The sequence below is a fragment of the Corallococcus sp. AB030 genome, assembly GCF_003668965.1.
In the GTDB taxonomy this organism is placed as follows: domain Bacteria; phylum Myxococcota; class Myxococcia; order Myxococcales; family Myxococcaceae; genus Corallococcus; species Corallococcus exiguus.
The window spans coordinates 1-52,936 of record NZ_RAWQ01000042.1 but is presented as its reverse complement, the minus strand read 5'-3'; the positions used below and the strand labels follow the sequence as shown (position 1 = coordinate 52,936).

The window sequence follows — 52,936 nt, the reverse complement described above, 5'->3', positions numbered from 1 at the left end:
CACGTCCACCACCGCCACCGGCGGGGCCTCCGGAGCCGGCTCCGGTGGCCCCGCCGGTGGCGGTGGTGGACGTGTGCGCCCCGAACCAGAGCCATTCGCTGGAGCAGTGCCCGGACCTGGATGACGACAACGACGGCGTGGCCAACGCCAAGGACCACTGCCCGGTGGACCCCGAGGACCGCGACGGCTTCCTCGACGATGATGGCTGCCCGGAGGCGGACAACGACGGCGACGCCGTGGCGGACGTGGTGGACAACTGCCCGATGGTGGCCGGTCCCGCGTCGAACCAGGGCTGCCCGGCGAAGCAGAAGCAGCTGGTGGTCATCACCCAGGACCGGCTGGAGATCCGCGAGAAGGTCTACTTCGCCTCTGGCGAGGCGCGCGTGATGCCGCGTTCGTTCAACCTGCTGGACCAGGTGGCGAAGGTGCTCATCAGCCACCCGGAGTTGAAACACATCCTGGTGGAGGGCCACACGGATTCGCGCGGCCGTCCGGAGACCAACCGGACGCTGTCCCAGCAACGCGCCTCCGCGGTCGTCCAGTGCCTGGCGATGCGCGGTGTCCCGGCGGACCGACTGATGGCCGCCGGCCGCGGCCCGGACGCTCCCGTCGCGTCCAATGACACCTCGTCCGGCCGTGAGCTCAATCGCCGCGTGGAGTTCCACATCGAGCCGGAGCCCACCTCCGGCAACGTCTCGCGAGACTGAGCCGCGGCCCAATCCCTCTCACAACCCCTTCACCGCATCCTTCTTTCAAGGAAATTCAATGACTCCCTCTTCCTGTCGCCTCCTCGTGGGGGCCCTGGCCGCGCTTTGCCTGAATACGCGTGCGACCGCCGAAGCGGCGCCGCTCACCACCGCCGTGTCTCCGGGCCAGCTGGCCGCGGCGCTTCCTGACGCGCCCCCCGCGGCGAGCGTGCCGTTCAGCATCCTGAACCTGGGGCCGGAGACGGTCATCTTCAGCGGCCCGGCGCTCTCCACCGTACAGACGACGGCGCGCTTCACGTTCGGCTCGTCGGCGCTGCTGGTGTCGTACCAGTGCGCGCTGGACAACGACAACTTCGTGGCGTGTGGCACGCCTCGCGACTTCACGAACCTGGCCGAGGGCCCGCACCAGTTCCTGGTGCGCTCCAAGGACCTGCTCGGGCTGCTGACGGACCCCACGCCGGCGACCTACTCGTGGACGATCGACCTCACGCCGCCGAAGACGACCTTCACGTCCACGCCGCCGGCCTTCACCAACGCCCTGATTTCGACGTTCGCCTTCAAGTCCTCGGAGCCGAACTCCACGTTCACCTGCGCGCTGGACAGCGGCCTGGCCCTGCCGTGCGCTTCGCCGTACCTGACGCTCCTGCTGGCGGACGGGCCGCACACGCTGGCGGTTCGCGCCCGGGACGCCGCAGGCAACCAGGAGACGGAGGCCACGACCTACTCGTGGACGGTGGACACGGTGGCGCCGGCGATTCCGCGGGTGACGTCGGTGACGCCGGGCGCGACGGTGGCCGTCTCGCCTTCGGAGGTGAGCGGCCGGGGTGAGCCCGGGTCGGTGGTGCGCCTGATGATCGACGGCGTCCTGGTGGGCACGGCGGAGGTGGATGTCGCGGGCCAGTGGACGGTCGCGGTGCCGGGCACGCTGGTGGACGGGGTGCACTTCCTGACGGCGTCGGCCACGGACGCGGCGGGCAACTCCAGCCTGCCCGTGACCGTCGCCTTCACGCTGGACAGCACGGGTGCGGACACGCGCATCGTGGCGGGCCCGCCGCTGTTCAGCCCGAGCAGCAGCGCCACCTTCGCCTTCACGTCGGAGCACGCGGGCGCCACCTTCCGGTGCAACCTGGACGCGCTGTTCGCGACGCCCTGCACCGACCCGGCGGCGTATCAGGGCCTGGCGGATGGCGTGCACGTGTTCAGCGTGTTCGCCGTCGCGCCCAACGGGGTGCCGGACCTGACGCCGGCCGTGCACACCTGGAGGGTGGACACGGTGGCGCCGGTGGCTTCAGTGGTGACGTCTCCGCCGCCGGTGCTGGCCGGAACCGTGGCCTCCTTCGGCTTCGAGGCGAATGAGGTGCTGGCCACGTTCCAGTGCAGCGTGGACGGGCTGGAGTTCCAGGACTGTCTGGCGAACATCACGCTGGAGAACCTGGCTCCCGGGACGCACACCCTCCAGGTCCGCGCGGTGGACGCAGCCGGCAACGTCGGCGCCGCGGCGACCTACACGTGGGAGATGACCCCGGCCGGCGGTGGCACTGACGGCGGCACCGGCGGCAACACCGATGGCGGCACCGGCAACGGCGGCAACACCGATGGCGGCACCGGCAACGGCGGCAACACCGATGGCGGCGGCACCACGGACCCGGGCCCGGGCACCGGCGGTGGTCAGAATCCGAACGACCTCGGAGTGATTGGCGGCACGCCCTACGACGAGATGCTCGGCGGCGGACTGGGATGCGGCGCCACGTCCCCTGCTCCGGCCATGTGGGTCGGCGCGCTGCTCGCGGGCCTGATGGCGCGCGCCCGCCGCCGCAAGTCCTGAGCTTGCTCCCTGGGAGGGAGCTTGCTCCCTGGGAGGACGTCTTCAAGCAGCTGCTCCGGGGGCTCCAGCCGCGGACGTTCGAGCACCGGCCCAATTGGCTCCGGAAGGACTGACGGCATTCCCTCCCGCGCGCCTTCGCGGTGACACAAAACGGGGCGCGCGGTGTTCCCCTCCCATCGCAGCAACCGGGAGGGGAACACATGGCAGGTCATCGATTCATCGCGAGCACCCTGGGCGCCTTCGCGCTCGCCGGACTCGCGGGCTGCACCGACACCGCGGCCAACGTGGAAGCCACCGCCGGGCCCGTGACGTCCCAGGCGGAGTTGGCGTCCGTGGCCCAGGCGGCCGCCGGCAGGAAGCACTTCCAGGAGGCCCTGCCCGGCACCAACGGGCGCTCCTGCGCGACGTGCCACGTGTTCGCGGACGACACCGCGCTCAAGCCCGCGCACGTAGAGGCGCTCTGGGCCCGGAGCCCCGCGGATCCGCTGTTCAATCGCATCGACGCGGATGACCCGGCCGCCCCCGTGCCCACCTACGAGCACCTGAAGAAGGGCCTGGTGCGCGTGGTGCTTCCCCTCCCCGCGAACATGGACGTCATCGACGTTCAGGGGAACGTCATCACCGCCCCGGACCGCAAGGTGTCCGTCTGGCGCGCCGTGCCGAGCATCGCCGACACCGGCTTCTCCGGCCCCTTCCAGTTCGACGGCCGCGAAACCGACCTGGTCACCCAGGCCCAGAGCGCCGTCACCAGCCACAGCCAGGGCGGCACGGTGGCGCCGGCCGTGCTCCAGCGAATCGCCGCGTTCGAGCGCAGCGTGTTCAGCTCCCCTCGCGCCCGCTTCGTGTCGGAGTTACTGGAGCGGGGCTGGCCGCTGAGCGCCATCCCGGATCCGGACGCCCTGCTCCTGCTCGACGCATCCGAGCGGCGCGGACGCGACGTCTACGCCCTGGCCTGCGAGGCCTGCCACGGCGACCGCACGCGCAACCGCGTCGTGAACCGCGCCACGCACGACGCGCTCTTCTACGCGCTCAAGCCCGACGGCAACATCCAGTACACCGTCACGCCCGGAGGCACGGCCGAACCCGTGCGCGTACCCCGCCCGCACAGCGAGTTCCTCAACGCCGGCTACGCATACATGACCTACCTGGGTCAGCGCGGCGTCGTGCCCCTCTACAACACGTCCGTCGAATTCCCCCAGTACCGCTTCCGCTTCTACACGGACGGCACGCGCCAGCACGCCGTCACGGACCTGCCGCCCATCCCCGTCACCGCGAGCGGCGACCCGGATGACATCAACCCCGCGCTGGATGAGAACGGCGCGCCCATCGTGGGCCCCGCGCTCGCGGCCCAGTGGTACTCCACCGACCCCGGGCGCGCGTTGATCAGCGGAGACCCCGCGGAGTTCGAGTCCTTCGACGTGCCGTCCCTGCGCGGCATCGCCCGCACCGCGCCGTACTTCCACGACAACAGCCACGCCACGCTCGCGGAGACGGTGGACACCTACAGCCGCTTCATCCTCCCGGGCATCCCTTCCGTGGGCGCGCTGCCGGTGCACCCGCCCGAGTTCCCGGGCGGGCCGCCGGAGTCCCTCAGCCCCGCTCAGAAGAAGGATCTGCTGCGCTTCCTCCAGCGGCTGTGAACGCCGCCGCTCAGCGCCGCCACTCCAGCTCCGGCGCCGACACCCGGGGCGGAGGCGGCAGGAAGGTGTGCGCCAGTCCCCGCAGGCCCCGTGCGAAGAACTCCTCGCGGATCCACTGGCTCAGCGCCGCCGCCTCGCCCTCGTGACCCGGCGCCAGCCTGAAGGTCGCGTGCCACTCCACGAAGGTCTGCCCGGTCGCCGTCACCGGCGTCACCCGCAGCTTCGCCACGAAGTCGCGCACGGGCAGCGCGCCCTCCACCATCTCGTACGCGTAGCTGCGCGCATGCGCGTCGTAGGCCAACCGCGCCTCCAGGTACACCTCGCCGTCGCGCGTGGTGAGCCGGCGCAAGGGGCCGGCGGAGTCGGGACGCGTCACCCGCTCGCTGGTGACGACGCCCGGGTGCCAGCGGGGAAGGCTGTCAAAGCCTCCCACGCGGTCCCAGACCACGTCCGCGGGTGCCTGGATGAGTTGACTCGCATAGGCCTCGGCCATCAGTGCCTCAGGTCGTTCGTGCATGGACATGCTCAAGAAGGGGCTCCGCCCCCAGGGCGGCCATGCGACTGGAGGGCGCCCCACCGTCCACGGGCGGGCCTCCAGGCGTAGGGCGTGCCCCTCGGGGAGAGCGCGCTCCCCTCAGGCCGTACGGCCCTGGAAGCCCTCGTAAAGCCATACAGTCAACGGACCCGATCCCCCACCGCGTCGCATCGCATTCATGCCGCCCCCCATGTCAGGCATTGAGGCGCGTGATGTGGAGCAACGGCAGCGGAGTCGGAATCGTCCGAAAGGGCTGTTGTAAGCGCTCCGCATCCCGGGTCAGTCTGCGTGTGGCCCCGCGATCACCGGCCCACCTGGGGGGACTCGCCCCGCGGGGCAGGGTCTGGCGGGATGTGAAGCATTGCCCGGGCATGGCTGTTGAAGGCGCATGGTGCATGCCCCCCCTTCGCCGAGGAGATGCCCGATGACCTCCGCTTCCATCACCGAGTACGAAACGCGCCTCTATTGGCAGGGGGACCGGGGCGCGGTGCTGACGAGCGACCATGCGCCCCCCGTTCCGATTGGCCGTCCGCTGTGCGGCCAGCAAGACGGGCCCGTGGACGGGCGGTGGGACCCGGAGGCACTGCTGGTGGGCGCGGTGGAGGGGCGCACGCTGCACGCGTTCCTGGACGGAGCCCGGGAGGCGGGCGTGGGCGTGCTCTTCTACCAGAGCTCCGCCACGGCCCGGCTGGTGAGCGGGAGTCCTGACGAGGCCGCCCACTTCACCGACCTCATCGTCCGGCCGCACGTCGCCGTGGGCAGTCCACGGGAGGCGGAGGACGCGCGCCAGCTCTTCGCCCGGCTGCCGGCGCGATGCTTCCCCAGCTCCATGCTCCAGCTCACCCCGCGCATCGAGCCGGTGGTGGAGGTGTGGGCCCACGCCCGTCGCGAGGACGCCACCGCACCTGTCGAAAACCAGGCACCCGCTCCGGGAGAGGCGGACGCGGCGGTTCCCTGGGGGAGCGGCATGCGCAGTGTGGAAGCACATGCCGACGAATCCACAGACGAATCCGCCCACGAAGCCGGTGAAGGAGCCGGAACCGAAGCCCACGCCTGAAATTGATCCGCCCCGGCCGCCCGTGCCGGAGAAGGATCCACCTCCGGGCGAGCCCAAACGCCGGGAACCCCCTCCGCCCCTACAGGACCCGGAGGTGGAGCCGGGCATCCAGGACCCACCGGCGCATGACCCCAACCATCCGGGGCCGCCGACCATCATCGCGTGACCGCCAGCCCGTGCTGACCCGTACGGCGCGGCGGGAGAGCGCCCGCCCGCCTCGTGGCTCTCCACAACATTGACATACCGGCAGTCCATTCTTGTTCACTTGAAGAGAATGGCTTGCACCCCGTCCTGGACCTTCGTCCAACGTCTGCGTTGGACGGTTCCAGGAAGCAACGCAAACAATGCATTCAGGATGCAGGAAACCATAGACTGATGCGCGTTCGCCGCGCGCCATGTCCACGCTCCCTTCGACGTCCACACCGCTCCGGATCGCCGCCATCGCCACCGCCTGTGCGGTGCTCATGGGCCTGGTCGCGGCCTGGAGCGAAAGCCAGTCAGCGGGTGTCCGCATCGCCCTGCTGGTGGCGAGCGCCTTCGGACTGGCGGTGGCGGGCGCGGTGGCCGCTCTTCGCGCGGTGGCCCGGAGTGAGCGTGACTGCGCCCGGCTGCTCGACAAGGCGGATGATGCGCGGGCGCTGCGCGACGCGGTGATGGACATCACACCGGTGGGCTTCGCGTTCTACGACCGCGACCTGCGCTACGTGCACGTCAATGCCGCGCTCGCCGCGATGAACGGCCTGCCGGTGGAGGCGCACCTGGGCCGCCATGTCTCGGAGGTGCTGCCGGAGCTGGGCACGATGCTCGCGCCCCGGCTCGCCCTGGCGCTGGAATCCGACGCGCCCGTGCAGGACCTCGGCCTCCAGGTGGAGACGCCCGCCGCGCCCGGCGAGGCGCGCTTCTGGTTCGGGAGCTACTCGCGCGTGCGCGGCTCCGGCGGCGCGGTGCTGGGCGTCATCGCGTCCCTGACGGAGGTCACCGAGCGGGTGCGCGCGGAGGCATCCCTCCAGGAGCACGAGGGGCGCCTGGACGTGCTCACCCGATCGCTGCCGGACTACCTGTGGGGTGGGAAGCTGCGGGACGGCGTGTTGCGGGACTTCTACTGCACACCTGTCGTGGAGCGCACCACCGGCTATCCGGCCAGCGCCTTCACCGGCGGCGGCCCCGAAGGCACGCCCTCGCCGCTGTGGGCGGAGATGATCCACCCGGAGGACCGGACGCGCTACCGCGAGTGCATCGAGTCGCTGGCCCTGGCCCCGAGCACGGAGGTGGAGATCGAGCACCGCATCATCTGCGCGGACGGGCGCGTGCGCTGGGTGCGCAGCCGCGCCGCGGCCTCCGGTCTGGATGCCCGGGGTGGCGTGCACCTGGGCTGCGTCGTCACGGACGTCACCGACCGGCGGCTCGCGGATGAACTGCGCCAGCGGTTGAACGACAGCTTCCGCCGCTCCGCGACGGAGTGGCGCCGCACCTTCGACGCGGTGTCCTCGCCGCTGCTGGTGCTGAGCGCGGACGGCATCATCCACCGGCTCAATGAGGCGGCCCGCGTGCTCTTCCAGGAGGCGGACCCCTCCGGCCAGCCGCTCTGCGCGACCGCCAAGGCGCCGCCCTGGTCCAGCGCGGGTCCGCTGGTGGAGGAGCTGCGCGCGACGCACGGCAGGACCCGCCGCGAGGTGCACGACGCGGAGTCCAACCGCACCTGGGAGCTGTCAGCCGCCTGGGTGGACGAGAAGATCAGCGAGGCCCCCCGCATCATCCTGGTGGCCAGCGAAGTCACCCGGCTGCTGGAGCTTCAGGCCCACGTGCGCCGCAGTGAAACGATGGCCGCCATGGGCGCCATCGTCGCGGGCGTGGCCCACGAGGTGCGCAACCCCCTCTTCTCCATCTCCGCCGTCGTGGACGCGGTGGAGGCCACCTACGGCGCCCAGCCGGAGTTGAAGCCCTACCTGGAAGTGCTGCGCGGCGAGGTGCGCCGCCTCACGCACCTCACCCAGGAGCTGTTCGAGTACGGCCGCCCCACGCGAGGCGAGTGGACGGACGGCGCCGTGGGCTCGGTGGTCTTCGAAGCCCTGTCCGCCTGCACGCTCACGAGCGACAAGGCGGCCGTGACGCTCGAGCGCGAGGTGTCCGACGCGCTGCCCCCGGTGCGCATGGACGCGCGCCGCCTGTTCCATGTCTTCCGCAACGTGGTGGAGAATGCCGTGCAGCACTCCCCCCAGGGCACTACCGTTCACGTGACGGCGGAAGCCGTGGAGGAAGCGGGGCGCCCCTGGGTGCGCTGCACAGTCCACGACGGAGGGCCCGGTTTCAAGAGCGAGGACCTGCCCCACGTCTTCGAGCCCTTCTTCAGCAAGCGTCGAGGAGGGACCGGGTTGGGTCTGTCCATCGTCCAGCGCATCCTGGAGGAGCACCAGGGGCGCATTCGCCTGTCCAATCACCCCCAGGGAGGCGCGGAGGTGACCATCCTACTGCCCGCCCTTTTCCCCGCCGTTCACACCGGCCCAACTCCGCAGTCACAGGTGTCATGACCCGCACCCGCATCCTGCTCGTGGACGACGAGCCCGGCGTCCGTCTGGGTATGAAGGGATACCTCACCCAGCATGGCTTCGACGTGGATGAAGCCACCAGCGTCGCCGAGGCCCAGGAGGGCTTCCGCTCACACCGGCCCGACGTGGCCGTCATCGATTACCGCCTGCCGGACGGCACGGCGCTGGAGTTGTTGCCCCGGCTCAAGGAGATGGACGCGGCGGTGCCCCTGGTGGTGCTGACCGGGCACGGCTCCATCGAATTGGCGGTGCAGGCCGTGAAGGAAGGCGCCGAACAATTCCTCACCAAGCCGCTGGAGCTGGCGGTGCTCAAGGTGGTGCTGGAGCGGCTCGTGGCCCAGCGCCGCGAGCGGCAGCGGCTCCTGGCGGACCGCTCGCGCGCGGTGCGCACGCAGGTGGACCCCTTCCTGGGCAACAGCCTCGCCATCCGCGCGCTGCGCGACCAGGCGGAGCGCGTGCGCGAGAGCGACAGCCCGGTGCTCGTCACGGGCGAGACGGGCAGCGGCAAGAGCGTGCTCGCGCGCTGGCTGCATGAAGGCGGGCCGCGCAAGGAGTCCCCCTTCGTGGACCTGAACTGCGCGGCGCTGTCCAAGGACCTGCTGGACTCGGAGTTGTTCGGCCACGAAAAGGGCGCCTTCACCAGCGCGGTGGCCGCGAAGCCGGGCCTGCTGGAGGTGGCGGACCGGGGCACGCTGTTCCTGGATGAAGTGGGCGACATGGACGTGGCCGTCCAGCCCAAGCTGCTCAAGGTGCTGGAGGAGAAGCGCTTCCGGCGCCTGGGCGACGTGAAGGACCGGCGCGTGGACGTGAGGCTCGTGGCCGCCACGCACCAGGACCTGCAGCTGGCCGCGCGAGAGAAGCGCTTCCGAAGCGACCTGTACTTCCGCATCAGCACGCTCATCCTCCACGTGCCGCCACTGCGTGAGCGCGCGGAGGACGTGCCGGTGCTCGCGAGCCACTTCCTGGCGGAGATGGGCGCGCACCGCGGCAGCGGCCAGGTGGAGCTGGAGCCCGACGCGGAGCGAGCCCTCATGGCCTACAGCTGGCCGGGCAACATCCGCGAGCTGCGCAACGTGCTGGAGCGCGCGGTGCTCCTGTCCGGCACGTCGCGACTGTCGCGCAGCGCCCTGCGCTTCGAGTCCCTGCTCCCTACGGAGGAGCCGCTGGGTGAGGACCTCACGCTGGAGGAGCTGGAGCACCGCCACATCGAGCGCGTGCTGGCGCGCGAGGGCGGCCACGTGGAGCGCGCGGCGACGAAGCTGGGCATCTCCCGCAGCTCGCTCTACGCGAAGCTCAAGGGCTGGCAGCACAAGGGAGGCTGACGGTCACGAAAGAGGGTACGGGTTCAAGTTCCGTACTCCTCGCCACTAAAGGCCCGGCACATTCAACCGGTGAGTGTAAAACCCTGAGTTCGTCCCGGTTGAGAGGTTGTCAGCATGAAAGTAGCAAAGAGGAGGGGGCTCACGCTGAGTGAGCGTGCGGAACCGTGGAGATGGTGGAGGGAGAGACTCCACGAAACCGGGGCAACTTCAAATGCGCGCTGATGCCCTCTTGCTGGCCCTGGTGCTGATGGCCTCGGGATGCGCCTCTATGCCACAAGCGTATGAGCGCCGCCGAAGCTTGAGCCATGCGCCGAGAGAGGACTCCTCGCCCGCGTGGGTGGAGGCTCCGAACGATGACCTCCCGCGCGCCTGGAACGCTCTCCCCAGCGTCCTCTCCGGGCCCGAGCAACGGCTCCTGCGCCGCCAGCAGCCGCGTGACGACGTGACCACCGTGGGAGACAGCGCTGTCAGGGGCGGGAGCCGGAGCAATGCATTGACGCGGCAGGCAGTCCTCGACGCGACGAAAGACGTGAAGGGCTCCTTGCGCAGCGTCGAGGCCGCGTTCACCAGGCTGGCGGCCCGCCCTCCGGACCTCTGGGGCTTCAGCCTCACTGGCGTCTTCACGCGCTACCTCGACCAGGGATCCAAGCAGGTGACGTGGCTTCATGGCGCGCTTGGGAGCGCCACCACGTTGACGGAAGCGGCCTCGGAAGTTGGCGACACGGACATGGAGCTGGGCCTGCTTCGCATGACGGGATCAAAACTCCAGGCGGCTCAGTTCGGGACGCTCCTGCTGGCCACCTGGGTGGACTTCCTCCACCTCGCGGACGCCATTCTCAGAAACTGCCCCATGTGCAGCGCCGAGAAGCTCTTCGTGGACCTTCATCGCGTGCAGGGGTTGATGGAGCCCACGCTGACGGACCTCGCCTCACTGGACCCGGAGCGGGTGGAGGCAGCGACCACCGCGATGCCGGAACTGATGGGGAAGCTGACGCGTGAATTCGACACGTTCCAACGGGAGACCCGCGAGACCATGAAGTTGGGCGGGCGGGTCATCGCGGCCATGCAGGCGGTGGAGATGGTCACGATGATCTCCACGATGAAGATGGCCATGCCACGCGTGCCGCCCTCGGCCCCTGTGACGCTGGGCGTGGGCCTCGTAATGAGCTCGGGAGGCGTCATGGTGGGCTCGCGGCTGGTGGTCTCCGCCGAGTGGGTGGAGATGATGCGAAGGCTCGTGCAGGCGGGCGTCATCTCCGTGCCTGCCGCCGGCGCGGCCGTCCTCATCCAGGGCGGACAGGTCACGATGGCCCAGGCGCACCAGGACTTGCCCAAGGGCGTGCGCGATGCGCTGGGGGACAGCCCGGAGGTTCGCGGCATGCAGGTGACGGGCAGGACGGGAGCGGGCATGTCGGATGCGCCCAAGCACCATGTGCTGCCGCAAGAGCACCGCGGATGGTTCGAGCAGCGCGGCTTCAAGGGCGACATGGACATCGACCAATTTTGCGTCCGGATGGAGCAGGCCCACCACGAAGCCATTCACGGTGGGGGGAACTGGAAGCTGGGACGCACATGGCCCGGCGAGTGGAATCGGCTGATCATGGAGGCTCTGCACGAAGCTGAGATCACGGCGGGCCGGAGGTTGACGCGGAATCAGGTCCTGGACATCGTCGTCGAGCGTATGAAGGTCTACAGAGTCCCAATCACGTTCACGAAAGGGAGGAGCCGATGACCGACGGACGTTCATGGCGGGAGAACTGGAAGGCCCGCTTGTATGAGCGCGTCCGCGAGCGGGGCTACGACTCAGTCACGGCTTTTGCCGAGGCCCGGCCCACCGCATCGTTGGTGGCGCTGGCCGAGGAGCTGGGTCCGGACGACGTTGCCGGAATTCAGGTGTACGATGGATTGGTGGCTGAAGCGGTGCGAAGTAAGCAAGTGACCCGCTTGGTGCGGGGACAACTTGTGCGCGAGCTGTGGGGGAGCATCCCTGATGGTTGGCCGGCCGTGTTGGATGACGACAACCGATTCAAGGTTGCCAAGGCGGTTGGCCCCTGGATTGCCTATACCCCAGACACGCATAAGGAGCGCGCACGCCAATGCAGGACGTCGCTCCTCGCCAATCCGCCCCCTGCTGGCTGGCGTCCACTCGGCCCCGACGACGAGCTTCTCCGGACGCTCCTCCCCGACGAGGAAGCCTGACCGGAAGCAGCGGCCCTTCGAGTCACAGTGAAGGAGCCGCCGTTGGCCAACGGGTTCAGGTCCCGTCCTCATCAATGTGTCTGGCTTGGAGCGGACTTCGCCACTGAGAGACCCTGGCGGCGGATCAACTCGTCCAACTCGAAGCGCGTCACGGATCACCTGCTCAGCGATGCTCGGCATACGCAATGTGCTCCTTGACCGGACTCGAACCATGTCTTGAACGGCCCTGAGGATAAACCCTCGACGGCACCGCGGTCCCGCCCCATCGCCTTGCGGCACAATGCCGTCCAGAGGCATGAGGAAGAGGCCGCCCGGCGTCCGCGCTTCCGTTTTCGAGACGCTTTTCATCTCAACTTGAGACAGCCGAGACACGCTCGCGCCCCGGCTTCGTGCTCGTGGCGGCGGCGCGGTTCGTGCTCTTGCCTCCGGTGAAATCCAGCCCGGGGCGCACCGAATGAATCACTTCCAGGACGGCACGAAGGACCCGGCGAAGGTGCGGGTCCTCTTCGTTGCCTGGTTTCTCCGCGAGGACCGGCGGTGGCTGGGCGCGTTCCTCCCGCCAGAGCGCTTCGAGTGCTCCTACGTGGGCCTGGAGGAGGCTGTCGACTCGACCCGGAAGCGCACGCCCTGGAAGAAGTGGTGGCAGTTCTTCCGCCTGGCGCTGAAGGCCCGGCGGGAGCTGGCCCGGCATCCCCAGGATCTCATCGTCACGGCCTTCCCACAGGTGGGTTTCACCGTGGGGCTGGTGAACCTGCTGACCTTCGTGCGCACCCCGCACGTCATCTGGTACTTCAACTGCGGCCATGAGTACCGGGGGCTCCGCAAGTGGCTGTCGCGGCTCGCGTACCGGGGCGTGGACCGGTGCCTCGTCTACACGCGGCACGAGCGCTCGGTCTATGCGCGCGTCTTCGCCCTGCCGAAGTCCCGCTTCCAGTTCACGCACCTGACCGGCGCGGAGCTGAAGGCGGAGGACTTCCGCGGAGCGCGTGAGGACTTCGGGCTGGCACCGCGCTACATCGCCGCGCTGGGCTCGTCGGGCCGCGACTACGGCACCCTCCTGCGGGCCGTCGAAGGCCTGTCCATGCAGCTCGTCATCGTCGCGCACCCGCATGCGCTCCCACCCGGGCCCGTGCCTCCGAACGTCAAGGTCCTCACCAGCATCCCCCAGCAGGACTACCTGCGGATCATCGCGGAGGCGGAGCTGGTGGCCATCCCCGTCAACAACCGAGAGACGGCGAGCGGACAGATGACCTTGATCCAGGCCATGGCGCTGGGCGTTCCCGTGGTGGCCACGCGGTGCATCGGGACCGAGGACTACATCCGCCACGGAGCGAATGGCTGGTTCGTCGAGATGGGGGACGTGGAGGAGTGGCGACGCACCCTGCGCTCCATCCTGGACGACCCCGAGGAGCGACAACGGCTGGCCACCGAGGCCCTGCGCTTTGCCCGGGAGCGCTTCACGGACCGGACCGGCGCCCGCGTGCTGGCGGCGCTCGCCGAGGAACTGTCCACGCCCCCTGCAATTCATTACAACCAGGCACGCTCCTCGACAGCGACACCAGAATCAGACGCCGAGCATTCCAACGACAGACGCATCTGAGTATGATTGCGCGGCAACCTTCACGGAGGACGCATGCGCACGTTCCTGATTGGCGGTCTGCTGGCGATGGCTGTGGGCTGTGGCGGTCCCATGGAGCAGGAGGAGGAGCCGAACCTGACCTCGCAGGAGGCGCCGCTCCCGGACTGCGCCACCAGCCCGACCAACGTCAGGACCTACTACGACGCCAACAACTGGGTCATTGGCGAGCGCGGGTGCGACTGCGGGGACTGGATCCACTGGGGGCAGATTTCGAGCATCTACGACATCCGCACCTCCTGTTAGGCCCTCCGCGGAGCCGCTGCGGATGTGGACGACGAGCGTGCCGCAACCGCCAACCCCGCAACGCCCGTTGTTGCCTGTCAGGCAACTGTGGCCTCCCAGGCAACGACAGACGTCAATCCATGCCCTGAAGAAACTTCGCCTGGGGTCATGGCGATAAAGACTTGTTGTAGTCCGCACTCCGCGGCTCGACACTTCGAGGCCTGGAAATGCCTGTGTTTCATGGAGCCCGTCGGCTCGCGTTGTGCCTGCTCACGTTCGTCCTCGCCTGCGGTTCCACCGAACCCGATCCGAAGCCTGGGGAGGACGACGACAGCGACAAGGTCGCGGCGCTCACCCTCTCGCCGAACGGGGCGACGCTCCTGGTGGGCGAATCGCTGACCCTGGCCGCCCAGGCGCTCGACGACAGCGGCCACGCGCTCCAGAACTTCCAGGTGACCTGGTCCTCCCAGCTGCCCGCGTACGCCACGGTGGCCGGCGGCCGGGTGACAGGCGTGGCGCCGGGCGGCTCGGTCATCACGGCCAAGGTGGGGTCGGTGAGCACGACCCTGACGGTGATCGTGATGCCGGACGACGCGTCCCGTCCGTCCAGCGACGAGGTCCTGGCGTCCGCGCATGAGGCAGGCCTCATCAACGACGAAGAGCTGCTGGCCTACCGGGTGTACGCCGCGTTCAGCGATCCCCGGCTGCCCCTCCAGTACAAGGCCCGCGTCGAGCCGGCCTTCGACGTCACCCCGCTCGAGGAGCTTCACGCGCGCTTCGATGACCTCTCCGCGCCGATGCAGGACGCGCTCGGGATGTACATGCTGCGCCCGGATGACCCGGGGAGCTGGCTCAACACGCCCCTGCCCGACGCCCGGCTGAGCAGCATGAAGCGGCCCTCCTGCAAGCCCAGCTCCGACGGGTGGTACTCCATTTCGCCGTCCTACGCGAAGGTGAAGGTCTGGTTCGAGTTCGCCATCGCGGGTCAGCGCGAGCAGGCCGCCCTGCTCGATAACGCGATCGAGAATGAGATCTGGCCGAAGCTGATGGCGCTGGGCCTCAAGGAGCCCCTCACCGACGGGGCCTACAGCTGCAACGGAGGAAGCGCCCAGCTCGATCTTTACCTGTCCCGCAACATGAACGGCCGGGGATTGACCCTCCCGGAAGGCTTGGACAACACGCAGGCCGCCACCTACATCCTGCTGTGGGATGGGCTTGGCGATGACGAGCTCAAGGGTGCGGCGGCACACGAGCTGATGCACGCCATCCAATGGTCCTACAAGACGAAGGGCCCGCAGAACAGCTACGGATGGATCCGCGACGCGACCGCGAACTGGGCCATCGACCAGGTGTATGGACAAGCGCCGCAGCTCGAGCACGACTACGCCGATTGCTTCATGAGCAGCCCTGACCTGTCCCTGGAGGACCGCTCCCCGGGCCACTGCAAGTCGCCGGCGGCGGGCCCGCTGGCGGCACGCGACTACGGCGCCTACCTGTTCTTCCAATTCCTGGCGAAGAAGCACGGCCCGAACGTCGTGGTGGCGGCGCTGGAGAAGCTGACCACGGAGACCTCCAGCCTCACCGCGGTGGACTCCTCCGTCCCCGGCAAGCTGGAGAAGACCTGGCCGGATTTCGCGAAGGTGCTCTGGAACCAGGCGCCCATCGACGCCAAGGCGGAGTCCTTCGCGAAGTGGGACCAGCTCACGGAGAAGGTGAAGTTCCACGCGATCAAGGGCGACCTGGCCGGCGCGCCCGAGCACAAGGAAGAGCTCCACGACGAGCTGAAGAACCTGTCCAACCACTACGAGCACTTCACGTTCAGCGACCCGAACACGCGCTCCCTGCTCTTCCACAACGGGTGGTTCAAGAACATCACCGAGTCGAAGGATCCGGTGAAGGTGCTCGCGCTCTGGAACGACGCGAGCGGGACGTGGCACGAGGAGGACTGGAGCGATTACGAGTACGTGGGCCTCTGCCGTGACATGAAGTCGCAGCGGGCACAGGACCTGATCATCATCACCAGCAACGCGAAGTTCGAGCCCGGAGGCGGCGGGAGCCTGAAGGCGGCGAAGACGCCCTACCTCAAGCGCAGCAACGTGGGCTGCTGGAAGTACAAGGGCACCACGAAGGCGGTCCTGCAGGGAGCAGGCTGGTCGGGCCGGGGACATATCCTGGACGCGAACGTGGAGTTCCAGGTGCTGGGAGCCTTCGCGACCTCGGACTACGACCATCCGAACCTTCCGCACACGAAGCGGCTGGGGGCCTTCATGATCATGCCGGTCAGCGGCGACTTCACGCTCGACGTCGACTACAACTCCGGAGGCTGCCGGTACACGCACGGGCCCACGAAGTACGCGATGGTCGCGAATGGAGGGGTGATGTTGATGAACCCCTTCAACGAGTTGAAGTCGCCGGATCCCGACACCCAGGACTGGCTGTCGCACGCCTCGCGCTCGTACACGTCAGCGATTGGTGATGGACGCATCGTGGATCTCGCCGTCAGCGGTGGCCCGGACTGCCGGGGTCCGGAGAAGGATGCCCCCGGGAACATCCTCTTGACGGACACGGGTTCACCGCAGCTCGCGAAGCCCAATGGCGAGCTGTCCGGGACGTTCCCCTACGCGGACTCCACCTTCACCTGGACGCTGCAACCGCAGCTCGAACCCTGAGGCTTGGGGGCTCCCGCGGGAGCCCCCTCTCGAACGCGGCATCCCTGCTCAAGGGTCGTACAAATAGGCCCAGTTCAGCTGCGCTCCGGAGCCGATAATGGTGTTCAGCGGCTGATAAGCATTGAAGTTCTCGTGAGGGTTGCCGTAGCAGAGGTTGGCGGTGCAATACAGCAGACTGCCCGGGTGGCTGCCCGAATAGAGGCTGCGGACAGCCCCCGCCCACGTCAGTATGCGGGTGCCGTCAAAGCGCCGGATGATCGTTCCCAGGTTCAGCCAGCCTTGATAGGCCCCCACCTGCTTGTAAAGACAGAGCTGATTGCCCTGACGCGACGTCTGGTCGAAGAGCCAGAGGCTGGAGCCAGCACACCCACCATCCACGACCAGATCATCCAGGTCCTGCTGGGTGACGCCATCGCCACGGCGCTGGAAAAGCGCCTCGCGGGCCGCGACCTGGGCCCGCTGCTCCTCCCGGGTGATGAACTTCGTCTCCTGGGACAGCGTCCCATCCGGGAGCTGCCGGAGGATGGTCTGCGAAACGAGCCCGTCCTCCTGCCCCTCGGGAGCCTGCGTCAGCGCGTCTTCGGGCTCTCCTCCACATCCCATCAACAGACCGACTGCACAGACGACCGTCCACGGGTTCAAGCGCTGCATCATCGCCTCCTGGGTCCGGGTTGCGCGGATACTGCTTAAGCCAGTCTAGCATGTCTTTGAGAGAATGGATTCACGGCGTTCCGGATGACTGCGAAGGTGGCCTCGGGGCTCACTTCCTCTCCGATCTCCAGACACTGAGCCGCTACCACCTGCTCCACCTTCGGGTTTACGCGTCTCGAGCGCGCGTGAGACAAGGCCCCATGCCTGATTGGAAGCGGCTGCAGCAGCTCAACGATGGGGAGCCCATCTGGTACTCGGATCCCCAGCTCGACACGAAGGACGAGGTCTGGCTCTACAACAAGGGCGGCGCCCTGCGCGTCTGGAGCGAGCGTACGCTCGACAAGGGGGACCCGAACGTCTTCAAGGGGCTCGCGCCCGTCGAGCGACGGCACACCCTGTACCGGCTCAGCACCCTGCTTCACGTCGATGTCGAGGTGCGTGGCGCGCAGTCGCTCGTCTGCCGCGGGACGCTGAACGGCGCGCACCTCGTCTCCCGCATCGAGACCTTCCGCGTCGAAGCCCTGCTGGCGCGCTACCGCAAGCTGGGCTTCAAGGACGGCGCGCCGTGGAACGCGACGAAGAAGTTCGTGACGCGCCGCCAGTATCACCGGGCTCCGGACAAGTACTGGGAGGTCTGCGTGGACGGCGAGCATGTCTTCGAGGACTCCTCGGAGCAGACGACCCTCGCGAGCCGTGAAGCCGCCCTTGCCCGGGCCGAGCAGCGCGTTCGTGCCAAGGAGAAGGCGGGCTTCGTGCTCCACAACATCGAGCTCACCGAAGCCAGGTTCTCCAATCAGGAGCCCAAGCCCGCCCCCGGCGCGCCCAAGCGTGCGCCCCTGCCCAAGGGGCCCTCCTTCCCGAAGCCCCAGGACGCCTTCGAGGCTGTCGACGTGGCCATCGCGCTGCTGAAGGACCTGCACGAGCGTTTTCCCACGGGTCACTTCGTCGCGGAGCAACTCGACGCGGAGAAGGAGAAGAAGCGCATCGCCACGGCCGAGGAGCATGTGTCCTTCTTCAAGCGCATGCACAAGGCGCGCATCGGTCGTTGGAGGACGGCGAAGCCAGGCAAGCCGAAGAAGCGTGAGTCCAGTTGGGATTACTTCCTGCGCGTGTATGGCTCCATCACCTGGATTGTCGGCAGCAGCGCCGACCAGGATCTGCCCCTGTTCCTATGCGGCAATGTCACCGGCGGTGGCTGGAGCTGCCTGGAGGTGGCGGAGGACCTCTACGCGATGGATGACCTCGTCGAAGCCACTGGCAACACGGACCTGGAGGACCTCGTTGTGTTCCACGGCGGGTGGCACACCTCCAGGTCCTTCGCGTTCGACCCCCGCGTGGGGTCCGCCACGGGCGAGCTGGCCATCATCCCGTTCGACGAAGGCATGGAGAAGCTGCCCAGGCCCATGAAGCGCGAGCGCGTGCAGCCCTTCGGCCTGTGGCTCCACAAGCGCGTCACCCAGCTCGTTCGCATCGCGGAGCGGAACCTGCACGAGGCCTAGAACGCGACCTGGAACCGGGACATCACGACGTTCTCGGCTTCCCTGTCACCTTCCAGCGCCCCGCCCACGTAGGTCGTGTGGTGGTAGTTCAACGCGAAGCTCACTCGCCGGTTGAAGGCGAAGCGGGTGGCGACGCCGAAGCCCCGGGCCTGGCTCACGGAGCGGGTGGGGTCCGCGAAGATGGGGAACGCGTCGTCGTCCATGTCCAGGCCCTGATAGCGCACGGAGATCTCCAGCGCGCCGCCCTTGCCTGTCTTGGGGTTGAAGGGCTGGTGGGGCTTGGGGCCCGTGAACGACGCGTCCCCGCCCAGCACATACGACGCATACGCCTGCCACGCGTGGTGGCGCAGGCGCGCGCGCTGGTCACCGACGCTCACCTCTTGTGACGACAGGACGTACTCCGCCAGGAGCCCCACCGGGCCCCAGTAGAAGTAGCCCTGGGGCGACAGACGCACGTGCTCTCCGTCCGCGACGACGGTCGGTCCAGTGGTTCCGTTGTTCAGGAAGCTGAAGATGATCTCCTGGCCGGTGCTGCGCTGCGGCACCAGGACGGTCGTGGAGGTGTTGGTGGAGGGCGTGCCGAACTGGAGGCCCCGGGAGACGGCGACGCCCAGGCCCAGGCCCTGGAGCGCGGAGTCCGTATCGCCCTTGAAGGGCTGGGCGAAGACGCGGGCCACCAGGTCGAAGCTGTCGTCGGTGTTGACGTCGATGCTGGCACCGTCGGGATCGCCGTTGACCACCGCGAACGCATACGAGAGGCGCCCTCCTGCGATGTCGCCGTATAGTTGCAGGCCAGCGTCGCGGATGGGGACCAGGTCGAAGGTGAGCGAGCGTTCGATGAAGGGGACGTCCGTGTTGGCCTGGAGCAACTCCAGCCCGAAGGGCGTCTTGAAGCGGCCGGCGCGCAGGCGCAGCCACTCGACGGGGCGCAGGTCGATATACGCGTCCTGGATGAGCGGCTGATTGACGCCGAAGTCCGGCATGAGCCGGAAGTCCACGAAGCCGAACAGCGTCCCGTCCAGGAAGGGGCGCAGGCGCCGGATGAGGAACGTGTTGTTGGCGCTCCGGTCCGAGTCCGCCACATAGAAGCGGCCGTCCCCCTGGAGCTGTCCGCGGATCTTCAGCACGAAGGCCTTGTCGGCGGTGGAGAAGATGTAGCCCTCCTCGGAGAGCTGGACGCTGGGGGGCTCCGGGGCCTTTTCGGGCTCGGTCGCCTGGGCGCGGGCCGGGGGCGCGGCGAGCAACAGCAACCCCAGGGTGGCGAGGTGGGCGGCGGAGAAGGCGGACACGCGGGACCTTTCAGGCGAGGGGCGCCAGGGACGGGAGGGGGCGCCGGGCACGCACCCTCCCCGCGTGAAAGTGATGCTGTCAAGCGGCCTTTTCGCCGCTGTTGAGCCAGGCCCGTGGACAGACCGTGCAGCGGTCAGCCCGCGCGGGCCCTGGAGCGTGAGGGCAGCTCGAGTTGGGCCTCCACGAGCCGCGAGTAGGCCCCGCCGCGCGCGAGCAACTCCGCGTGCGTGCCCTGCTCCACGATGCGGCCCTTCTCGATGACGAAGAGGATGTCCGCGCCGGCCACGGTGCTCAGCCGGTGGGCGATGGTGACGCGGGTGCATGAGAGGGATTGCAGCGCCTGCTGCACGCGCCGCTCGGTGACGGCGTCCAGCGCGCTCGTCGCCTCGTCCAGGAGCAGCACCGAGGGCCGACGCACCAGCGCGCGCGCCAGGGCCAGCCGCTGCCGCTGTCCGCCGGAAAAGCTGGACCCCTGATCTCCCAGGGGCGTGTCGTAGCCCAGCGGCAGCGCGAGGATGTCCTCGTGGATGCCCGCGCGCGTCGCCGCGTCCACCACGGCCGCCAGCGGGATGGACGGATCCGCGAAGGCGATGTTGCTGCGCACCGACGCGTTGAACAGCCGCGTGTCCTGCACCACGATGCCCAGTTGCTGGCGCACCGAGTCGCTCTCCAGCTCCGTCAGGTCCATCCCGTCGAAGAGCACCCGCCCCGCCTCCGGCCGGTACAAACCCAGGAGCACGCGCGCCAGCGTGGACTTGCCTCCGCCGGAGGGGCCGACAATGGCCGCCCATTGCCCCGGTGCAATCCTCAGCGACACGTCCTGCAGGGACGGTGACTCCAGCGTTCCGTAGCGGAAACGGACGCCCTCCACGGTGATGCCACCGGCCAGCTTCGGCGCGGGCCGCACCTTTCGTGCGTCCTGCTCCGGGGCCGTCTCCAGCAGGTCGTCGATGCGCTCCAGGTAGCCGCCAGCGAGCTGCACCTGCCCGCCCACCGCGACCAGGGAGGCCAGGGGGGCCAGCGCTCCCAGCGCCAGCGCCTGCGCCGTCAGCATCGCCCCCAGCGTCAGCTCGCCGCGCAGCACCTGCCACAGCCCCGTGCCCAACAACACCGACGGCGCGCCCACCTGGAGTCCCGCCGCCAGCGCTTCCACCACACCCTGGTAGTAGCGCTTGCGCGAGGAGGCATTGAGCTGCCGCGTGTAGAGCTCCTCCCAGTGCCCCACCGCCTGTCCCTGCGCGCCGGAGGATTTCAGGACCTCCAGACCGGACAGCATCTCCACCGTGAAGTCCTGGGACTTCGCCTGCGCGTGCATCTCGCTGGCCAGCAACTCCTCGCGCCGCCGCCGCGTCAAGAGCAGCACCAGCACCTGCGCCGCCGCCACGGCCCCCACCGCCAGGAGCAGCGGCCGGCTCAGGCCCGCCAGCATCCCCACCGAGGAGAGGATGAGCAGCCCGTCCAGCATCACCGCCAGCGTGGCCGCGCCCAACGCCTCGCGGATGATGGCCAGGCTGTTGATGCGCATCATCAGGTCGCCCGACGAGCGCTGCTGGAGGAAGGCATACGGCAGCGACAGCAGGTGCCGCACCAGCTGGCCCGCCATGCCCACGTCCAGCTCCACGCGCAGCCGCACCAGCAGGGCCGAGCGCAGCGACGTGGCCAGGACGTGGCACACCAGCACCAGCCCCACGCCCACCCCCAGCGCCGCCAACAGGCTCGTGTCCTGCCGTGGCACCACCCGATCCACCCCCATGCCCATGAAGAAGGGCAGCATCAGGGACAGCACCTGCAGCACCAGCGACACCGCGAAGATGCGCGTCCAGGTGCCTGCGTGCCCGCGCAGCAGGGCTGGCAGGCGGCGCAGCAGGGCCGGCCGCGTGTGGCCTCCCCGGAGCGCGGACGTGGGCTCGAACAGCAGGGCCACGCCGGTGAAGGCGTCGCGGAACTCGTCCCAGGACAGCCGCCGCCGTCCCAGGGCCGGATCCACCACGTCCACCCCACCCCGCCACAGCCCGTCGAAGACGACGTAGTGGTTGAACTCCCAGTGGAGGATGGAGCCGCGGTCCAGCACGGGAACCTCGTCCATGCCCAGGCTCACGCCCCGCGCATCAAGGCCGAAGCGCTTCGCTGCCTCCACCAGCGCCAGCGCGTGCGCGCCTCCGCGCCCCGCCCCCACCGCCTCGCGCACCTCCGCCGGCCGCGCCGGGGCGCCGTGGTACGCCAGCACCATGGCCAGGCACGTGGGGCCGCAGTCCGCCGCGGTGAACTGCTGGAGGAGCGGCACCCGGCGCCACCGCCGCTTCAGCTCACGCCACGTGCCCATGCCTCACCTCCGCCCGCCGCGAGCCTGCGCCCACAGCGCGGCCGCCAGCGACTCCGTGCCCACCTGCACTTCGACCGTGTTCGGGGTGCCCGGCACGTCGCCGCCCGCCGACGAAACGTCGTGCGCACGGACGAGCACGCCCGGCGCCAGCCTCCCGCTCAACGCCTCTGGCACTCGCGTCCCCGTATCCACCCACTCCACCTCGTAGTCGCGCATGCCTTGCGCCGTCCGTGCGCGCACTCGCAGCCCCGGACTCAGCGTGCCCTGGTGCTGTTCGGGCACGGTGAAGAACAGCCGCGTCCGCATGTCGCTCCCGGGCGATGGAGCAGTGGGCGAGCCCAGGGACAACACCTCCACCACCCCTGGGACGCTCACCACGCGGGCCACCGGCACGCGCGTCGCGAAGAGACCCAGGAGCGCGATCGCGACCTCCAACGGCAGCGGCAGCCAGCGCACCCAGCTCGGGTGCTCCAGCCGCACCGGCTCCGCGGCGGGCCCGCGCGCATGGCGCTCCAGGGCCTCGCGCCTGAAGGGCGTGTTCCCTTCCTCATCGGCCATGTCGCGACTCCAGCGGCGTGCGGAAGGACGCGAGCAGCATCCGGTCCCACGCCGGCTCCTCGTCGCTGATGGCCGCCAGCAGCGCGAGCGCGATGCCCACCGAGCCCGTCAGGAAGCTGGCGTTGTCCTCCACCCGGTCCGTGTAGATTTCGCGAGGGAACCACGCCGCGTAGCCACCGACGCCTTCGCCGGGCACGCGCCGCGCCACGAGCCGCGCGAAGCACTCGCGCGCTTCGCGGCCGAAGGCCTCCTCCCCCGTCAGCCGGTACATGCGGTGGAACAGGTGCGCCAGCCCCGCCTCGCCGTGGCACAGCCCGCCGTCCATCACCTCGCGCGTCTCCTCGGGCCGGCGCACCGCGCGCAGGCCCGTCTCCACCGCCACCCGCTCCCACTCCGCGTTGCCCACCGCGCGCGCGGCCATCAGCAGCGTCGCGGCCACACCCGGGTCCCCGTAGCACCACGCCCCTCGCGACACCTGGGAGCGCCGCACCTCGTTGTCCGCGTAGTAGGCGAAGGCGGACAGCGAACTCGCGGGCTGCCGCTGCGCGAGCAGCCACCGCACAGCCTCCTCCAGCGCGGGCCCCACCCGCGCCCGGTCGACGTCGTGCGCCCACGCGGCCGCCAGCAGGCCCACCACGCCCGGGTTGCCGTGGGCCACGCCCAGGTTGTAGCCGCCATCCTGCTGCTTCTTGCGGGTGGTCGTGGGGATGAGCTCCGGAGGGGTCCGCCACGCCCGTCCCTGCGGCCCCAACTCCGACACGGCCAGCAGGTGGTGGACGACGCGCTCCAGGCACCGGCGCGCCCGGGCCCCCGGAAGCCGCTCCAGCGCGAAGACGCCCAGCCCCACCAGCCCGGCGATGAGATCGTAGTGCTGCACCCAATGCTCGACGCCCAGGGCGTCCTCCAGCGCCGCTTCCACTTCCTCCAGCGGATCTTCCTCCGCGCCCAGCTGATCCGGCAGCAGGTGCGCGCCCAGGTGCTGCATCACCCACGACACCTGGACGAAGCCGCCGTGCAGCGCCGGACGCATCCACTGGCGCCCCACCTCCTCCAGCGCACCGTCCAGGAAGCGCGCCGCGTGCTCCGGGTCATCCCCTCCGGGCCACACGCGCGCCAGGTAGCCGTGCAGCAGCGCCTGACTCGACAAGCGCTCCGCGATGCGCATGCCCTTGTGAGTGAAGGGCTTGTGCAGCTCGGTGGTGATGGCACGCACCGTCTCCGCGGCCTGGTCCGCCAGAGTTCCGGTGAGCAGCGGCCGCCACCGGGGAGCCTCCTGATTGGGACGGATGGAATGGGCCATCATGGGCGTGGCTCCTGCGCGCGGGCGCGCGCGAGCTGGGATTGGTAGGTCCTGGCGAGGAAGTCGTAGAGCACCAGCTCCTGCGCGCGCGCCGCGGAGCGCAGCATCCGGTTGGCGTGCATGTGCAGGTGGATGCCGGCAACCGTGGGCAGGGACACGCCGAGCCGGCCCTCGCGCGAGGCCACCTCCAGGCGCCGCCGCACGGGGACAAGCCGCTCCGAGCGCTCGCGCAGCACGGCGAGCCCCTCACTGAGCAGCGGGCTTCTTTCCGCGTCCGGAGTCCAGGCCGCCTCCAATGCGGCGCGGGCCTGCCGGTAGCGGGCACCGAGCTGGTGCGTGAAGGCCGTGTCCATGCGGAACTCCCGCCCGAAGAAGTCGCGGGAACGCTCGGCCACCGTCAGCTTCGCGCGCGCATCCAGGCCCAGGTCCTCCAGCAGCAGATCCATGCCCCGCAGGGTGAGCTGCCACCGGGCCTCCGCGCCCGCGTCCCCATCCCACAGTGCCATCAGCTTCAGCACCGCCTCGCTGTCCGCGTGGAACAACTCCTCGGCCAGGGCCATGCCCTCCGGACCGCCGTAGCGCTCCAGCTCTCGCTCGTACGTGTCGAGTTGCACCTTCCACACCACACCGGCCCGCGCCAGCGGTGCCACCGCGGCGGAGAGCGCCGGCAGTGCGTCGCGATGAAGGCGGGCCGGATCCCCGTGCAGCCGCAGGCGCACGTGCCAGTCTGGATCCTCGAAGCGGATGAAGAACCAGCGGTCCACCACGCCCTCGTGGACGAGCTGCTCCACCAACGGCGTCACCGCGTCGCACAGCACGTCATCCGCGCCAGCGGTGCCCGCGTACAGCTTCGCGTAGAGCCACTCCGAGCCCGGCGCGAAGTGCCGGGGGACACCGGCGGATGGACCACTGCGCGGGGCAGGCACGGAAGCCGTGGGCTCCTGGCGCCGCACCATGGGGAGGAACAGCTCATGGACGAATCTCCCCTCCGGACCGTGAGTGCACAGCGAGTCCGGCCCGACGAGCTGCTCGCGCAGCACGGCGCGGGCGCTGTCCTTCACCAGCGACGCGAGCGTCTCCACGCACAGGACGTTGTCCAGGTCCAACGGCAGCACGTTGTCGCCATTCACCAAGGCCACGTGGCGCGGCAGGCCCAGCCGCTCGCGAAGCGCTTGCACGGCCCGGAAGCACTCCACGCCGCGCGCCGCGCCCAGCGGCTTCAGCACGTCCGGCCCCAGCCGCCACCTCGCCAGCGACAGCACCACCCGGCCGGACACCACCCGCGGCAGGAAGTCCAGGCCCTCCAGCACGCCCCAGTTCCACGACAGGCCCACCGCGCGCCCCTCATGCTGGAGCATGCCCAGGAAGCGGTAGACGCCCAGGCCTCGGGCGAAGTTGTGCGCGGTCGTGAGTCGCGGCAGCACCTCGCGGCCCAGCCGCTTCGAGCGCAACACCACGCGCCCATCCACCACCGACACCCGCAGGTCCTCCACCGGGAGCTGCTGCGCGTCGGGCGCGCCAGAGGCCCCCAGGAAGGGAATCTCGTGCCCGCGCAACTGGGGCCGCAGCAGCACGTTGCCAATGCGTCCCTCCGGCAGGTGCACCACCTCCGCGAAGACGGCGTCCGGGCGGAGCGCCTCCTCGGCTCGCAGGTGCCGCTCCACCGCGTCGCGCAGCGCCGGGTCCCCATGACAGAAGCGGCCCAGGGTGTTGGCGCCAGAGGGTCCTGCCGCGCCGCGCAGCACCAGCGAGAAGTCCCCGCTCGCGAAGGACTCGTCCGATGCGGCCAACACGCTGAAGCCCACGGAGATCGCGTCTGGCGGCGGCACGGGCTTCTCCGAGGACAGCGCTTTCAGGTCCTCTTCGCCCAGCGTCAGCACGCGGGCGCCCGGGCTGGCGGTCAGCCGACGCATCAGGTGCAGCTCGCGCGCACCAAACGTCCCTCCCGCATCCGTCGAGGAGGGGAAGGCCAGCCCGCGCAACAGCGGCGCCCCATCCGCGGCGGGAGCGTTGGACACCTGGAAGCCCACGCCAGACTCCTCGTCGAGCGCCTCCAGCAGCGGCACCTCGCGGCCCTCGTAGCGGCGCGTGAAGGCCTCGCAGAACGCGCTCAGCGGCGAGCGGCCCGCCTGGGGCCCCATGCGCCGGACGAGTTCCACCGCGCGCGTCACCTCCGCCAGCACCTCCGGTCCCAACGTGGCGCCGGGCGCCGGACGGTAGAGGTCCACCTGGAAGAGGCGCGGGAGCTCCACCTTCACGGGAAGCGCTTCGAGCCGAGTGGCGATGGAGAGGTAGGCCTCTTTCGACCGGCCGGGACCCTCCGCATCCAGTCTCGCCAGCTGATCTCCGACGTCCTCCAGACATGTGGCCGCCTCCAGCGCCACCTGCGCGGCCTCGCCGGGACCTGCCTCATGCGCCAGCGCGCGCAGCCGCGCCACCAGGTACGGGAGCGGCTCCGGCCCGGTGACGGGCACGGCCAGCTCCGGCACCAGCAGGTCGTTGTCCACGAGCGTGCGCACGTACCCGGCGGCCTCCTGTGCATCCACCTCCGCGTCCAGCGCGACCAACGTCCGCACCAACTGCTCCGGCCGGGCCCCTGCGCGCGCGTGCTCCAGCACCGCTTCCAGGTACGCATCCGGCCGCACCGAGGACAGGTGGTGCCGGCGCGCCGCGCCCACGTGCCGCGTCTCCACGTAGCGAAGCCGCCCGGCCGCGCGGTACAGGCTGCCATTGGGGCGGTAGCGGAGCACCTCGCGCAGGGCCGGGTGGCGCACCAGCGCCTCCACCAGTCGCGTGAGGTAGTCCATGTCCAGACGGGTGTCGCGCTGGCACTCGCGCACGTCCGCCACCGCCAGGTGCGTGCGCGCTCCCAGGTGCCCCACGGAGCACGACGCGAAGAGGCCGAAGGGTGTGCAGCGCCCCGCCATGCGCAGGAAGTAGCGCACCAGGGCCTGCTCCACCTTGAGGCCGTACTCGCTGTCCGGCGCCTGGAACCAGAGCGGCAGCTCCTCCTCCAGCGAAGGCGACGCGACGAAGAGGGCCTCACGCACCTCCGGCCGCTCCACGTACGCGCGCAGCCTCGTGCGCAACAGCGCGCGATCCGCGTCCAGCGCCTTCGCGAGCGATTCGGTGGCGTGCGGCGCGGTGAGCCGCGAGTTCCAGTGCTCCATTGCGTCGAAGGGCAGGAGCGGAGTGCGCAGGACGAAGAAGTCCGCCGGTTCCATCAGGAATTCGGCGGGAGGCGGGCGCTGCCCCTCGGGAGCGCGGCGGCGGAGCTGGGACATCGCGGCGGACCTCGGAACCAGGTGCGGGAAACGCCCCGGGCCGGCGAGCACCGGCCCGGGGCAATCGCTCACCATGGCTCGGAAGCGGACCTCACCTCCGAGCGCATGGCGCACGCATCAGAAACAGCAGCCGAAGAACTCACCCGTCTGGCAGAGCGCGTTCGTGTAGCAGACGGTGGCCTCGGTCGGATCCGTGCCAGTGCAGGCGACGACGGAGGTCGGGGCGCCACCGGCAACCTGCTTCATCTCGGTCTCGTTCAGCGCGCGCAGGGTGTCCTTCGACAGCGTCAGCTTCTTGGTGGGCTTCTTCATGATTCGTCTCTCGATGTAAGGCCGCACGGAATTGCGCGGTCGAAACGAATTACGAAGCCACCTGGAATTCCTGGTCGTTGCCCCAATCACTTATCAGCGTTCCGCGTCCTGCGGAGGCAGCCACGTGAGCACGTTGCGCGACCACAGATTGCGGAAGGTGGCGACAAGCTTTGCGCGCTCCGCGGGGTCCGTCATCTCGTTGGCGTCGGCAATCTCAGCAATGCTGGTGGTGCCATCCGCGAGCCCGAGCAGTTCCCGCTCCATGTCGCTGGCGCCGAGCCCGGGGGGCAGCAGGAAGCGGGTCGGATCCAGGCCGGTGGTGCGTTCCACGCTCTGCGCCGTGGGGCGCTCCAGGAGATGTGGGTGCACCCACGCGCGGCTCCAGGAGCCCACCGCCAGCGGGCGCAGCGATTCCACGCGCGCGGGCGGCACCTCCTCGCGCAGCACCTGGAGGAGGGCCTCCAGGTTGAGCAGAGCCCGCGCCAGCGGCGGCGCCATGCACGGGGGCACCCGCGCGCCCGCCATCGCGCGCACCGCGAACACGGCGGTGGCGATGGACACCATCACCCCCGCGTTGGAGGCCCCCACGTGCAGGGGCCCCCCGGCGAGCCGCACGCGGCGGCGACCCTCGAAGACGAGCGGCCACAGGTCCGGCCGGGACTCCACCGCCAGGCGCTCCTGCTCCGCCGCGGTCCAATCCGGGTGCGCCTGCTTCGCCTCCTCCAGGCTGACGGACTCCCTCAGCCCTCGCACTTCGTCCCCCGTCAGCACTCCCGCGCGCGTGAGCAGCTCCAGCACGTGCGGGGACAGGCGCGCGCCGCATGCGGCCACCAGCACGTCGCACGGCAGATGACGCGCCTCGCCGCCCTCGTGGTACGTGACGCCGTCGCGGGTGACGCGCACCGCGCTGGCGTTCGGCACCAGCCGCGAGCCCGTGGCCTCCACCAACCGCGCGAAGTGCGGCAACCGGTGCATGCCCCGTGGCGCGCCGCGCATCAGGAGCGTCACCGGCTGGCCCGCCATCATCAGCGCCCCGGCCTGCTCGAAGCCGGAGATGCCACCGCCCAGCACGGCCACGCGCCGGCCGGCCACCTCCGCCGCGGAGCGCAGCCCCTCCCGCACCACCACGCGGGAGCCGGGCTCCACTGAGTCTGGAGGCAGGGGTCGCCGCTCATACCAGGCGGTGACGAGCACCTCTTCGGCGCGCACCTCGATGCGGCCCTCTGGCGTCTCCACCTCCACGGCCACGCCGTCCGAATCAGGGCGCAGGCCCACGCAGCGGTGGCGGCAGCGGATGTCCAGGCGCCCCATCTGGATGACGCGCGCGTAGTAGTGCAGCACGTCCTCGCGCTCGCACTCCAGCGCGTCGCGGCAGTCCAGCGGCAGGCCGCCCACCTCCCAATGCGAGGCGGGCGACAGGTAGACGAGGCCCTCGATGTGGTCATGCAGCGATGCCAGCGGGGTGGCGCCGGACTCCAGGGCCAGGGCGGGGATGCCACGTGCCCGGGCCTCGAAGAGGGCAGCCACCGCGGTGGGGCCGCCGCCAATGACACACAGCTTCGTCGTGAGGATGGTCATGCGCGCGCCAGCCTATACACGGTTCGGATGCCCAAGCGCGATGAGGGCTTTTTTGAAAGGAATCGAGCCAGGATTTCCGCCTCATTTCGTATGGGATGCGGACACGCCGGTGAGCGGGGAAAGCGCATGCGCAGCTTCCAGGACATGGGGAGGCTCCTCCAGGAGCGGTGGCTGAAGGTCCAGCACAGCGAGGAGGCCTTTCCCGACATCGCGGCCGAGGTCCTGCGGGAGCTGGCCCCGCATCAGGCGTTCAAGACGCTGGAGCCCCTGGAGTGGCTCTACGGGACGCGTGACTTCCCAAAGCAGCTCACCACGCGTCCGGGCTTCGGCCAGCCCGCGCTGACGGTGTTCTCCGACGCCCGCCTGCTCATCGACCTGTACTACTGGGTGGACGGCACCACCGACATCCACCAGCACGGCTTCTGTGGCGCCTTCCAGGTGCTCCAGGGCAGCAGCATCCACGGGCACTACCATTCCCGCGGCCACGCGGAGGTGATGGACCGCCTGAAGGAGACCTTCGACGCCGAGGAGGTGGACGGCCAGTCGGACGACATCGCCGCGCTGGCCGCCTCCCTGCGCGAGTCCACGCTGTTCCGGCCCCTCTTCAGGGGCTGAATGGGCGCGGGCTCCCTTCTCATTCACTTCAAGGTCGCGCCGCTACGCTTCGGACTCCGGAGACGCCTGCGCGTCGGGTTGCTTGCTGGCGCGGACGACCGCGACCCACGCGAGCAGGACCAGCAGCAGTGCCGGAAACTCCACGATGAGCCGCGTCGCATCGGCGCTGCCACGCTCGGGGTGGGGGTCCAAGGAGAAGCTCAGCTGGCGCTTCCAGGGCAGCTGGTAGGTCCAGCTGGTGGAGTGGCGGCGACTGAGGAACTTCACCTCCCAATCCGAGGTCGGCCCGGGTTGCGTGGGGCCGATCCCGGTGGCGCTGGCGATATGAAGCCGGATCAATCGCGCGTCGGTCCAGCCCACCCACCATGAACGGCCGTGGATGAAGGGAGACCGCAGCGGCTGGGCGCAGGTCCTGCCCACCGAGAAAGAGTACCAGGGGCTGAGGTACCAGACGGACGTCAAGGCCAAGGCCAGCACCAGGAGTGCCTTCGGGAGAAGACTCCGTGCTCGGGAGCGCCGTGACGAGGGTTCGGACATCTGCCCGCCCACTGTAGCGCCATTTCCCTCACTTCTCGTTAGCGAACGAGGACGAAGGCGGGGCTCCGTTCGATGCCGCAGGCCGCCTCGCGCGTCTGACAGGCGAAGCCCGCAGCCCAGGATTCAAATCAAACCCAAGATAACGGTCAGGTCGTCCGCCCAGGCGGGCTCCCGAGGCTGTTTCAGCCCTTACCCTTCGGACGGCTCACCGTGTACATGACGATGTTGTGGTCCGAGCCGCCGGTCGGGCCAGCCCTCACGTTCGAGACCTTGCACCCGTAGGACATCGCATAGTCAATCTTGCCGTGGCCGTGGCTCTCCACACCGCCATGGGTGGTCATGCCCGCCTGCTGCGCAATCCAGCCGGGCGACCACTTCCCCTTCGTCGACGCCGGCTCGTTCCAGTCGCCGCCGATGAGCAGACCTTCGTCGGGGTTCTTCGCGATCTTCCGCTGTGCGAAGCCAAGCAGCTTCTCGGAGAGTGACTTGTAGGTGCTCACGCGGTTCTTCGGCCCGACGGGCTCCCCGCCCTTCCAGTCGACCGAGGGCGGCTGGTGGGCCGAGACCACCTGCAGCCAACCCGCGAGCTTGACCGCGGTGGCCGCTCGCGGCGGAGCATGGCCACCACGCACGGTGGTCCAGCCGCCGCCCTCGCCCTGGATGGACGTCTTCTGCCCCTGGAGCAAGCTGTCCTTCACGAGGATGCCCGTCTCGCCATGGTCCTTGGCCCCGGGGAAGGTCACCAGGTGGTAGCCGGGGATGTTCTCCAGGGCCTTGTGGTAGCCGTTGATCTCCTGGAGCTGGACGAAGTCGAGCTTGTTCTTCTTGGCGAAGTCGCCCAGCCACTTCTTCACGTCCTGGGGATTGCGGTCGCGCTCGACGTTGTAGGTCGCGCCCTTGAGCTGCGACGGGGTCTTGCTCTTGCTGTCGCTGCCACCGGCTGCACTGGCCTGGGCGGTGGTGCTGCCTTCAGTCCCGGGAGTGGCGGTGGCGCTGATGCGCTTCAGCGATTGGTCCATCCGCTCGCCGACGACCCCCTGCGGCTTCCCTTCCCAGCCGTTGTCGCGCTTGTAGGCGACCACCGCCTTGGCGGTCTTGGCGTCGAAGCGGTCGTCGGCGGTCCCCTTCAGGTAACCGGCCGACTTCAGGCGCTCCTCGACCTTCTGAACGCGGTTGCCAGTGGATCCGACGTGGAGGGGGCGGTGGTGGGCGTTGGTTCGCATGGTTTTCTTGATTCTCGACCATCGAGAGGGAATGTTTCCTCTGTTCGCGCCGACGCGGCAGAGCTTGCCGCACTGCGACATGGCGACCCGGCTTCGTCAGGAAGAATGCAAAGGAACGAAGGTCTTGCTCGACGCGGGCGCGCGGACCCTCCACATCGGTCCGGAGCAGAGTTCCATCCGTTCGCGAAGGGAATGACACGATGAGCACTGGAAGCTTCATCTGGTACGAGCTGATGACCCACGACCCCGACGCCGCCGCGAAGTTCTATGGCGCCGTCGTTGGCTGGAAGATCTCGGCCCCGTCCGAGTCCATACCAAGCGGACAGGACTACCGCATGATCATGCGCGGCGATGGCGGCTCCGCTGGCGGCGTGCTGCGCCTTTCACAGGACATGGTGCAGCATGGCGCACAGCCCTGCTGGCTCGGCTATCTGCACGTGGCCGATGTCGATGCGTCCATCCAGGCCATGGTCGCCGATGGTGCCAGGGTGCTGATGCCGCGCATGGATCTTCCCGTCGGAAAGATCGCGATGGTCGCCGACCCGATGGGCACGCCCTTCTACGTGATGGCGCCGATTCCACCGCCCGGTAAGCCCGATGCGAAGAGCGACGTCTTCGACGTGAAGGCGTCGCAGCGCATCCGCTGGAACGAGCTGGCCAGCCCCGACCTCACGCGCGCCAAGACGTTCTACGCGAAGCACTTCCACTTCCAGTTCAACGACGTGATGCCCATGGGCCCGATGGGCGACTACTGCTTCGTCGACCACGACGGCGTTCGGCTTGGCGCCATCATGCAGAAGCCCGCCGAGGGCCCCGGCCCCACCGGCACCTGGCTGTTCTACTTCGGCGTGCCCTCGGTCGCGGAGGCGCAGCGCGCCATCACCGCCAACGGCGGCAAGGTGCTGCAAGGTCCGCACGAGGTGCCCGGCGGCGACTGGATTGTCGTCGCAACGGACCCCTCGGGTGCAGCATTTGGTGTTGTAGGAAGCAAGGGCGAGTGAGCCCAAGGAGCGCAACCATGACGAACCCCGTGAACAAGGCCCTCATCTGCCTCTGGTACGAACGCAATGCCGAAGAAGCGGCGGCGTTCTACGCCCGCACCTTCCCCGGCAGCTCCGTTGGCGCCACGCACCGCGCCCCGGGCGATTACCCGGACGGCAAGGAGGGGGATGCCCTCACGGTGGAGTTCACCGTGCTGGGCATTCCGTGCATCGGCCTGAATGGCGGTCCCGCCTTCAAGCACAACGAAGCCTTCTCGTTCCAGATCAGCACGAAGGACCAGGAGGAGACGGACCGCTATTGGAAGGCCATCGTCGGCAACGGCGGTCAGGAAAGTCAGTGCGGGTGGTGCAAGGACAAGTGGGGAATCTCGTGGCAGATCACCCCTGCCGCGCTGACGGACGGCATGAGTGATCCGGATCCGGCCGCGCGCAAGCGGGTGTTCGCCGCGATGATGGAGATGAAGAAGATCGACATCGCGGCGATCAACGCGGCGCGCAAGGGCTGATACCCGCGAAGAAGAATGCAAAAGAATTCCGGGGGCTCCTTCCCTGGGGGAACGGCGGTTCGCGCTCCCGCGAGCCGCTTCCACCAGGAGCCTTCATGTTCCGGATTCCGTCCCTGTGCCTCTGCCTCTTCGCCTCGCTCGCCATCGCTGACGAGTCCTCCAAGCCCGCACGGCTCACCGTGGCCCAGAAGAACGGCTGGGCCACCTACGACACGGAGCTGAAGAAGAAGGAGGACGCGGTCAACAAGGCCTGCGGGTCGTCCTTGAAGAGCAGCTACGACAGGTCGACCTACCCCGCCTTCGACCCGATGAAGGACCGGACCCAGAGCGCCTGCCAGTCCGCCGTGGGCACCCTCGTCGAGGTCTGCGGCACCCCGGATGGCAAGGCGGCGGTGAAGGAGGTCGTCACCCAGACGGTCTGCAAGCTGTCGACGGAAGGGACCAAGGTCTCGCTCGACGGGAGCGTGCTGACCATCCACATCGACCCGGCGAAGAGCTCCATCGCGGGCAAGCAGCCCGGGAACTACAGCTGGAAGGGCGCCCTCGAGGAGATTCTGTAGCCGCGGCGTGAGCGGCTCGTGCCAGGACCGCTCCTCTACCGGCGCGCCTGGGCGCGGGCAATGATGGCCCCCCTCGCCACACCTGCTTGCTCGAAGCAGAGCGCGGCGCGCGCGAGCGCCTCGGGCAACGACGCGACCTCCTCGTGCTGATCCGCGCCAGGACGGACGAAGCTGGTGACGGCCCTCGCGAGTCTCGCGGTGGTCGAGTTGATCACCACGAAGAACCCCTTGCAGTACTCGCGAGCCAGGTCGGCGATCTCGGCCTGATGATCCGCCAGCAGCATCCGCTGGGAATGGGTCAGCGGGCGGGACCGCGAGAAGTCGATGATCAGCACATAGGGCTCGCGCCGGTGGATGAGCTTGGAAAGGCTCCGGAGGATGCTTTCCATCTCGCTGTCCGTCGTGGTGTCGCTACGCTGGACAATGGCCAGGGGCCAGAGCGATTCGTCGAGGGTGTACATGGAGGGAGATGTCTCAATCGGCGGTTTCGGTGAAACATACACCACCCGCGAATCAGCGCGACAGAGCCCCGAAACATGCAACATAAGAAATCTGCAACAAATCAGATATCCATGTGACGTTGACACGCATCCGGGCGCGACGAATTTTCCAGACAGGAAGCTGCGCTTCTCCCCTGCTTCCAGGAAGCCGAGCCCCTTCACGCATGGATACGACAGGCGAGCCCCCCTTCATCTCCACCGGCCAGCTCCCCGCGGCGGAGCAGGTCCGGGCGTTGGTGGACGAGGCCTACCAGCGCCACCAGGGGAACACCGAGGGACAGTGCTCCCAGGTCTACCCGGCGCTCGCCAGGGTGGATCCCCGGCTCTTCGGCGCGTGCGTCGTGGGCATCAACGGCAGCAGCCATGGGGCCGGGGACGTGGACCATCCCTTCTCCATCATGAGCGTCTCCAAGCCGTTCGTCTTCGCGCTCGTCTGTCAGGCCTTGGGGCCCGAAGAGGTGCGGCGCAAGCTGGGGGTCAATGGCACGGGCCTGCCGTTCAATTCGGCCATGGCCCTTGACCTGAGCCCGGACGGGCGGACCAACCCCATGGTGAACTCGGGAGCGCTGGCGACCACGGGGCTCGTTCCAGGCAGCAGCCCCGAGGCCCGGTGGCGGTTCATCCATGAGGGGCTGTCGCGCTTCGCCGGACACCCGCTCGTACTCGACGAAGAGGTGTATGCCTCCGCGATGGAGACCCATCACCGCAACCAGGGGCTCGCCTTCCTGCTCCACGGTCTGGGCCGCCTGGAGGCGGATCCGGTCCTGACGACCGGGCTCTACACGCGCCAGTGTTCATTGGCGGTGACCGCCAGGGAGCTCGCCGTGATGGGAGCGACCCTGGCGGACGGAGGCGTCAACCCGCTCACCGGGGCGCGCGTCGTCGACGAAGAGGTCTGTCATTACACGCTCGCGGTGATGGCCACGGCGGGGATGTATGAGACCTCCGGGGACTGGCTCTACGACGTGGGGGTCCCGGGCAAGAGTGGCATTGGCGGCGGCATCGTCGCCGTCGCGCCGGGCAAGGGCGGGCTGGGCACCTTCGCCCCGCTGCTCGACACGGCGGGCAACAGCGTCAAGGGGCAGCTCGTCGCGCGGTTCCTGGCTCCACGGCTTGGCTTGAGTCTGTTCATGTCACGCCCTCAGCCTGACACGACGCGGTGAGGCTTGGGGTTCTTCTGTCGGATTCGATAGAACCCCCTCCGTGCCAACCCCATCCCTCGCATCGCGCGGTGGCTTCGCCTCCTCCACGCTCGCGCTCTGGCTGATGTGTCTGGCCTTGTTCGGCATCTACACCACGAGCGAGGCGCGGTTGCAGACGGACTCGCTGTGGTCCATCCCTTCCGCGGCCAGCATCCTCCACGAGGGCAACACCGACCTGGACGAGTTCCGGCACTGGTTCTTCCCGGGGACTGCCTATGCGCGCAACGAGGCCGGCGGCCACACGTACTACGTGTACCCGCCGGGCGTGATGGTCTCCGCGCTGCCGTTCCTCGCCGCCGCCGAAGGACTCATCTCCCTGATGGAGCCGGTGCTGCCCCGCCTGGGGACGTTCGGTGCCGAGGCGCTGGCCTGGCGGACGCTGTTCCGGCACACAGGGCGGGAGTACCTGGGCTCGTTCGCCCTCACCGAGCAACTCATCGCCTCGTTCTACGTCTGTGCCGCCGCGGCGGTGCTCCTCGTCACCCTGCGCAGGCGGGTGTCCCCGGGGGCGGCGCTCGTCACCGTGCTGCTTTTCGGTCTGGGCACCACGGCGTACTCCACCGCGAGCCGGGTGCTCTGGCAGCACGGCCCCGGGCTCCTCGCCATCGCCTGCGTCATGCTGTTGCTGGCCCGGCCCGCGCAGACCGCGCGCACCGCGTTCCTGTTGGGCCTCTGGGTCGCGGCCGCCTATGCCTGCCGGCCCACGCACTCCCTCAGCATCCTGGTGGTCACCGGGTTCATGGCCCTGCGCTTCCGCCGCCAACTGCCGGCCTACTTCGCGGGCGCGGCGCTCGTCGCGATACCCTTCTGCGCGTACCACCTGTCTGTCTATGGCTCGGTGTTCTCGCCCTACTACCGTCACACGGTGGATCCGCTCGCCGGACCGTTCTTCATGGCCCTGGCCGCCAACCTCGTCAGTCCTTCGCGAGGCCTCTTCGCCTTCTCACCGTTCCTGGCGCTGGGCGTGGTGGGCTTCGTCCAGCGGTGGCGCAGCCGGAGCCTGGAGCCCTACGAGGTCGCCTTTGCCCTCATCCTGGTCCTGCACTGGGCGGCCATCTCCTCCTTCTTCATCTGGTGGGCCGGGCACTCCATTGGCCCGCGCTTCTTCACCGACGTGCTGCCCTTCCTCGTCTACTTCCTCGCGTTCCCCGTGCAGGCGGTCCTGGAGGCCCCTTCACGGCACCGGGTCCTCGCGGGCGCGCTCGTCGTGACGGCCGTGTTCAGCGTGTTCGTCCACTGGCGAGCCTCGCACTCCTACGACGTCCACAACTGGAACTCCTCGCCGGTGGACGTGGACAAGAATCCTTCGCGCGTCTGGGATTGGAAGGATGCGCAGTTCCTGCGCGCCCTTCCCCGTGACGCCTGATTTCCGGCGGAGGCCCTGCCTCAGAGTGACGCGGCGATTCCCGGCGTGAGCCAGCGCACGCGCGGGTCGCTTCCCAGTACCTCGCGTGCCTGGGGCTCGGTCGCCAGCGGCTCGAAGGTGCCGAAGTGCATGGGCACGATGACGGAGGGGCGGAAGTACTTGCGCACCGCGAGCGCCGCGGTCCGGGGGTCCATGCCGTAGCGCCCGCCACCCACGTTGAGGAGCACGATGTCCGGGTGCAGCAGCTCCTGCACCAGCGCCATGTCGCCGAACAGCCAGGTGTCGCCCGTGACGCGAACCCCTTCCACTCCCGCGAGCCTCGCGGGCAGCACCACCCGGCCAGGCTCGTCGGGTCGCATCGTGGCTCCAGTATGGAGCAAGTCCGGGTCACTGCTTCGGCGCGGGCTTCTGCTCCTGGGTGCTGCGCAGGTCCGCGCGCACCACCGCGTTGCCAAAGCGCTCCACGTTGGTCAGCCAGGCCGCCGCGTTCTTCACGTAGCGCGCGGTGCCCGCCGTGTCCCACTTGTTGTAGAGGCGCGTGAAGCCACCGTCGAAGATGGCCCGCTTGCCGCCCTTGTCATGGAAGGCCGCCACCAGGTTGCCCGCGGAGCCATGGAGCAGCGGCGTGAGCTGCTCGCTCGGCTGGATGGTGGCGATGGTGATGCCCTCGTAGAGGTACTCCAGGCCGGTGGTGAGCAGGTGCCGGCGCAGCAGCCCCGGGCCCTCCCCGTCCTTGCGCAGGCCGACCGTCTGGTCGCCGATGATGTTGCCCACCATGACCGTGCCCAGCAGCGCCTGGCCCACCACGTTGGCGTCCGCGTAGTAGGGCGAGTTGTCGCCCCAGATGTACACGCCGTGTCCCGCGTCGAAGAACTCCTTGATGACCTTCACGTGCTCGGGCGTCAGGTGCTGCGTCTCGTCCGAGATGATCCACAACTGACACGCCTTCTGGAGCGCCTTGCGCAGCTCCTTGGGGTCTGGCGCGCTGTTGACCCAGCGGTACACGGAGAAGCCCTTCTCCTTCAGCGCGGCCTTCGGCAGCGAGAAGTCGAAGTCCTGCGTGTAGAACTGGAGCACCGCCACCGTCTGACCTTCGAAGGCGCCGTCCACCGCGAGGTCGTTCTGGTTGCCCTTCGCGTTGCCAAAGCCGTCACGGGCCGCGGGGCGCACCGTTTCGCGCAGCTCCTGGGAACCGTCATTGCGCGTCACCACCCGGCGAACGCTCTCCATGGGAGCGTTCTCACCCGCCACCTGGTTGTACTGCGCGAGGGCGGGAGTGGCGGACAGGACGAAGGCAATGCAGCAGAACAGCGGACGGAGGGCACGCACGAGAACCTCGACGAAAAGGACGTGGCACCTTCCACGCACGGCCCCGCGAAAAGTTCTTCAGCTGGCGTCCGCCACCAGGCCGGGCGCGGGCGGCACACCGAAGAAGCGCGAGAGCTCGGCCTGGGCCTCGCGGGCTTGCGCCGCGCTGATGCGCCCTTCGCGCTCCAGCCTCCCGATGATGACGCCAGCACGGGTGCGCAGGGTCTCGGGCCGCTGCGCCGGCAGCCAGCGACGCGGGGCGGGCAGCATGGCCGCGAGCATCGCGCCCTGCGCCACGCTGAGCGACCGCGCCGAGACGCCGAAGTGCTCGCGCGCCGCCGCCTCGATTCCGTAGACGCCCTCTCCCCACTCCACGACGTTCAGGTACAGCGCGAGGATGCGCTGCTTGGACAGGTGTGACTCCAACTGGCGCGCGAGCAGCAGCTCCTTCCCCTTGCGCAGCAGGCTGCGGTCCGTGGAGAGGTAGAGGTTCTTCGCCAGCTGCTGCGTGAGGGTGGAGGCGCCGCGCCCCAGGCGTGCCTCGCGCACCGACTGCTCGAAGGCGTTCTCCACCTCGGTCCAGTCCACGCCCTCGTGCCGGTAGAAGCGCGCGTCCTCGGAGCACAACACGGCGTCCACGGCGTGCGGGGCCACCGCGCCGAGCGGCACCCAGGCCTGGCGCACGCGAGGCTTCGTGCCCGCCTCCAGCGCCTCGTCGGCTCGCTGCGCCATGAGCGCGGTGGTGCGCGGGTTCTGCGTCCGCAGGGCGCCCACGTCGGGCAGCCGCGCGGCCTCCACGCCGAACCAGAGGGCCAGCATCAGCCACCCGCCGAGCGCCCAGCGACGCCAGGCCGGGCCTCCGGAGGGCTTCCCAGCGGGACGCCGGGCTCCAGAGGAGGGCTGCTTCGTCTTCTGCATCCGGACGGTGGAGGGGCGCGCAGGGGGCGGACGGGATGTCATCTGTACGCCTACATCTGCCCCGACCCGCCCCTGCTGTCCAGAACGCGGCCGGACGCGGATTTAACCCGGCTTAATTCGTCCGCTGCGGCGGTTCGCGCGACAACCCCTCTGACTGTCGCAGAGGGGGAAGTCCACATGCAGTGGCCGATTCGGAGCTTTCAGCCGTTCATCAACACCGTGAAGCCGTCCAGCAGCGGAGCCGTGAGCGCACCGCAGCAGGCGCCAGCAGGTCCGCCGCGGTCGTCGAGCGGCACGTCGTCCTGGGGAGGCGTGTCCACCGACAGCTTCAGCGGGAGCACGCCGGGGACTTCGAAGCGCAACCCGCTGAACGTGCCGGACACCGCGCCCTCCCCCACCGACACGCCGATTCTCGCGAAGCCGACGGCCTCCAAGGACTTTGCCGCCAGTGGCTCGGTGATGCTGGGCCCCAATGGCATCTCCGGGAGCGCGAGCCTCGAGGCCGGGGTGAAGGTGGATGCGGGCATCTTCTCCATGAAGGTGGCCGGGTACACCGAGCTGGGGGCGAGCTTCAGCCGGGACGCGGAGATGACGACCTTCAGCGTGGAGGCCGAGGTCGGCGTGAAGGGAGAACTCCAGGCGGACACGCCGAACGTCACCGTCACCGGCACCGCCCAGGCGGGCGTGCGAGGCAGCTACCAGGTGACGCTGCCGACCGCGGCCGCGGCGGGCATCACCTCGCCCAAACAGGCCGCCCAGCAGCTCAACCCGTCCCTGCCCCAGAACCTGCCGGTGGGCGCCACCGTGACGCTCAACGGCGAGTCCTTCGTGGGCACGGGGATGGAGGTGGTGTTCAAGAACATCTCCGGCATCTTCGGCGCCATCGGGGGGATGAGCACGGAGAAGGCCAGCGGCATGTCCCTCGCCGTCACCCGGCTGGACGACAAGACCGTCCGGGTCACCGCCGGCCCCACGGAGGCGGTGTCGCGCACCCTCGAGGGAAAGCTGGGCGTGTTCGATATCGCGTTCGGAGCGACGGACACGCGGCGCGTGGAGGGGCAGTTGAGCTCGCGGCAGGTGGACTTCGACATCTCCACGCCGGCGGGACAGGCGGCCTACAACCAATTCCTCGCCACGGGCGAGCTGCCGAAGAACGACCCGGCGAACGGCACGTCGAACGCGGCGACGGTGCAGATTGCCTCCGACACGCTCACGCGGGAGGTCACCTTCGCCATCGACCTGGGCGCGGCCGTGATCGACAGCAACGTGTACGTCGCCACGACCTACGACGCGGGTGGCCCGACGGAGTTCCAGTACACGGGCACCAAGGGCCCCGTCACCTTCTCGGTCAGTGGCGAGTGGAAGGACCCCGAGGACCCGTCCACGTACACCTATGCGGCCACCCTTCCGGACCTGGCCTCCGGCACCGCGAACGGGCTCCAGGACGTCTACCCGAACACGACGGGGACTGGCACCACGGCCTCCGTGTCCTTCACCCACGCGGAGGCACAGCAGGTCCAGCAGCTCGCGAAGGACTGGCTGACGGCCATCGAGCAGGGCCAGCCCGGATACGCGGGCAACACGCCGGAGAGCTGGGTGGTGGACGTCGCCAATGCGGCCACCCCTGAAGAGGCCATGGCCCTGCTGCTGACGCCGGAGACGAACAATGTCCCCGACGTGGTGGCGGAACGCGTATCCAAGCTCAGCGTCTTCCAGCTCAACAACGGCGGAGGACAGCTGCCGGGGTCGCTCACCCTCTCCGAGGGCTGACGTCGCGGACGTGAAGGCTCAGCCCTTGCCGCCGTCGTGGAAGTTCAGCAGGTCGACGGCGACGGAGAGGCGCTCGCGGTCCTTGAGGAACTCCGCGTCCTTCTGGAGTTGTTTGTACTGGCTCGTGGTGACCTTGGGCATGTCGCCGTCGATGCGCTGCTGGAAGATGGGCTCCGTGGGGCGGTCCTTGTGGAAGAAGGTCTGGTCCACGGACTCGGCGCGGTGGGTGCCGGGACGGACGTTGAAGCGCGTGTCCACGAGGATGTCCGGGTTGCCGGAAATGGCCTTGTCCGCGGGAATCATCGCCGTGTTGGCGCCGTGGGAGGCCGAGGCCAGGTTCTGCGCCGACTGCGTCTTCTTGCCGCCTTCGCCATGGCCCATGCCGTGGAGGATTTCGTAGGGGGTGTCCCTGTCGGCGGTGCCAAGCCCCTGCTGGTACTTCGTGGAGCTGGGCTCGCCCCCGGTCATGCCCTTGAAGACATTGGTGTGCTCGCCCTTGTCGCGGTCCGGCACCGCGGTGAGGACCTGCTGGGGCCCGAGCCCTCGCCGCTCCACGGGGCCTTCGTAGAAGAGGCCCTTCTTGTCCTTCGCCTGACTGCCGACGTGGGACAGCAGGTTGAGTCCGTCTTGCGGTGTGTCCTGCGTGGTGCGCAGGGACGACATGTCGCCGGTGCGGGCGGAGTGGGTGTCCTGCAGGCCCACCGCGTTCTGCTGCTTGTACAACTCGGCGGCCGAGGGGGGCGTTTCCCCCGTGGCCGCGGCCCGCTTGGGCCGCTTCGACGCGCCCGCGTCGAACGTATCCGCATCATCCCGGGGGCGCTTCGTCGAGGAGGAAGCAGAGGACTGCGTCTGGGGCGGAAGCGACGGGCTGCGCGTCGGCGTCGCACTGCCCCCAACAGGACTGGAACTCCTGCTGGGGCTGGGGCTGGAGAAAGAAGTCGGCCGCAGTTTGCTGGGCATGGGGGGCTCCATCAACAGACAGGGGAAGCGTCATGCCGACTGTGGCTGTCGTGACCCACGCAATGCAAGCCCATGACTCGCCTTGCGTTGACCAACGACAAACATCCAATCGCGATGGTTTCCATCGCAGGGCCGTCAGGGAGCGGGCGCCGCGGACTCGTTCACGAACACGTCGTGGAAGTACGCGTTCGCATACCCCAGGGGCGCAGGTGTGCCGCTGGCGCAGGTGGGCAGGTCATGGGTCACCACCAGGGCCTTGCTCGAGCTGCCGGGCGTGTGCGTGTCCGTCACGGTGTAGGCCCCGTACACCTCGGGTTGCGTGTCGCGCTGGAACACGAAGCGGTGATTCGCCACGTCCCACTGGAGCCGCAGCGCCACCTGCTCGCCCTGGTGGACCAGTCCCAGGTCCGCCGTGAAGAGCTGCGCGCGGGTCGAGCACGAGGCGTCCGTGCACCGCTCGACAAGCGCCTCCACCCGCAGCGCCTGGGAGCCGACGGGGTCCGTGGACCGGGAGACCATGCGGATGGAAGCGGTGACGTCGTCCTGCAGGCTCCTTCCCACCGCGCCCCGGGTGTTGAAGAAGTGGCCCGTGAGCTCGGCGGTGCTCTGGGCCGCCGGAGCTCCCGCCGGGGCCGTGCACCCGGTGCTCCTGGCATTGTTCAGGCGCACCTTCGCCGCGATGGCCGTCACCGCGGAGGACTGGGAGAAGCGCAGGCCGTAGCGGCCCGTCCCCGTGTCCGAACGGCTCATCAACCGCAGGCGGGTGAAGGCCAGCTCCCGGAGGGAGTCCAGCCGCGTTCCGGTCTGCTCATCCACCCACCGGGCCGGGTCGATGCCGCGGATCTTCGTCGCGCGTGGAGGGTTGGACTTCATCGGGTTGAAGTTGTCGTAGGGCACCATGGGTTCGACCGCCTGGGCCGTGCCCCCCAGCACCAGTGCAAGCACCGCGCACTTCAGGTTCATCGTGCTCATGGCGATTCCATTTCCTTCACGTTGAAGTAGTGCCGCACGCGGGCGTTGTCGCCCGTGGCCGTGTCGTGTCCTTCGGTCTCCACGGTGATGCCGTTCTCGTAGCCGTCCATGAAGCTCCCCAGGAGTTCCACCCCGGCGATCCAGTCAATGGCCGTCAACTCGCCCTTCACCCGGCGGAGCACGCCGCTGTTCGCGAAGAAGGTGAGGTGCGCGTCCTTGTCGTCCGCCTCCAGGATGGCGCTGCTCTCAGGCGTGGAGTCGTAGTGGTCGTTCGGGCCGGTGTCCGACTCCCAGATGGCCGACATCATGTTCACCGCCCCCGAGAAACCGACCGGCAGGTCTGGAAGGAGGCTGTCGGCGCCCGTGTGCACCCGCCAGTTCGGGTAGATGGTCTGGCCCTCGTTGATGTTCAGGAAGGTGTTCAGCTTCGTGAAGCCATTGGCGATCATCAGCACGCGCGGCGAGAACCAGTCCGCGCAGCAGCCGCTCGCGGTCTCCAGGTCGGTGACCTGCTTCACGGCGTACTCGACCCGGTGTTTCTTCATCGGGTTGTACTTCACGACGTCCTTCACCCGCGCCAGCTGCACGGTGACATCCACCATGGCGTGATCCGACAGGCATTGCTGGACGAGGTTTCCCTCGGAGTCCTCGCTGCCGGAGGTGGGATCGAAGTGCGGGTTGACGCTCGCCGTGGTGCCGTTGAGCAACGCGAACGCGGGGAAGTCCAAGGTGTCCTGGGCCGGGAACACCAGGACGTAGTCGAGGCGCTTCTTGGCATCCAGCTCGTTCACCACGTTGTCGGTGCAGACGCTGGACAGCCACGTTCCGCCCGCCATCGGGTTCGGACCGGAGACCACCCGGGCCAGGTCCCGCATCTCGGAGAACTGGGTGTTGGCCATGTCGAACGCGCTCAGCGTGCTGATGTCCAGGAGGCCAGGGCCCACCATGTCGGCGTACTGGTTGAAGGCGACGTTGGTCTGCACGCCCTTGGGCCCCACGGTGTTCAGGTCCCCCAGCAGGAAGGCGGGGCGGTCCAGGCCGCTCGGCCAGGTGCCCTGGGGAAAGGCGTCATGGACGTCAAAGCCAAAGACGGGGTCGGTCAGGGGTCCGCCCTGGCGCACCTGCTGGACGTAGGCCTTGATGTTGGAGAACTGGTTCTCGCGCGCGGTGGTATCGGGCCCCGCCGTGTTTTCTCCCGCGTTGACGTGGGTGCAGAACACGTCGACGAACTCGGCGTAGTCGGTCCCCTTGGCGAGCGTGGGGGTGTCGTGCTCATCGACGAAGACAGGGGCGGTCGCGGCGGGCGTGGCGACGCGCGCCCAGAGCACGCCCTTGGCCTGGGCGCAGTCGCTGCCGGTGCACATACCGAAGGGGAAGTGGTGCACCCCACCCTCGAGGATCTGCCGCGAGGACAGCAACACCAGTCCCGTGCTGAACAGGGACGGCTGGAGGATGTTGTCATTCAGCTCGGTGACGGCCTGCATGGGCGGCAGCAGCGCGCCCGCGCGCAGCGCGTTGACCTTCTCGATGAGCTCGCCGCGCTCATGCGCCATCCAGATTTCGGAGATGCAGGCGACCTCCTTGCGGAAGATCCGCTGGGCGACGGTATCGATTTCCCCCGAGCCGCCATCCTCGACCCAGGCGGTCACATCCGGCATCTGCCCCACGTTCCACATGGTGAAGCTGAGCGGAATCGGTGTCGGGCTCGCGAACTCGAGCGTTTCCCAGTTGCCCGTCAGGGTGCCGCCGGACGACAGGCCCGCGCGGTTGGGGAACCGGCCGCCACCCACCGTCTGCGCGGAGGTCGTCGGGACGGGAATGTGTTCGATGCCGAGTCCCAGCTTGCGCACCGTGGCCAGGAGCGGCTCGCTCGCGCCTCCGACGGGGAGGCCTGGCGCCAGCTTGATCTCGAACTCGATGTGGACGTGGGCCGGGTCCGAGGCCGGGCTCGACACCACCACGGTGGTGTCCCAGGCCTCGGTAGGGGCCGCGAGCGCGCCCCAGCCATTCGTGCCGCCGAGGTTGCCCTTGCTCTGGACGGTATCCGCGTAGCCCTTGACGGTGGAGTAGCTCAACGTGATGCGCCGGTCCTCGTCACGAGGCACGTGCGCGCCGGAGGCCAGCTGGAGGGTTTCGCCGCGCTTCGCATCGAGCCAGACGCTGACGGTGCCCTCCAGGCCCACGAAGTTCCCGCTGGCATTCCTGGGCTTGGGCAGGCGCATGCCGATGAACAGGGATTGCACGTGGCAGGGATTCTGGGGCTTCCCCACGTTGCACTCGTCCGCGGTGTAGCTGGCGTTGTCGGAGACGTAGAGGAACAGGTCTCCGTTGGGCCCCCCGTTCACGTAGTCCTGCAGCGGGAACTTCTTGCCGTCGGCGTACTCCAGGGCGGAAACCATGCCGTCCGCCGTGGGCTGGGTGCACGGAGTCGCGGGGCTGCAGTGGACCCCCGCGTCCTGGGGGAGAAGCTTTGTGACGTGAGGCGCCGCCAGGGCCCCCGAGGGGATGAGGCTGGCGAGGGCCAACAAGAGTGGAACGCGTTGCATGATGCCTCCGGGTCGAGCACCCGGAATGCACCGCGCATGCCGTGGGGCTCCTCCCCGGGAGGCAGTGAGGACGACGGCAAGGATTGCCGTGGTCGTGCAGGACTTGCCTGCGGGCCTTGCCGCCCCCCGCCTGCCCCGAGCCCCGAACGAGGACGCTTCCGGAGGGAGCGTGCCTTGGTACACCTGTTGCTTTGGGGAGGGCCTGCTCCAACCCAAGGACCCCCGCACCCATGATGAAGCTCCGCACCCTGCTGCTGTTGTTGCCCAGTCTTTTGTGGGGACAGCTCGCGCTCGCCCAGGCACCGGCTGTCACGACCTATTACGAACCCATGGAGGGAGGCGCCATCCGCTATCTCACCATGGCGTCCCCTTCCCTCGGCGGGTCGGGCCCCAGCCACCAGGTGTCGCTCGCGCTGGCGTTGCGCAACAACGAGGCGACGTCCGTCACGTTGACCCAGATCCTGATCGACTTTCCCGGCACGACGGTGCTGACGGGCATGTCCACCAGCCTCGTCGTGCCCGCGAACGCGGTCCGCAACTGGTCGTTCAGCGCCGCCCAGAACATCATCCTGCCGAACCCGGCGCCGAACAGCATCCGCATGCGGCTCTTCTTCACGGGCTATGCGACCCCGGTGACGGAGACGTTCACGCTCGCCGCCTACCAGGCGCCCACGCCGTCCGGCAGCAACCGATTCTGGGGCCGTGTGGGCGACCTGCGCCCCCACGAATACTGGCAGGGCATGGGCGCGGTGCACGGCGCGAGCGTCCAGGGCTGCCAGCTCTTCGCTTATGACGTGGGTGTCTATGGTTGGACGGGCTCCGGCTGGTCCGACGTGCTTCCGGGCACCGACGGTTCGCAGAACGAGCACTACCGGCAGTGGGGCAAGCCCATCTACGCGGTCACCGGGGGCACGGTGACGGACTTCGTCAACACCGACGCGACCAACTTCCCGGTGGGCTCCGTCAACCCGGCGTCGCACGGCGGCGGCAACAGCTTCACCATCGACAACGGCACGTATCTGGTCGGGTACGCCCACATGCAGGCCGGCACGCTCAACCCCAGCCTGCTGACCGTGGGCGCGGTGGTCCATGAGGGCGACTTCCTGGGCCTGCTGGGCAACTCGGGCAGCTCCTCGAAGCCGCACCTCCACATCGGGGCGATCAAGTCGGACGCGTCGTCGACGCTGTGGTCCCCCCAGTGCGGAGGCCCGCTGCGCCCCGTCCCGCTCAACAGCGCGTACGCCATCGACCAGGCGGTGCTGACCCCCTGGTTCGGGTTGGAGCAGCTCGCGCCCTGGTCCCCGATGAACGGCGTGGGCATTCCCAGCGGAGCGGCGCCCAATCACATCAACTCGCTCCTCTGGCCCGCGGCGAGCGCGCCGGTGGTGCTGAGCAACTCCGTGGTCAACGACTTCGCGCTGGGCTCCAATGGCCAGCTGTGGACCGTGGGCAGCAGCACGGGCGCGGTCCTCACCACCCACGACCGCCTGAGTGTCCCCTACAACACCGGTGTCTACCTGGACGTGAACCCGGGCGGCAGCGCGAAGGCCATCGCCGTCACCGCCACGATTCCGTATCTGATTGGGATGAACGACTTCGTCTACCGTGGCACCAGCTCGGGGTGGATCCAGACGTCGCAGACGGCGAAGCGCCTCACGGTGGATGAGTCCACCGGCAAGGTCTGGGTCATTGGCCTGGACGACAAGGTCTACTCCTTCAACCCCACCACCCTCGTGTGGAGCGCGCAGACGCCGACTGCTTCGACGGGCAAGGACATCGCGGTCGCGCAGGGCATCCCCTACCTCATCGGCATGGATGACCGCGTCTGGAAGCACAACGGCTCCTCGTTCGTGCAGCTGCCCGCCACCACGACGCTGAAGCGGCTGGCGGTGGACGGCGCCACCGGCAAGCTGTGGGGCATCGGGGCCAATGACGGCCTCTGGTTCTCCACGAACGGCAGCACCTGGGCCGAGCACCCGGGCGGCATCCGCGCTTATGACCTGACCCTGTTCCAGGGCACCCCGTACGTGCGCGGCCTGGACAACGGCGTCTGGAAGAAGGAGGCCTTCGGCTCCTCCCGCGTCAACGTCGTCCAGCCCTGAGCGTCCTGGCACGGCCTTGAGTGGACGGACCGCACCTGCGCGCCTTCGAGGTGCGGTTCGGCGGAGCGGCCGAGGCGGGCATCACCTCCGCCACTGCGGGCTCATTTCCGGGCCCGCACGAAGTCCACGAAGGCCTTGAGCACGGGGGGCAGGTGCCTGCGGCTCGGGTAGTAGAGGAAGAAGCCAGGGTAGGACGGGCACCAGTCCTCCAGCACGCGAACCAGCCGTCGCTGCCGGAGCAGGGATTCCACCTGCGACTCGAAGACATAGGCCAGCCCCAGTCCCGCGAGCGCGGCTTCGAGGATCTCCACCTGGTCGCTCAGCGCCAGCGAGCCTCGCGTCTCCACCTCCAGGGCCTTGCCGTCGCGCTCCAGCTCCCACGCGTAGCGTGAGCCATTGGAGAACCGGAACTGGATGCAGTCATGCGCGGCCAGGTCCATGGGCGTCTTCGGCGGAGGATGCTTCGCGAAGTACGCGGGCGTGGCGACGATGGCCGAACGCAGCCGGGGGCCCAGCGGAATCGCCACCATGTCCGCGGCCACGCGCTCGTGGAAGCGCACGCCCGCGTCGAACCCCTCCTTCACGATGTCCACGAACGCGGCGCCGTCGACGAGCTCCACCTCGATGCCGGGATGTTCCTCCAGGAACGGGCGCAGCACCGGCAGCAGGGCCAACCGGATCGCCACCCGGGCCGCACTGATGCGCAGCTTTCCCACGGGGGCCTCACGGAACGTGTTCAGGTCATCGAGCGCGTCGTCGATGTCCCGGAACGCCGGCCGCAGCCGCTCGGCGAGCCGCTCGCCCGCCGCGGTGAGCGCCACGCTCCGGGTGGTGCGGTGCACCAGCCGCAGGCCCAGCTTCTCCTCCAGCCCCCGCAGGCTGTGGCTCAGCGCGGACGGCGTCACGCCCAGCGCCCCCGCCGCTCGGCGGAAGTTCAGATGCCGGGCGATCTCCAGGAACACCGTCAGCTCACGGACGTCGGCCTGCATGGGGGCTGCCTTTCTACTGTTGAGCCGGATTCAACGGTCTTGTGCTCTGCGTGCGCATTCTCTCATGGACGGTCCAGGTCTATCTCTTCGCTCGTAACCCCTGACGAGGAGCACGCACATGAAGACCTGGCTCATCACTGGCGCATCCCGTGGTTTCGGAGTCCTCATCGCCCAGGCGGCGCTCGACGCGGGAGACCGTGTCATCGCCACCGCGCGCAATCCCCAGAGCATTCCCCTGGCGGCCCACCCGAGGCTGGTGGTCGCGAAGCTGGACGTCACCGACGAGGCCGAGGCCCAGCGCGTCGCGGCGGAGGCGGGCCGCATCGACGTGCTCGTCAACAACGCGGGCTTCGGCCTGCTCGGCGGCGTGGAGGAGTCGAGCGCCGCCGAAATCGAGAAGCTCTACCGCACCAACGTCTTCGGCCTGCTCGCTGTCACCCGCGCGGTGCTACCCGTGATGCGGCAGCAGCGCTCCGGACACGTCATCAACCTGTCCTCCATTGGCGGCTACCGCTCGTCCGCGGGCTGGGGCGTGTACTGCTCCACGAAGTTCGCCGTGGAGGGCCTGAGCGAGGCGCTCCATGATGAACTGGCCCCGCTGGGCATCCACGTCACGGTGGTGGAGCCCGGCTACTTCCGCACCGACTTCCTGGACGCGGCGTCACTCACCCGGGCGGAGCGGATCATCCCCGACTACGCGCAGACGTCCGGCGCGATGCGGTCTCGCGCGGTCGAGCTCAACCACCAGCAGCCGGGCGACCCGGCAAAGCTCGCGACCGCGATGATAGAGCTGGTGAAGCTGGAGCAGCCTCCGCTGCGGCTGGCCCTGGGCAGCGACACGGTGAAGGCCCTGGAGGAGAAGAACGCCTTCGTGGCCCGCGAGCTGGAGGCCCACCGCGCCCTCTCGCTCTCCACGGATTTCAGCTGAGCCTGGTGTCTGACACTCACCGCTCTGCTCAAGCCTGCTGAGCGAGGGGAACGCGTTTCAGGTGCCGTTCAATGCGTTGGCGCTCTGAGTCCTGCAGCAGGAGGTGTTTGGCTTCCTGCTGCCAGACGGTGCGGATCAGCTCGACCGCCTGGGTGACCCAGGTGGTCACCTCGGCGAAGGTACGGTTGCTCACCTCGGCGAAGGCCTTGAATGAGTCAAGACGAACGTCTTCGAACTGACGTGAGCCTCCGATGCTCAGCGCCAGGTCATCGCTGATGGACTCGGGCGCGAAGAGCACGGATGAAATCAGGTCGTAGGCGGGAGACAGCCTGGGATGACGTCCATCCTTATAAAGCAATGACCAGTTCTTCAAATGCGCATCCGTGTTGCCGCTCAGCACACAGAAGACCAGCCGCTCGCAGAACGCGCGGACGTCATCTGGCGAGAGGTAGGCGAGCAGGGCCGCGAGGTATTCATAGCGCCCGCCATATTGAGAATCGCCGGGAGGTTTGTCGAAGACCTGGGCCATGTCCTCCATGTGGATGCGCTGTCCCGTGGACGTCCGGTCGAAGCGCTCGATGAGAAAGACGGAACCGTCGCCCGTGGGGATGTTCTGGGGCAGGTCCGCGAACTCAGAGACCTGCGCCATCCGGAAGGTGGGCACCTCTATCTTCGAAAGCCCTGCCCAGGTCATGGTCGAGTGCTCGATCCGGGGAAGGTCCTTGAAGCTGGGGTCATGGAACTTGGCGATCCATGCACCTGCTTTCTCACCCTGGACGGGGACGGTCAGCCCCCGCTCTCCCTCGCGGACCGAGAGCTTCCACTGTGCTCCGGCCAGGGAGAAGCGCAGCTTCGCCGCGCTGGGCGGCTCGATTCGCGCACGCGGGACAGGCTGAGTCGACAACCGTGGCTGGCCGGGAATCAGGACGATCGCGCCAGGCAGCTCCGCGCCCAGGTACTCCAGAAGTTCAAACTCATCATCCGTGTCCACCCCCAGCTCCCGTGCAAGGGCGCGGCGCAGCGGCCCCTGGGGAAGCAGGTGGGAGAACCAGATGGGGACGTGCCCCGTGGTGGGGATGTCGTAAGGCTTGCGGTCCTCGAATAACTGTCCCAGGACCGGGCGCGCTGGGGCCTGGAGCCAGGCCGCGTCGAAGGAGAAGCGGTACTCCCATTCCTCCAGATGTTCGATCAGCCCGACGCGCGTATCCCCGATCCATACCTCCAGAGCCCTCACGGAGACGTCACCTGTGCGTCAACCCGGCGGAGCAACTCTGCGATGGGCGGACGGTCACCATCGTCCGAGGCAATGCGCTCCGAGAAAAATTGGTTGAGCCACTCGTCCAGGATGTCGTTCCGGCGATCAATGAGAGTGTGGGGGCTTTCCAAATCCAGTGACTTCACGGCGTGCTCATCCAGCGCATGGCTTCGCAGGACCTCCACCGACGCACTCTTGAAGGCGTGAAATTTCTCTTCATTCGGAAGCAAATAGCGTTCAACGACATATTGCGCGCCCGGATAAATAGGGATGAAGACCTGCTCCAAATCACGCTCATCAAGCCATGTGCGGATTTCATCCAACCGGAAGCGCTCTCCACTCTCCGGGTCACGCGGCCCCAAGTGCAGCAGGGCTAACGCGCACAAGCGCATCTCCACGCTTCCGACACTCCAAGGAGTCGATGACAAGGCAAAGCCCAGGTTGAACACCAAGGGAAGCCTTTCCAGCAGCCGATCCACCGAATCAAATTCGCTTTCGTCAATGTCCGACTGGAGCTTTTGGATGTTTTCAAGAGCGGCCTCCGCATGGACCTTGGACAGTGCGCCTCGCCACACCCAGCGGGACAGGAGGGTCCGGGTGCGCGGGTGGGGGCGTGGGTGCAGATGGAAGAAGCGCGTCAGCACGATGAGGGACAAGGGGTATGGGAGCAGCCGACGGTGAGGGATGCCCACGTCGTCCGCCAGGAACCCAATGGCATGTCTCAGCGCCGTTTCGGTCCGCTCCACGGCCTCCGGATGGACGCTGTCCACCGCCCCTCCTCTCCGGATGAAGTTCTGGCGCAGGTCGATCCCCTCCACCGCCTTCAGGCAGTGGATGAACAGGTCCGTGGTTATCTTTCCAAAGCCAGTCTCCGCCTGAAGGCGGTTGCAAGCGCTTTCGATGGGACGCGGCTTCTGCCCACCAAAAAGCGCCTCGAAGACCTCGCTCTCCCGCATGGGCACACCCGAGGTGTTGACCCGCGTGAAGATGAGTCGCATGACCTCCTGGGAGGTGCTTTCGACGATGTACGAGGGGACCTGGTACTCGCGTAGCGCCTTCCCCAGGGCGATGGCCCCCTGGACGAGGTCAGGACGCGTGCTCCGAAAGGGCCATTCGTTGAGCCAGGTGAGGAGCTTGAACGAATCTGCTACGACGTTGACCGGAATCCAGTGGGGCGGTGGTTCGGCGGCCCGAAGGTGCACGAACTGCTCCGCCTCCAGGTCGAACCAGACGGAATGAATGTCCCCGCGTGGGTGGCGATCTGGATGCAGCATCGCGGCCGCCAGGGCCGTCAGGCGCTGCTGTCCATCCACCACGAAGTAAGCATCCGTCATTCGCGGCGCATCAATGCGCAACGGCCCGAAATGCAGGGACGCCGGTTCCGCCGGTCCCTTGAAGAGAAGCAGGTCCCCGACGGGAAAGCCCCGGTAGACGCTGTCGAAGAGGTCCAGCACGTGCGTGGCGCGCCACTTGAGCGGGCGCTGAAAGTCGGGGACCCGGATCCGCCCGTCCTGCACGTGCTGTAGCAGCGTGTCCACCATGAAGGCGCGGGCCTCGGGTCGACGCTCCAGTCGGGTCTTTTCCATCGTGTGGATTGCTTACCCACGTCCGACCCACCGCGCAAGGAACGCCCCGCTCCCAGCGCCAGCACCGCGCGAGCCGCTGGCACGGGATGGAACTGCCCCTCTGGCAGCACATCGACAGTGAGTTGCCCGCCGTGCGGCGACCTCGGCCGTGACGCTTACCGCGAGACCGACCGGGCTGGTGTTGCCTTGCTCAAAGGGATGGGCCCTCGCGAGGACGCCACTGACGCCAGCAACTCCGGCCCGGGCCAGGCATGGCTCGGCCGTCCTTCCGCCAGGAAGTCCACCGCGGGCGACAGCACCTCCGGAGCATAAAGGATGCGGAAGTGCCCCAGGCCTTCCGTGCGCGTGAGCTTCGCGCCCGGCCACGCGCGCGCCACCGCTTCGCCTGCGTTCAGCGGCACCTCGCGGTCCCCCACGTCGTGGAAGATGCGCAGCGGCACGTCCAGCCCTGGCGCGAAGGCTGGCAGCGCCAGGTCCGCCAGCCGCATGTCGAAACGCTCCTCGATTCGCGCCGCCATCCGCCGCCACATGGCCTCCGACAGGCCCACCGTGTCCGCGAAGGCCCGGATGCCCGCCAGCGGATCCGCCGGCGGCGAGATGAAGACCGCGCGCTCCACCTTCATCCCGTCCCGCAGCGCCACCGCCGTGGCCGCCGCGCCGAACGAGTGCGCCACCACCGCGTAGGGCCCGCCCGTCGCCTGCCCCACCGCCGCCACCATTCCCGCCAGCTCCGGCAGCGAGCTGGTGCGCCCGGAGGACGCCCCGTGCCCCGGCGCGTCGTACGTCACCACCGAGAATCCCGCGTCCACCAGGGGCTGCACGAAGGCCGTGAGCTGCCCGCCGTAGCCGCTCCAACCGTGCACCAGCAGCACCCGGGGCCCCTCGCCCCAGCTCCACACCGCCACCTTCTCACCCTCCACCCTCAACACCCGGGGC

Annotated in this window: 45 protein-coding genes; 22 read left to right on the top strand and 23 right to left on the bottom strand. The window is 68.7% G+C overall.

Annotation, left to right across the window (positions count from 1 at the left end; translation table 11 throughout):
* The 3 genes from D7Y15_RS13480 to D7Y15_RS13470 all read left to right on the top strand — a co-directional run.
* Window positions 1-707: OmpA family protein (locus D7Y15_RS13480; protein ID WP_148712759.1), on the top strand; the 707-nt coding region annotated here is incomplete at its 5' end.
* Window positions 708-765: 58 nt separating this feature from the next.
* Window positions 766-2,532, top strand: a complete 1,767-nt coding sequence (locus tag D7Y15_RS13475; protein ID WP_158629046.1) for an Ig-like domain-containing protein — start codon at window positions 766-768, stop codon at window positions 2,530-2,532.
* 200 nt (window positions 2,533-2,732) lie between these two features.
* On the top strand, window positions 2,733-4,172 hold the full coding sequence (locus D7Y15_RS13470) for a cytochrome-c peroxidase (protein WP_121752829.1): 1,440 nt from the start codon (window positions 2,733-2,735) through the stop codon (window positions 4,170-4,172).
* Window positions 4,173-4,182: 10 nt separating this feature from the next.
* Here the strand turns inward: D7Y15_RS13470 and D7Y15_RS13465 are convergent, their stop codons facing one another.
* Window positions 4,183-4,689: an SRPBCC family protein gene (locus tag D7Y15_RS13465; protein ID WP_158629045.1), complete on the bottom strand. Its 507-nt coding sequence runs from the start codon at window positions 4,687-4,689 to the stop codon at window positions 4,183-4,185.
* Between the two features lie 442 nt (window positions 4,690-5,131).
* On the opposite strand from D7Y15_RS13465, the gene D7Y15_RS13460 reads away from it, so the two are divergent.
* The 9 genes from D7Y15_RS13460 (at window position 5,132) to D7Y15_RS13420 (ending at window position 16,361) form a co-directional block, all read left to right on the top strand.
* A complete protein-coding gene (locus D7Y15_RS13460; protein ID WP_120575768.1) occupies window positions 5,132-5,764 on the top strand; it encodes an OsmC family protein in 633 nt (210 codons plus the stop codon).
* Window positions 5,694-5,930, top strand: coding sequence for a hypothetical protein (locus tag D7Y15_RS13455; protein ID WP_120575767.1), 237 nt, complete (start codon window positions 5,694-5,696; stop codon window positions 5,928-5,930). Before D7Y15_RS13460 ends, D7Y15_RS13455 begins: the two co-directional genes overlap by 71 nt.
* Before the next feature lie 229 nt (window positions 5,931-6,159).
* Window positions 6,160-8,292 (top strand): ATP-binding protein, encoded by a 2,133-nt coding sequence (locus D7Y15_RS13450; protein WP_121752827.1) that lies wholly within the window; start codon window positions 6,160-6,162, stop codon window positions 8,290-8,292.
* Complete coding sequence (locus D7Y15_RS13445; protein WP_121752826.1) at window positions 8,289-9,632, top strand: sigma-54 dependent transcriptional regulator; 1,344 nt, start codon at window positions 8,289-8,291, stop codon at window positions 9,630-9,632. Before D7Y15_RS13450 ends, D7Y15_RS13445 begins: the two co-directional genes overlap by 4 nt.
* A gap of 211 nt (window positions 9,633-9,843) precedes the next feature.
* Window positions 9,844-11,364 (top strand): DUF2380 domain-containing protein, encoded by a 1,521-nt coding sequence (locus D7Y15_RS13440; protein WP_120575764.1) that lies wholly within the window; start codon window positions 9,844-9,846, stop codon window positions 11,362-11,364.
* On the top strand, window positions 11,361-11,831 hold the full coding sequence (locus D7Y15_RS13435) for an NUDIX hydrolase (RefSeq protein ID WP_120575763.1): 471 nt from the start codon (window positions 11,361-11,363) through the stop codon (window positions 11,829-11,831). The genes D7Y15_RS13440 and D7Y15_RS13435 overlap by 4 nt, the downstream gene beginning before the upstream one ends.
* 454 nt (window positions 11,832-12,285) lie before the next feature.
* Entirely contained in the window at window positions 12,286-13,431 is a 1,146-nt protein-coding gene (locus D7Y15_RS13430) for a glycosyltransferase family 4 protein (RefSeq protein WP_120575762.1), read from the top strand.
* A gap of 33 nt (window positions 13,432-13,464) precedes the next feature.
* Entirely contained in the window at window positions 13,465-13,713 is a 249-nt protein-coding gene (locus D7Y15_RS13425; RefSeq protein WP_120575761.1) for a hypothetical protein, read from the top strand.
* A gap of 206 nt (window positions 13,714-13,919) precedes the next feature.
* Window positions 13,920-16,361: an Ig-like domain-containing protein gene (locus tag D7Y15_RS13420; protein ID WP_121752825.1), complete on the top strand. Its 2,442-nt coding sequence runs from the start codon at window positions 13,920-13,922 to the stop codon at window positions 16,359-16,361.
* Window positions 16,362-16,409: 48 nt separating this feature from the next.
* On the opposite strand, the gene D7Y15_RS13415 is transcribed toward D7Y15_RS13420, so the two are convergent.
* Entirely contained in the window at window positions 16,410-17,015 is a 606-nt protein-coding gene (locus tag D7Y15_RS13415) for a hypothetical protein (RefSeq protein ID WP_120575759.1), read from the bottom strand.
* A 197-nt stretch (window positions 17,016-17,212) separates the two neighbouring features.
* Here D7Y15_RS13415 and D7Y15_RS45700 point away from each other — a divergent pair, with 197 nt between their 5' ends.
* Window positions 17,213-18,511 carry a hypothetical protein gene (locus D7Y15_RS45700; protein WP_233596762.1) on the top strand — a complete coding sequence of 433 codons (1,299 nt, stop codon included), beginning with the start codon at window positions 17,213-17,215 and terminating at the stop codon, window positions 18,509-18,511.
* On the opposite strand, the gene D7Y15_RS13400 is transcribed toward D7Y15_RS45700, so the two are convergent.
* From D7Y15_RS13400 to D7Y15_RS13370, 7 genes are all read right to left on the bottom strand, one after another.
* On the bottom strand, window positions 18,508-19,800 hold the full coding sequence (locus tag D7Y15_RS13400; protein ID WP_121752824.1) for an OprO/OprP family phosphate-selective porin: 1,293 nt from the start codon (window positions 19,798-19,800) through the stop codon (window positions 18,508-18,510). The genes D7Y15_RS45700 and D7Y15_RS13400 overlap by 4 nt on opposite strands.
* A gap of 134 nt (window positions 19,801-19,934) precedes the next feature.
* On the bottom strand, window positions 19,935-22,124 hold the full coding sequence (locus tag D7Y15_RS13395) for a peptidase domain-containing ABC transporter (protein ID WP_121752823.1): 2,190 nt from the start codon (window positions 22,122-22,124) through the stop codon (window positions 19,935-19,937).
* Between the two features lie 3 nt (window positions 22,125-22,127).
* On the bottom strand, window positions 22,128-22,682 hold the full coding sequence (locus tag D7Y15_RS13390; protein WP_120577333.1) for a hypothetical protein: 555 nt from the start codon (window positions 22,680-22,682) through the stop codon (window positions 22,128-22,130).
* Complete coding sequence (locus D7Y15_RS13385; protein WP_121752822.1) at window positions 22,672-23,985, bottom strand: lanthionine synthetase C family protein; 1,314 nt, start codon at window positions 23,983-23,985, stop codon at window positions 22,672-22,674. The genes D7Y15_RS13390 and D7Y15_RS13385 overlap by 11 nt, the downstream gene beginning before the upstream one ends.
* Window positions 23,982-27,266 carry a lantibiotic dehydratase gene (locus D7Y15_RS13380; RefSeq protein WP_233604937.1) on the bottom strand — a complete coding sequence of 1,095 codons (3,285 nt, stop codon included), beginning with the start codon at window positions 27,264-27,266 and terminating at the stop codon, window positions 23,982-23,984. The genes D7Y15_RS13385 and D7Y15_RS13380 overlap by 4 nt, the downstream gene beginning before the upstream one ends.
* Window positions 27,267-27,383: 117 nt before the next feature.
* Window positions 27,384-27,578 (bottom strand): class I lanthipeptide, encoded by a 195-nt coding sequence (locus D7Y15_RS13375; RefSeq protein WP_120577331.1) that lies wholly within the window; start codon window positions 27,576-27,578, stop codon window positions 27,384-27,386.
* 93 nt (window positions 27,579-27,671) lie between these two features.
* On the bottom strand, window positions 27,672-29,156 hold the full coding sequence (locus D7Y15_RS13370; RefSeq protein ID WP_121752821.1) for an NAD(P)-binding domain-containing protein: 1,485 nt from the start codon (window positions 29,154-29,156) through the stop codon (window positions 27,672-27,674).
* A 126-nt stretch (window positions 29,157-29,282) separates the two neighbouring features.
* Between D7Y15_RS13370 and D7Y15_RS13365 the strand changes: the two genes are divergently transcribed.
* Window positions 29,283-29,771, top strand: coding sequence for a hypothetical protein (locus tag D7Y15_RS13365; protein ID WP_121752820.1), 489 nt, complete (start codon window positions 29,283-29,285; stop codon window positions 29,769-29,771).
* Window positions 29,772-29,813: 42 nt separating this feature from the next.
* On the opposite strand, the gene D7Y15_RS44130 is transcribed toward D7Y15_RS13365, so the two are convergent.
* Both D7Y15_RS44130 and D7Y15_RS13355 read right to left on the bottom strand, forming a co-directional pair.
* Complete coding sequence (locus D7Y15_RS44130) at window positions 29,814-30,038, bottom strand: hypothetical protein (RefSeq protein WP_139917880.1); 225 nt, start codon at window positions 30,036-30,038, stop codon at window positions 29,814-29,816.
* A gap of 452 nt (window positions 30,039-30,490) precedes the next feature.
* Complete coding sequence (locus D7Y15_RS13355; protein WP_158624415.1) at window positions 30,491-31,531, bottom strand: peptidoglycan-binding protein; 1,041 nt, start codon at window positions 31,529-31,531, stop codon at window positions 30,491-30,493.
* 200 nt (window positions 31,532-31,731) lie between these two features.
* Between D7Y15_RS13355 and D7Y15_RS13350 the strand changes: the two genes are divergently transcribed.
* The 3 genes from D7Y15_RS13350 to D7Y15_RS13340 all read left to right on the top strand — a co-directional run bounded on the left by D7Y15_RS13350 (window position 31,732) and on the right by D7Y15_RS13340 (window position 33,598).
* Window positions 31,732-32,532 carry a VOC family protein gene (locus D7Y15_RS13350; protein WP_121752817.1) on the top strand — a complete coding sequence of 267 codons (801 nt, stop codon included), beginning with the start codon at window positions 31,732-31,734 and terminating at the stop codon, window positions 32,530-32,532.
* A 17-nt stretch (window positions 32,533-32,549) separates the two neighbouring features.
* Complete coding sequence (locus D7Y15_RS13345; RefSeq protein WP_121752816.1) at window positions 32,550-33,038, top strand: VOC family protein; 489 nt, start codon at window positions 32,550-32,552, stop codon at window positions 33,036-33,038.
* Window positions 33,039-33,133: 95 nt separating this feature from the next.
* Window positions 33,134-33,598 (top strand): hypothetical protein, encoded by a 465-nt coding sequence (locus tag D7Y15_RS13340; protein WP_121752815.1) that lies wholly within the window; start codon window positions 33,134-33,136, stop codon window positions 33,596-33,598.
* A gap of 35 nt (window positions 33,599-33,633) precedes the next feature.
* Here D7Y15_RS13340 and D7Y15_RS13335 read toward each other — a convergent pair whose 3' ends face one another.
* Window positions 33,634-34,059, bottom strand: coding sequence for a hypothetical protein (locus D7Y15_RS13335; protein ID WP_121752814.1), 426 nt, complete (start codon window positions 34,057-34,059; stop codon window positions 33,634-33,636).
* Window positions 34,060-34,262: 203 nt separating this feature from the next.
* Between D7Y15_RS13335 and glsA the strand changes: the two genes are divergently transcribed.
* Both glsA and D7Y15_RS13325 read left to right on the top strand, forming a co-directional pair.
* Window positions 34,263-35,261: a glutaminase A gene (gene glsA / locus D7Y15_RS13330; protein ID WP_121752813.1), complete on the top strand. Its 999-nt coding sequence runs from the start codon at window positions 34,263-34,265 to the stop codon at window positions 35,259-35,261.
* A gap of 40 nt (window positions 35,262-35,301) precedes the next feature.
* The gene (locus D7Y15_RS13325) at window positions 35,302-36,666 is read left to right on the top strand and encodes a hypothetical protein (RefSeq protein WP_121752812.1); all 1,365 of its coding nucleotides are present in this window, start codon (window positions 35,302-35,304) and stop codon (window positions 36,664-36,666) included.
* A gap of 20 nt (window positions 36,667-36,686) precedes the next feature.
* Here the strand turns inward: D7Y15_RS13325 and D7Y15_RS13320 are convergent, their stop codons facing one another.
* The 4 genes from D7Y15_RS13320 to D7Y15_RS13305 all read right to left on the bottom strand — a co-directional run bounded on the left by D7Y15_RS13320 (window position 36,687) and on the right by D7Y15_RS13305 (window position 39,275).
* Window positions 36,687-37,025, bottom strand: a complete 339-nt coding sequence (locus tag D7Y15_RS13320; RefSeq protein WP_126934061.1) for a hypothetical protein — start codon at window positions 37,023-37,025, stop codon at window positions 36,687-36,689.
* A gap of 28 nt (window positions 37,026-37,053) precedes the next feature.
* Window positions 37,054-37,995, bottom strand: coding sequence for a hypothetical protein (locus D7Y15_RS13315; RefSeq protein WP_121752811.1), 942 nt, complete (start codon window positions 37,993-37,995; stop codon window positions 37,054-37,056).
* A 57-nt stretch (window positions 37,996-38,052) separates the two neighbouring features.
* Window positions 38,053-38,934 (bottom strand): monofunctional biosynthetic peptidoglycan transglycosylase, encoded by an 882-nt coding sequence (mtgA, locus tag D7Y15_RS13310; RefSeq protein ID WP_120577318.1) that lies wholly within the window; start codon window positions 38,932-38,934, stop codon window positions 38,053-38,055.
* A 158-nt stretch (window positions 38,935-39,092) separates the two neighbouring features.
* Complete coding sequence (locus D7Y15_RS13305) at window positions 39,093-39,275, bottom strand: hypothetical protein (protein ID WP_148712757.1); 183 nt, start codon at window positions 39,273-39,275, stop codon at window positions 39,093-39,095.
* Between D7Y15_RS13305 and D7Y15_RS13300 the strand changes: the two genes are divergently transcribed.
* Complete coding sequence (locus D7Y15_RS13300) at window positions 39,265-40,662, top strand: hypothetical protein (RefSeq protein WP_121752809.1); 1,398 nt, start codon at window positions 39,265-39,267, stop codon at window positions 40,660-40,662. The two genes, D7Y15_RS13305 and D7Y15_RS13300, sit on opposite strands and share 11 nt — an antisense overlap.
* 18 nt (window positions 40,663-40,680) lie before the next feature.
* Here the strand turns inward: D7Y15_RS13300 and D7Y15_RS13295 are convergent, their stop codons facing one another.
* The 3 genes from D7Y15_RS13295 to D7Y15_RS13285 all read right to left on the bottom strand — a co-directional run bounded on the left by D7Y15_RS13295 (window position 40,681) and on the right by D7Y15_RS13285 (window position 45,140).
* Window positions 40,681-41,622, bottom strand: a complete 942-nt coding sequence (locus D7Y15_RS13295; RefSeq protein WP_121752808.1) for a hypothetical protein — start codon at window positions 41,620-41,622, stop codon at window positions 40,681-40,683.
* Window positions 41,623-41,757: 135 nt separating this feature from the next.
* Entirely contained in the window at window positions 41,758-42,594 is an 837-nt protein-coding gene (locus tag D7Y15_RS13290; protein WP_121752807.1) for a hypothetical protein, read from the bottom strand.
* Entirely contained in the window at window positions 42,591-45,140 is a 2,550-nt protein-coding gene (locus D7Y15_RS13285; RefSeq protein ID WP_148712756.1) for a hypothetical protein, read from the bottom strand. The genes D7Y15_RS13290 and D7Y15_RS13285 overlap by 4 nt, the downstream gene beginning before the upstream one ends.
* A 230-nt stretch (window positions 45,141-45,370) precedes the next feature.
* On the opposite strand from D7Y15_RS13285, the gene D7Y15_RS13280 reads away from it, so the two are divergent.
* Window positions 45,371-47,242, top strand: a complete 1,872-nt coding sequence (locus D7Y15_RS13280; protein ID WP_121752805.1) for a M23 family metallopeptidase — start codon at window positions 45,371-45,373, stop codon at window positions 47,240-47,242.
* A gap of 101 nt (window positions 47,243-47,343) precedes the next feature.
* Here D7Y15_RS13280 and D7Y15_RS13275 read toward each other — a convergent pair whose 3' ends face one another.
* On the bottom strand, window positions 47,344-48,231 hold the full coding sequence (locus D7Y15_RS13275) for a LysR family transcriptional regulator (protein WP_121752804.1): 888 nt from the start codon (window positions 48,229-48,231) through the stop codon (window positions 47,344-47,346).
* A 118-nt stretch (window positions 48,232-48,349) separates the two neighbouring features.
* Between D7Y15_RS13275 and D7Y15_RS13270 the strand changes: the two genes are divergently transcribed.
* The gene (locus D7Y15_RS13270) at window positions 48,350-49,159 is read left to right on the top strand and encodes an oxidoreductase (RefSeq protein ID WP_121752803.1); all 810 of its coding nucleotides are present in this window, start codon (window positions 48,350-48,352) and stop codon (window positions 49,157-49,159) included.
* 28 nt (window positions 49,160-49,187) lie between these two features.
* On the opposite strand, the gene D7Y15_RS13265 is transcribed toward D7Y15_RS13270, so the two are convergent.
* The 3 genes from D7Y15_RS13265 to D7Y15_RS13255 form a co-directional block, all read right to left on the bottom strand.
* On the bottom strand, window positions 49,188-50,393 hold the full coding sequence (locus D7Y15_RS13265; protein ID WP_121752802.1) for a type II toxin-antitoxin system HipA family toxin: 1,206 nt from the start codon (window positions 50,391-50,393) through the stop codon (window positions 49,188-49,190).
* On the bottom strand, window positions 50,390-52,000 hold the full coding sequence (locus D7Y15_RS13260; protein WP_121752801.1) for a DUF262 domain-containing protein: 1,611 nt from the start codon (window positions 51,998-52,000) through the stop codon (window positions 50,390-50,392). Before D7Y15_RS13260 ends, D7Y15_RS13265 begins: the two co-directional genes overlap by 4 nt.
* 155 nt (window positions 52,001-52,155) lie before the next feature.
* Window positions 52,156-52,936: alpha/beta hydrolase (locus tag D7Y15_RS13255; RefSeq protein ID WP_121752800.1), on the bottom strand; the 781-nt coding region annotated here is incomplete at its 5' end.

What these genes read in the sequence shown, in the direction of transcription:
- D7Y15_RS13270 (WP_121752803.1), top strand. Translation starts at nt 48,350, where the DNA reads ATGAAGACCTGGCTCATCACTGGCGCATCCCGTGGTTTCGGAGTCCTC.
- D7Y15_RS13475 (WP_158629046.1), top strand. Translation starts at nt 766, where the DNA reads ATGACTCCCTCTTCCTGTCGCCTCCTCGTGGGGGCCCTGGCCGCGCTT.
- D7Y15_RS13370 (WP_121752821.1), bottom strand. Translation starts at nt 29,156, where the DNA reads ATGACCATCCTCACGACGAAGCTGTGTGTCATTGGCGGCGGCCCCACC.
- D7Y15_RS13390 (WP_120577333.1), bottom strand. Translation starts at nt 22,682, where the DNA reads ATGGCCGATGAGGAAGGGAACACGCCCTTCAGGCGCGAGGCCCTGGAG.
- D7Y15_RS13375 (WP_120577331.1), bottom strand. Translation starts at nt 27,578, where the DNA reads ATGAAGAAGCCCACCAAGAAGCTGACGCTGTCGAAGGACACCCTGCGC.
- D7Y15_RS13295 (WP_121752808.1), bottom strand. Translation starts at nt 41,622, where the DNA reads ATGCCCAGCAAACTGCGGCCGACTTCTTTCTCCAGCCCCAGCCCCAGC.
- D7Y15_RS13260 (WP_121752801.1), bottom strand. Translation starts at nt 52,000, where the DNA reads ATGGAAAAGACCCGACTGGAGCGTCGACCCGAGGCCCGCGCCTTCATG.
- D7Y15_RS13420 (WP_121752825.1), top strand. Translation starts at nt 13,920, where the DNA reads ATGCCTGTGTTTCATGGAGCCCGTCGGCTCGCGTTGTGCCTGCTCACG.
- mtgA (WP_120577318.1), bottom strand. Translation starts at nt 38,934, where the DNA reads ATGACATCCCGTCCGCCCCCTGCGCGCCCCTCCACCGTCCGGATGCAG.
- D7Y15_RS13345 (WP_121752816.1), top strand. Translation starts at nt 32,550, where the DNA reads ATGACGAACCCCGTGAACAAGGCCCTCATCTGCCTCTGGTACGAACGC.
- D7Y15_RS13335 (WP_121752814.1), bottom strand. Translation starts at nt 34,059, where the DNA reads ATGTACACCCTCGACGAATCGCTCTGGCCCCTGGCCATTGTCCAGCGT.
- D7Y15_RS13450 (WP_121752827.1), top strand. Translation starts at nt 6,160, where the DNA reads ATGTCCACGCTCCCTTCGACGTCCACACCGCTCCGGATCGCCGCCATC.
- D7Y15_RS13445 (WP_121752826.1), top strand. Translation starts at nt 8,289, where the DNA reads ATGACCCGCACCCGCATCCTGCTCGTGGACGACGAGCCCGGCGTCCGT.
- D7Y15_RS13430 (WP_120575762.1), top strand. Translation starts at nt 12,286, where the DNA reads ATGAATCACTTCCAGGACGGCACGAAGGACCCGGCGAAGGTGCGGGTC.
- D7Y15_RS13350 (WP_121752817.1), top strand. Translation starts at nt 31,732, where the DNA reads ATGAGCACTGGAAGCTTCATCTGGTACGAGCTGATGACCCACGACCCC.
- D7Y15_RS13395 (WP_121752823.1), bottom strand. Translation starts at nt 22,124, where the DNA reads ATGGGCACGTGGCGTGAGCTGAAGCGGCGGTGGCGCCGGGTGCCGCTC.
- D7Y15_RS13290 (WP_121752807.1), bottom strand. Translation starts at nt 42,594, where the DNA reads ATGAGCACGATGAACCTGAAGTGCGCGGTGCTTGCACTGGTGCTGGGG.
- D7Y15_RS13415 (WP_120575759.1), bottom strand. Translation starts at nt 17,015, where the DNA reads ATGATGCAGCGCTTGAACCCGTGGACGGTCGTCTGTGCAGTCGGTCTG.
- D7Y15_RS13440 (WP_120575764.1), top strand. Translation starts at nt 9,844, where the DNA reads ATGCGCGCTGATGCCCTCTTGCTGGCCCTGGTGCTGATGGCCTCGGGA.
- D7Y15_RS13455 (WP_120575767.1), top strand. Translation starts at nt 5,694, where the DNA reads ATGCCGACGAATCCACAGACGAATCCGCCCACGAAGCCGGTGAAGGAG.
- D7Y15_RS13275 (WP_121752804.1), bottom strand. Translation starts at nt 48,231, where the DNA reads ATGCAGGCCGACGTCCGTGAGCTGACGGTGTTCCTGGAGATCGCCCGG.
- D7Y15_RS13435 (WP_120575763.1), top strand. Translation starts at nt 11,361, where the DNA reads ATGACCGACGGACGTTCATGGCGGGAGAACTGGAAGGCCCGCTTGTAT.
- D7Y15_RS13470 (WP_121752829.1), top strand. Translation starts at nt 2,733, where the DNA reads ATGGCAGGTCATCGATTCATCGCGAGCACCCTGGGCGCCTTCGCGCTC.
- D7Y15_RS13285 (WP_148712756.1), bottom strand. Translation starts at nt 45,140, where the DNA reads ATGCAACGCGTTCCACTCTTGTTGGCCCTCGCCAGCCTCATCCCCTCG.
- D7Y15_RS13465 (WP_158629045.1), bottom strand. Translation starts at nt 4,689, where the DNA reads ATGCACGAACGACCTGAGGCACTGATGGCCGAGGCCTATGCGAGTCAA.
- D7Y15_RS45700 (WP_233596762.1), top strand. Translation starts at nt 17,213, where the DNA reads ATGCCTGATTGGAAGCGGCTGCAGCAGCTCAACGATGGGGAGCCCATC.
- D7Y15_RS13460 (WP_120575768.1), top strand. Translation starts at nt 5,132, where the DNA reads ATGACCTCCGCTTCCATCACCGAGTACGAAACGCGCCTCTATTGGCAG.
- D7Y15_RS13280 (WP_121752805.1), top strand. Translation starts at nt 45,371, where the DNA reads ATGATGAAGCTCCGCACCCTGCTGCTGTTGTTGCCCAGTCTTTTGTGG.
- D7Y15_RS13380 (WP_233604937.1), bottom strand. Translation starts at nt 27,266, where the DNA reads ATGTCCCAGCTCCGCCGCCGCGCTCCCGAGGGGCAGCGCCCGCCTCCC.
- D7Y15_RS13340 (WP_121752815.1), top strand. Translation starts at nt 33,134, where the DNA reads ATGTTCCGGATTCCGTCCCTGTGCCTCTGCCTCTTCGCCTCGCTCGCC.
- D7Y15_RS13425 (WP_120575761.1), top strand. Translation starts at nt 13,465, where the DNA reads ATGCGCACGTTCCTGATTGGCGGTCTGCTGGCGATGGCTGTGGGCTGT.
- D7Y15_RS13355 (WP_158624415.1), bottom strand. Translation starts at nt 31,531, where the DNA reads ATGCGAACCAACGCCCACCACCGCCCCCTCCACGTCGGATCCACTGGC.
- D7Y15_RS13320 (WP_126934061.1), bottom strand. Translation starts at nt 37,025, where the DNA reads ATGCGACCCGACGAGCCTGGCCGGGTGGTGCTGCCCGCGAGGCTCGCG.
- D7Y15_RS13385 (WP_121752822.1), bottom strand. Translation starts at nt 23,985, where the DNA reads ATGATGGCCCATTCCATCCGTCCCAATCAGGAGGCTCCCCGGTGGCGG.
- D7Y15_RS13365 (WP_121752820.1), top strand. Translation starts at nt 29,283, where the DNA reads ATGCGCAGCTTCCAGGACATGGGGAGGCTCCTCCAGGAGCGGTGGCTG.
- glsA (WP_121752813.1), top strand. Translation starts at nt 34,263, where the DNA reads ATGGATACGACAGGCGAGCCCCCCTTCATCTCCACCGGCCAGCTCCCC.